Annotated in this window: 42 protein-coding genes and 2 tRNA genes (1 of these 44 running past the window's edge); 32 read left to right on the forward strand and 12 right to left on the reverse strand. The window is 72.7% G+C overall.

From position 1 onward, the window contains the following. Positions 1–143: 143 nt before the first annotated feature. The 4 genes from pepN (ACGF15_RS24050) to ACGF15_RS24065 all read right to left on the reverse strand — a co-directional run bounded on the left by pepN (ACGF15_RS24050) (position 144) and on the right by ACGF15_RS24065 (position 8352). Positions 144–2711 (reverse strand): aminopeptidase N, encoded by a 2568-nt coding sequence (gene pepN / locus ACGF15_RS24050; protein WP_392801828.1) that lies wholly within the window; start codon positions 2709–2711, stop codon positions 144–146. A gap of 187 nt (positions 2712–2898) precedes the next feature. Beyond that, on the reverse strand, positions 2899–3927 hold the full coding sequence (locus ACGF15_RS24055; RefSeq protein WP_345610766.1) for an aspartate-semialdehyde dehydrogenase: 1029 nt from the start codon (positions 3925–3927) through the stop codon (positions 2899–2901). Between the two features lie 229 nt (positions 3928–4156). Beyond that, a complete protein-coding gene (locus ACGF15_RS24060; RefSeq protein ID WP_345610762.1) occupies positions 4157–7474 on the reverse strand; it encodes a S8 family serine peptidase in 3318 nt (1105 codons plus the stop codon). Between the two features lie 338 nt (positions 7475–7812). Continuing rightward, a complete protein-coding gene (locus tag ACGF15_RS24065; protein ID WP_392801832.1) occupies positions 7813–8352 on the reverse strand; it encodes a CGNR zinc finger domain-containing protein in 540 nt (179 codons plus the stop codon). 404 nt (positions 8353–8756) lie between these two features. Here ACGF15_RS24065 and ACGF15_RS24070 point away from each other — a divergent pair, with 404 nt between their 5' ends. Beyond that, positions 8757–9695 carry a pyridoxamine 5'-phosphate oxidase family protein gene (locus ACGF15_RS24070; RefSeq protein WP_392801835.1) on the forward strand — a complete coding sequence of 313 codons (939 nt, stop codon included), beginning with the start codon at positions 8757–8759 and terminating at the stop codon, positions 9693–9695. A gap of 214 nt (positions 9696–9909) precedes the next feature. Next, positions 9910–11124: a serine hydrolase domain-containing protein gene (locus tag ACGF15_RS24075; protein WP_392801838.1), complete on the forward strand. Its 1215-nt coding sequence runs from the start codon at positions 9910–9912 to the stop codon at positions 11122–11124. Positions 11125–11182: 58 nt separating this feature from the next. Here the strand turns inward: ACGF15_RS24075 and ACGF15_RS24080 are convergent, their stop codons facing one another. Both ACGF15_RS24080 and pepN (ACGF15_RS24085) read right to left on the reverse strand, forming a co-directional pair. Then, positions 11183–12196, reverse strand: coding sequence for a hypothetical protein (locus tag ACGF15_RS24080; RefSeq protein ID WP_392801840.1), 1014 nt, complete (start codon positions 12194–12196; stop codon positions 11183–11185). 171 nt (positions 12197–12367) lie between these two features. Beyond that, the gene (gene pepN, locus ACGF15_RS24085) at positions 12368–14950 is read right to left on the reverse strand and encodes an aminopeptidase N (RefSeq protein ID WP_345610750.1); all 2583 of its coding nucleotides are present in this window, start codon (positions 14948–14950) and stop codon (positions 12368–12370) included. Positions 14951–15088: 138 nt separating this feature from the next. Here pepN (ACGF15_RS24085) and ACGF15_RS24090 point away from each other — a divergent pair, with 138 nt between their 5' ends. Further along, positions 15089–15760 carry a DsbA family protein gene (locus ACGF15_RS24090; RefSeq protein WP_392801844.1) on the forward strand — a complete coding sequence of 224 codons (672 nt, stop codon included), beginning with the start codon at positions 15089–15091 and terminating at the stop codon, positions 15758–15760. 155 nt (positions 15761–15915) lie between these two features. Here the strand turns inward: ACGF15_RS24090 and ACGF15_RS24095 are convergent, their stop codons facing one another. After that, the gene (locus ACGF15_RS24095; protein ID WP_345610745.1) at positions 15916–16560 is read right to left on the reverse strand and encodes a superoxide dismutase; all 645 of its coding nucleotides are present in this window, start codon (positions 16558–16560) and stop codon (positions 15916–15918) included. 211 nt (positions 16561–16771) lie between these two features. Continuing rightward, complete coding sequence (locus ACGF15_RS24100; RefSeq protein WP_392801848.1) at positions 16772–18175, reverse strand: amino acid permease; 1404 nt, start codon at positions 18173–18175, stop codon at positions 16772–16774. 422 nt (positions 18176–18597) lie between these two features. Between ACGF15_RS24100 and ACGF15_RS24105 the strand changes: the two genes are divergently transcribed. From ACGF15_RS24105 to ACGF15_RS24115, 3 genes are all read left to right on the forward strand, one after another. Beyond that, entirely contained in the window at positions 18598–19182 is a 585-nt protein-coding gene (locus ACGF15_RS24105; protein ID WP_345610738.1) for a biotin transporter BioY, read from the forward strand. Positions 19183–19428: 246 nt separating this feature from the next. After that, positions 19429–19923 (forward strand): ribose-5-phosphate isomerase, encoded by a 495-nt coding sequence (locus ACGF15_RS24110; RefSeq protein WP_345610736.1) that lies wholly within the window; start codon positions 19429–19431, stop codon positions 19921–19923. Then, positions 19923–20732, forward strand: coding sequence for an Fpg/Nei family DNA glycosylase (locus ACGF15_RS24115; RefSeq protein ID WP_392801852.1), 810 nt, complete (start codon positions 19923–19925; stop codon positions 20730–20732). Before ACGF15_RS24110 ends, ACGF15_RS24115 begins: the two co-directional genes overlap by 1 nt. A gap of 43 nt (positions 20733–20775) precedes the next feature. On the opposite strand, the gene ACGF15_RS24120 is transcribed toward ACGF15_RS24115, so the two are convergent. Continuing rightward, the gene (locus ACGF15_RS24120; RefSeq protein ID WP_392801855.1) at positions 20776–22005 is read right to left on the reverse strand and encodes a GNAT family N-acetyltransferase; all 1230 of its coding nucleotides are present in this window, start codon (positions 22003–22005) and stop codon (positions 20776–20778) included. A 105-nt stretch (positions 22006–22110) separates the two neighbouring features. On the opposite strand from ACGF15_RS24120, the gene ACGF15_RS24125 reads away from it, so the two are divergent. Together ACGF15_RS24125 and ACGF15_RS24130 are read left to right on the forward strand one after the other, a co-directional pair. Further along, the gene (locus ACGF15_RS24125; RefSeq protein WP_345610728.1) at positions 22111–23256 is read left to right on the forward strand and encodes a PP2C family protein-serine/threonine phosphatase; all 1146 of its coding nucleotides are present in this window, start codon (positions 22111–22113) and stop codon (positions 23254–23256) included. A 133-nt stretch (positions 23257–23389) separates the two neighbouring features. Continuing rightward, on the forward strand, positions 23390–23842 hold the full coding sequence (locus ACGF15_RS24130) for an HD domain-containing protein (protein WP_345610726.1): 453 nt from the start codon (positions 23390–23392) through the stop codon (positions 23840–23842). Between the two features lie 37 nt (positions 23843–23879). On the opposite strand, the gene ACGF15_RS24135 is transcribed toward ACGF15_RS24130, so the two are convergent. Beyond that, a complete protein-coding gene (locus ACGF15_RS24135; protein WP_345610723.1) occupies positions 23880–25058 on the reverse strand; it encodes an acyltransferase family protein in 1179 nt (392 codons plus the stop codon). A gap of 430 nt (positions 25059–25488) precedes the next feature. On the opposite strand from ACGF15_RS24135, the gene ACGF15_RS24140 reads away from it, so the two are divergent. After that, positions 25489–25683, forward strand: coding sequence for a hypothetical protein (locus tag ACGF15_RS24140; RefSeq protein WP_345611427.1), 195 nt, complete (start codon positions 25489–25491; stop codon positions 25681–25683). 191 nt (positions 25684–25874) lie between these two features. Here ACGF15_RS24140 and ACGF15_RS24145 read toward each other — a convergent pair. Further along, positions 25875–25945 (reverse strand) — tRNA-Gly (locus tag ACGF15_RS24145). Positions 25946–26089: 144 nt separating this feature from the next. On the opposite strand from ACGF15_RS24145, the gene ACGF15_RS24150 reads away from it, so the two are divergent. The 5 genes from ACGF15_RS24150 (at position 26090) to clpX (ending at position 30718) form a co-directional block, all read left to right on the forward strand. After that, a tRNA-Pro gene (locus ACGF15_RS24150) sits at positions 26090–26166 on the forward strand. 148 nt (positions 26167–26314) lie between these two features. Further along, positions 26315–27691 (forward strand): trigger factor, encoded by a 1377-nt coding sequence (tig, locus tag ACGF15_RS24155; RefSeq protein ID WP_345610719.1) that lies wholly within the window; start codon positions 26315–26317, stop codon positions 27689–27691. 259 nt (positions 27692–27950) lie between these two features. After that, positions 27951–28556, forward strand: a complete 606-nt coding sequence (locus ACGF15_RS24160) for an ATP-dependent Clp protease proteolytic subunit (protein ID WP_256523390.1) — start codon at positions 27951–27953, stop codon at positions 28554–28556. A gap of 52 nt (positions 28557–28608) precedes the next feature. Further along, on the forward strand, positions 28609–29283 hold the full coding sequence (locus ACGF15_RS24165) for an ATP-dependent Clp protease proteolytic subunit (RefSeq protein ID WP_256523124.1): 675 nt from the start codon (positions 28609–28611) through the stop codon (positions 29281–29283). A 145-nt stretch (positions 29284–29428) separates the two neighbouring features. Then, positions 29429–30718, forward strand: coding sequence for an ATP-dependent Clp protease ATP-binding subunit ClpX (clpX, locus tag ACGF15_RS24170; RefSeq protein WP_256523123.1), 1290 nt, complete (start codon positions 29429–29431; stop codon positions 30716–30718). A 204-nt stretch (positions 30719–30922) separates the two neighbouring features. On the opposite strand, the gene ACGF15_RS24175 is transcribed toward clpX, so the two are convergent. After that, on the reverse strand, positions 30923–31954 hold the full coding sequence (locus ACGF15_RS24175; RefSeq protein WP_345610710.1) for a hypothetical protein: 1032 nt from the start codon (positions 31952–31954) through the stop codon (positions 30923–30925). Between the two features lie 138 nt (positions 31955–32092). Between ACGF15_RS24175 and ACGF15_RS24180 the strand changes: the two genes are divergently transcribed. From ACGF15_RS24180 to ACGF15_RS24265, 18 genes are all read left to right on the forward strand, one after another. After that, positions 32093–34714: a valine--tRNA ligase gene (locus ACGF15_RS24180; protein ID WP_392801862.1), complete on the forward strand. Its 2622-nt coding sequence runs from the start codon at positions 32093–32095 to the stop codon at positions 34712–34714. Between the two features lie 80 nt (positions 34715–34794). Continuing rightward, on the forward strand, positions 34795–36285 hold the full coding sequence (locus ACGF15_RS24185) for a folylpolyglutamate synthase/dihydrofolate synthase family protein (protein WP_362611418.1): 1491 nt from the start codon (positions 34795–34797) through the stop codon (positions 36283–36285). A 5-nt stretch (positions 36286–36290) separates the two neighbouring features. Further along, positions 36291–36644, forward strand: coding sequence for a DUF4233 domain-containing protein (locus ACGF15_RS24190; RefSeq protein ID WP_345610703.1), 354 nt, complete (start codon positions 36291–36293; stop codon positions 36642–36644). A 94-nt stretch (positions 36645–36738) separates the two neighbouring features. Beyond that, positions 36739–37149, forward strand: coding sequence for a nucleoside-diphosphate kinase (gene ndk, locus ACGF15_RS24195; protein ID WP_345610700.1), 411 nt, complete (start codon positions 36739–36741; stop codon positions 37147–37149). A gap of 280 nt (positions 37150–37429) precedes the next feature. Further along, positions 37430–38449 (forward strand): rod shape-determining protein, encoded by a 1020-nt coding sequence (locus ACGF15_RS24200; protein ID WP_256523389.1) that lies wholly within the window; start codon positions 37430–37432, stop codon positions 38447–38449. A 142-nt stretch (positions 38450–38591) separates the two neighbouring features. After that, positions 38592–39674, forward strand: coding sequence for a rod shape-determining protein MreC (mreC, locus tag ACGF15_RS24205; RefSeq protein ID WP_345610696.1), 1083 nt, complete (start codon positions 38592–38594; stop codon positions 39672–39674). Positions 39675–39692: 18 nt separating this feature from the next. After that, positions 39693–40364, forward strand: coding sequence for a rod shape-determining protein MreD (gene mreD, locus ACGF15_RS24210; RefSeq protein ID WP_345610693.1), 672 nt, complete (start codon positions 39693–39695; stop codon positions 40362–40364). A 16-nt stretch (positions 40365–40380) separates the two neighbouring features. Beyond that, the gene (gene mrdA, locus ACGF15_RS24215) at positions 40381–42552 is read left to right on the forward strand and encodes a penicillin-binding protein 2 (protein WP_345610691.1); all 2172 of its coding nucleotides are present in this window, start codon (positions 40381–40383) and stop codon (positions 42550–42552) included. Positions 42553–42555: 3 nt separating this feature from the next. Further along, positions 42556–43755 (forward strand): rod shape-determining protein RodA, encoded by a 1200-nt coding sequence (rodA, locus tag ACGF15_RS24220; protein WP_345610689.1) that lies wholly within the window; start codon positions 42556–42558, stop codon positions 43753–43755. Between the two features lie 56 nt (positions 43756–43811). Continuing rightward, positions 43812–45326, forward strand: a complete 1515-nt coding sequence (locus tag ACGF15_RS24225; RefSeq protein WP_392801869.1) for a CHAD domain-containing protein — start codon at positions 43812–43814, stop codon at positions 45324–45326. 211 nt (positions 45327–45537) lie between these two features. Beyond that, positions 45538–47463, forward strand: coding sequence for a TIGR03960 family B12-binding radical SAM protein (locus ACGF15_RS24230; RefSeq protein WP_362611409.1), 1926 nt, complete (start codon positions 45538–45540; stop codon positions 47461–47463). A 376-nt stretch (positions 47464–47839) separates the two neighbouring features. Beyond that, a complete protein-coding gene (locus tag ACGF15_RS24235; protein WP_345610679.1) occupies positions 47840–48619 on the forward strand; it encodes a TIGR03936 family radical SAM-associated protein in 780 nt (259 codons plus the stop codon). Between the two features lie 232 nt (positions 48620–48851). Then, positions 48852–52793 (forward strand): ribonuclease E/G, encoded by a 3942-nt coding sequence (locus ACGF15_RS24240; protein ID WP_392801874.1) that lies wholly within the window; start codon positions 48852–48854, stop codon positions 52791–52793. 404 nt (positions 52794–53197) lie between these two features. Further along, positions 53198–53518, forward strand: a complete 321-nt coding sequence (gene rplU, locus ACGF15_RS24245) for a 50S ribosomal protein L21 (RefSeq protein WP_147986440.1) — start codon at positions 53198–53200, stop codon at positions 53516–53518. Between the two features lie 14 nt (positions 53519–53532). Next, positions 53533–53787 (forward strand): 50S ribosomal protein L27, encoded by a 255-nt coding sequence (gene rpmA, locus ACGF15_RS24250; RefSeq protein ID WP_164333991.1) that lies wholly within the window; start codon positions 53533–53535, stop codon positions 53785–53787. A gap of 144 nt (positions 53788–53931) precedes the next feature. Next, positions 53932–55368, forward strand: a complete 1437-nt coding sequence (gene obgE / locus ACGF15_RS24255) for a GTPase ObgE (protein WP_345610665.1) — start codon at positions 53932–53934, stop codon at positions 55366–55368. Between the two features lie 147 nt (positions 55369–55515). Further along, the gene (gene galE, locus ACGF15_RS24260) at positions 55516–56496 is read left to right on the forward strand and encodes a UDP-glucose 4-epimerase GalE (RefSeq protein WP_392801880.1); all 981 of its coding nucleotides are present in this window, start codon (positions 55516–55518) and stop codon (positions 56494–56496) included. Positions 56497–56764: 268 nt separating this feature from the next. Continuing rightward, positions 56765–57671, forward strand: partial view of a glycosyltransferase family 4 protein gene (locus ACGF15_RS24265; protein ID WP_392801883.1) — the beginning only. The gene runs 1133 nt beyond the window's last position; the window shows 907 of its 2040 coding nt (coding positions 1–907); it begins with the start codon at positions 56765–56767; its stop codon lies off the right edge, out of view.

Genomic DNA, 57671 nt, shown 5'->3' on the forward strand with positions numbered 1-57671 from the left:
TGGTCGTGTCTTTCACCCCCCCCCCCCCCCCGGGCGGGGGGCGGGCGCCCCCCCCCCCCCCCCCCCCCCCCCTCCACTTCCGGAAGGACCCGGTCCCCCGCCCGGGCCGTACGGGGGCTCCCCGCACGGCCCGGACGGGCGCGCTACCGCGCCGCGTCCGCGGCCTGCGCCCTCAGCGCACGCTCCACCCCGGCGCGGGACTCCGACATCAGCCGGCGCAGCGCCGCGTTCGGCTCCGCCGAGGCCAGCCAGGCGTCGGTCGCGGACAGCGTCTCGTCCGACACCAGGAGCGAGGGGTAGAGCCCGACCGCGACCTGCTGGGCCATCTCGTGGCTGCGGGAGTCCCACACGCCCTTGACCGCGGCGAAGTACCGCTGGGCGTAGGGCGCGAGCAGCTCGCGCTGGTCGGTCTGGACGAAGCCCGCGATGACCGCCTCCTGCACCGCGTTGGGCAGCTTGTCGCCCTCCACCACGTCGGCCCAGGCGGCCTCCTTCGCCTCCGCCGTCGGACGGGCCGCCCGGGCGGTCGCCGCATGGCGCTCGCCCGCGGCGGTCCGGTCCCGCTCGTACTCGCCCGCGATCTCCTCCTCGTCGAAGACGCCGGTGGAGGCGAGGCGCTCCACGAACGCCCAGCGCAGCTCCGTGTCCACGACCAGGCCCTCGACGGACTCGGTGCCGTCGAGCAGGGCCTGGAGCAGGTCCAGCTGCTGCGGCGTGCGCGCGGTGGCGGCGAACGCCCGCGCCCAGGCGAGCTGGTGGTCGCTGCCCGGCCCGGCCGCCCGCAGATGGGCCAGCGTCGCGTCCGTCCAGCGGGTCAGCCCCGCCTCCCGCCACGCCGGGTCCGCATAGAGGTCCAGGGCGAGCTTCACCTGGCGGTGCAGCGACTGCACCACGCCGATGTCGGACTCCTTGCCGATGCCGGAGAGCACCAGCTCCAGGTAGTCCCGGGTGGCGAGCTCGCCGTCGCGCGTCATGTCCCAGGCCGAGGCCCAGCACAGGGCGCGCGGCAGCGACTCGGCGAAGTCGCCGAGGTGCTCCGTGACGTTGCGCAGCGACTCCTCGTCGAGGCGGACCTTCGCGTAGGAGAGGTCGTCGTCGTTCAGCAGCACCACGGCCGGGCGGCGGGTGCCCACCAGGGCGGGCACCTCGGTGAGCGGGCCCTCCACGTCCAGCTCGACCCGCTCGGTGCGCACCAGCGCACCGGACCCGTCCAGGTCGTAGAGGCCGATCGCGATGCGGTGCGGGCGGAGCACGGGCTCGCCCTGGGCGCCCTCGGGGAGCGCGGGGGCCTCCTGCCGCACCGCGAAGGCGGTGACGGTGCCCGAGTCGTCCACGGAGACCTCGGGGCGCAGGACGTTGATGCCCGCCGTCTCCAGCCACGCCCTCGACCAGGCCTTCAGATCGCGGCCGCTGGTCTCCTCCAGGGCGCCCAGCAGGTCCGAGAGCCGGGTGTTGCCGAAGGCGTGCGCCTTGAAGTACGCCTGCACGCCCTGGAAGAACGCGTCCATGCCGACGTAGGCGACCAGCTGCTTCAGGACGGACGCGCCCTTGGCGTAGGTGATGCCGTCGAAGTTCACGAGAACGTCATCGAGGTCGCGGATTTCGGCCATGATCGGGTGGGTCGAGGGCAGCTGGTCCTGCCGGTAGGCCCAGGTCTTCATGGAGTTGGCGAAGGTGGTCCACGAGTGCGGCCAGCGCGACCCCGGCGCGTACGCCTGGCAGGCGATGGAGGTGTAGGTGGCGAACGACTCGTTCAGCCACAGGTCGTTCCACCACTCCATGGTGACCAGGTCGCCGAACCACATGTGGGCCAGCTCGTGCAGGATCGTCTCCGCACGCACCTCGTAGGCCGCGTCCGTCACCTTGGAGCGGAAGACGTACTGGTCGCGGATGGTCACCGCGCCCGCGTTCTCCATCGCCCCGGCGTTGAACTCCGGCACGAACAGCTGGTCGTACTTGGCGAAGGGGTAGGGGTAGTCGAACTTCTCCTCGAACCAGTCGAAGCCCTGCCGGGTGACGTCGAAGATCGCCTCCGCGTCCAGGTACTCGGCCAGCGACGGGCGGCAGTAGATCCCCAGCGGGACCGTGCGCCCGTCCTTCTCCCAGGAGCCGTGCACGCTGTGGTACGGGCCCGCGACCAGCGCCGTGATGTACGTGGAGATCCGCGGGGTGGGCTCGAAGCGCCAGACCCCGTCCTCGGAGGAGGCCGCCGGCGAGTTGGAGACCACCGTCCACCCCCCGGGCGCCGTCACGGTGAAGGTGAACGCCGCCTTCAGGTCCGGCTGCTCGAAGCAGGCGAAGACCCGGCGGGCGTCCGGCACCTCGAACTGGGTGTAGAGGTAGGCCTGCTGGTCCACCGGGTCCACGAAGCGGTGGAGGCCCTCGCCCGTGTTGGTGTACGCGCAGTCCGCCACGACGACGAGCTCGTTGTCGCCCCGCAGCAGGTGCTTGAGCGCGATCCGGGAGTCCCGGAAGACGGCCGCGACGTCCAGGGCCTTGCCGTTGAGCACGGCCTCGTGCACCGAGGGGGCCACGAGGTCGATGAAGGTCTCGGCGCCCTCTTCCGCCGAGGCGAAGCGCACGGTGGTCCGGGACCGGTAGATCCCGCCTTCCTGCGCCCCCGAGAGATCGAGGTCGATCTCGTACGAGTCAACGGTGAGCAGGCGCGCGCGCTGCTGCGCCTCGTCACGGGTCAGGTTTGTGCCAGGCACCCGGTCATCTCCTCGGTCTGCGTTGTTTGCCGTCATCCTTCCACGCGGCCCCCCGGGCACGCCCGCGGTCGCCGGGGCGGGGCACCGTCGCCCCGGCGACCGGCCGCGAGGGGCCCCGGAGGGGGAACGCGAGAGGGCGGGCACCGCGACGCAGCGGTGCCCGCCCCCCGGGGCGCGGTGCGCGGGCTCAGCCGCGCAGCTCCTCGGCGACCAGCTCCGCGATCTGGACGGCGTTCAGCGCGGCGCCCTTGCGGAGGTTGTCGTTCGACAGGAACAGGGCCAGCCCGTTGTCCACCGTCTCGTCCACGCGGATGCGGCCCACGTAGGAGGCGTCCCGGCCCGCCGCCTGGAGCGGGGTCGGGATCTCGGACAGCTCGACGCCCGGGGCGGCCCCGAGCAGCTCCCGGGCGCGCTCCACGCCGAGCGGACGCGCGAAGCGGGCGTTCACCTGGAGCGAGTGCCCGGAGAACACCGGGACGCGTACACAGGTGCCCGACACCTTCAGCTCGGGGATCTCCAGGATCTTGCGGGACTCGTGGCGGAGCTTCTGCTCCTCGTCGGTCTCGAAGGAGCCGTCGTCGACGATCGAGCCCGCCAGCGGCAGCACGTTGAAGGCGATCGGGCGCTTGTAGACGCCCGGCTCGGGGAACTCCACGGCCTCGCCGTCGTGGGTCAGCTCCGTCGCGCGGCCGGCGACCTCCTTGACCTGCGCGTCCAGCTCGGCCACGCCCGCGAGACCCGACCCGGAGACGGCCTGGTACGTCGTGGCCACCAGCGCCGTCAGGCCCGCCTCGGCGTGCAGCGGCCTCAGCACCGGCATGGCGGCCATGGTGGTGCAGTTCGGGTTGGCGATGATGCCCTTGGGCCGGTTGCGCACCGCGTGCGGGTTCACCTCGGACACCACCAGCGGCACCTCGGGGTGGCGGCGCCAGGCGGAGGAGTTGTCGATGACGACGGCGCCCTGCCCCGCCACCTTCTCGGCGAGGGCCCTGGAGGTCGCCCCGCCGGCGGAGAACAGCACGATGTCCAGCCCCGTGTAGTCCGCCGTGGCGGCGTCCTCCACGGTGATCTCGCGGCCGTCCCACGGGAGGGTGGAGCCCGCCGAACGCGCGGAGGCGAAGAGCCGCAGCTCGTCGACCGGGAACTTCCGCTCGGCAAGGATCTTGCGCATGACCGTGCCGACCTGCCCGGTGGCTCCGACGATTCCGACCTTCACGGGGACTCCTCCGTACGTGTGTGCACCTGATGCGGCGCTTGCGCCGCTCCATGATGCGTATGTCCAGGTCCGCCTTGTCCAATCGGTTGTCCGATGGGCGGGACGTGTGACACGCGACATGTCCCCCCGGGCACGGCCCCGGGCGACGCCCGCGGGGCGGGTGCCCACGGCACCCGCCCCGCCTGACGTGCGGCGAACCGCACGGACCGTCACGCCCTCCTGCGGAGGGTTACGGAAGGACCTTGTCGATCCGGATGCTGCCCACGCCCGCGGCGGTGCCGCGGCCGTTGACCAGCTGCACCTCGCCGAAGAACTGCCGGCCCGCCGGGGCCGCGCTGTTCACCAGCACCTCGGCGGAGACCGCGGCGGTGCCGCCGGTCGGCAGCTCGACCGTGCCCGAGCTGTCCACCTTCACCTCGCCGAGCGAGGCGGAGTAGTACACGTCGCGGTAGTCGTAGGCGGTGGACCCGGACGGGACCGCGTAGGCGTCGACGACGATCGTGTACGTGCCCGCGGCGGGGTTCACCAGGCTCACCGACTCCTCGGAGTCGCCGTCCGCCGACTGGCCGACGACCACCCCGTTGCGCAGCACGACCAGGTCCAGGTCGGCGGCCGCGTCGGAGACCGAGCCGATGGCCACGTCCAGGCGCGAGACGCCCGCGGGCACCTCCACCGTGCCCTGGATCACGTCACCGTCGGCGATGGTCGGGCGGTCCTCCTTGGCCGAGCCGAGCGGCCCGCCCTTCAGGGTGCCCTCGATCGAGGCGAAGCCGTTCCTGATCCCGAGGTCTACCGGGGTGGCCTCGCCGGTCCTGGCCTCGGGGATGACCTTCACCGCGGGGTCGAAGGCGGCACCGAGCAGGGTCACGTCCAGCTCGTACGGGTTGTACAGGTAGGGCGAGGTGCGGCGCGACTCGACCTCGATCTCCCACACGCCCGGCTGCGGGTCCGGGTAGGAGCGCACGTCCGGCCGGCAGGTGTTCGCCGGGTTGTAGTGCGGGTAGCAGTTGATCGTGGAGGTCGGGTCCACCGGCACGCCGTACGGGTGGATCGCGATGAACCGGGTCTGGCTCTCGCCCCTCAGGCCGGACATGGCGATCTCCAGGTTCTTCGCGCCCGCCGGGACGTTCACGAAGTACGAGGTGGTCAGGTTCCGCCGGGCGGTGCCCTCGGCCGAGAAGGTGTACGGGGCCTGGCCGAGCTCGTGGGCGGCGACCACGGTCGCCAGCATCAGCTTGTCGGTGCCCCGGGTGGCGGTGTCGTTGATCTCCAGGACCGCGCTGTGCAGGCCGGCGGAGCGCGGCTTGGCGGCGACCTTCACGGTGACCGGCTCGTTGAGCGGCAGCTTCACCAGGTCGTCGCCGACGACGCGGAAGGTCCGCTCGTGGTTGTTCTCGAACCACAGCTGGTGCCGGACCGGGCGGTCCGGACCGGTGGTCCGGGTGATGGTGATCTCGTAGACCTTCTTCTCGCCGACCTTCAGGCCGCCCTCGCGGTCGTACAGGCCGGTGCCCTTGCCGGGCGTCTTCAGGAACTGGTCGATCGCGGTGTCGACCGGCGCGGAGATCGTGTACTCGTGCGCCGTGGCGCCCTTGGTGATCGCCTTCCAGGCGTCCGGGACGTTCAGCAGACCCGCACCCTGCTCGTAGGCCTGGGTGCCGCGGATGTGGTCCGCGGTGCTGGTGACCGCGGTCCGCAGCTGCGCCGGGGTGAGCTCAAGGCCCTTCTGCTTCGCGGCGGAGAGCAGCAGCGCCATCGAACCGGTGGCCTGCGGGGAGGCCATCGAGGTGCCCTGGAGCATCCCGTAGCCGGCGGGCAGCTCGTAGCCGGCCTCGGCGACCGGCTGACCGGCCGACCAGGTCTGGATGGTGTTGATCGCCGCACCGGGGGCGGCGAGGGTCGGTGTGAACCCGCCGTCCTCGCGCGGACCGCGCGAGGAGAAGGGGAACATCGCGTACTTGGCGCGCACCTGGGAGCCGTAGTTGGCGGCCCACGTCGCCTTGGAGACCGTGGCACCGACCGAGATCACCTTGTCGGCGAGCGAGGGGTCGCCGATGGTGTTGGCGCCGGGGCCGCTGTTGCCCGCCGAGATGACGAGCTGCACGCCGTAGGTGTCGATGAGCCGCGTGTAGAGCTCGGCGCGCGCGTTGTTGCCGTCGTTCAGCGCCGGGAGCCCGCCGATGGACATGTTGACGATGTCCACGCCGCGGTTGACCACGAGGTCGATCATGCCCTCGGTCAGGGCCACGTTGGTGCAGCCCCCGCTCCAGGTGCAGGCGCGCGAGGAGACCAGCTTGGCGCCGGGCGCCGCACCGTTCATCTTCCCGCCGAAGAGGCCGTTGGCGGCGGTGATGCCGGCCACGTGGGTGCCGTGCGAGCCCTCGATGACGCCGATGCTCACGTAGTCCGAGGTGGCCCCGGCCGCGTTGTAGACGACGTCCTTGCGGATCTCGACGACGAACGGGATGCGCTCGGCGACCTCGGTCGCCGGGTCGTCCGTGCCGAAGTAGGCGACCTGGAAGCCGTCCTTGTACGGCTTGAGCACCTCGTCGTCGGTGAAGTCCGCGTTGTTGTCGAGGTCCACGCGGACCGTTCCGGCGTCGGCGTCGTAGAGCACGCCCCACACGTCGGTGGTGTCGCCGTCGCGGTTGAGGTCGCCCTTCATGTCGCCGCCGGTGGTGGTGGCCTCGGCGAAGGTGCGGAAGGTGTAGGAGCCCGCGGGCGCCGTGTAGGTCCGCGAGCCCGCCGTGAAGGTCGGGCCGCTGACCTTGCTGTTCATCCGCAGCCAGGTGCCGTCGCCGTCGGCCACCGGGTCGGTGGCGGTCACCCAGTCGACGATCTTGCGCTCGCCGGTGGTCGTCTTCTGGAGCGCCGGGTGGCCCAGGTCGACACCGGAGTCGAGGATGCCGATCGTCACCCCGCGGCCGTCGGCCTCGGGGTACTTCTTGACGAAGTCGACGGCGCCGGTCTCGAAGGACGGGTTGTACGGGTTCTCCGCCGGGGTCTTGGCGCCGGGGCCCGGGTAGCCCTTGTTCTTGCCCTTGCGGGCGGCCTGGCCCTCGGGGCGGTCCCCGGCCGGTGTCGGGTCGTCCAGCTCGATCTCGTGCTTGAGGTCGATGCCGTGGACGGTGGAGAGCTTGGCGGCGGCCTTCAGCGCGGCGTCCGCCTTGCCGGTCGGCAGGGTCGCCCGGACATAGCCGAGCTTGTCGTCGCGCGCGCCGACGGTGGCGCCCTCGACGGCCTCCAGCTGGTCGGCCACCTGCTCGGTGCGGCCCGGGGCGGTCGCGACCATGACGGTCACGTCCTTCTCGCCCCTGGCCTCGGCGGCGGCGAGCCGGTCGGCGTCCGCGGTGCCGAGCTTCTCCGCGACGGCGGACTTGTCGCCGCCGCCCGCCGGGTCGGCGGCGGGCGCGGCGAACGCCGGGGTGATGCCCGCGGCGGCGAGTGCGGCGACGAGCGAGGCCGCGGCCGCGACACGTGCCGCGCGCCTGCGGCCGGGTATGGAGCGCCCTGTCGTGGTGCTCTGGGATTCGGGGGTCATCAGCATCCCTGTTGGTGAATGAGACGGTCCGGAATTCGGTGCCGGATGACCGCTCAGCCTTTCGCAAGAGACGGGCGTTTGTGGAGAGTTGACCAGGACATGAAGCGTTCCTGGCGGGAACCCGCCATGATCCGGAATGGGTCGGTCGGGTGCGAACCCATGCAGGGCTCCCGAAATCCTTCACTCCGGATGTGGTGATTCCGGTTGTGGTGGTGTCAGGGGGCGTTGCCGCGGGGCCTCCTGCGGCCGCGGGTGCGGCAGGGGCGTCCCCCGCGGGGGCGGCGCGGCCTCCCGTCCCGCAGCCCCCGTCGGCACGGGCTCCCCGGCGGGGCCCGGGCGGGCCCTCAGTGGTCGTGCCGGCGGGCGTAGTGCCGCGAGGCCTTCGCGCGGTTTCCGCAGACCGCCATGGAGCACCAGCGCCGGGTGCCGTTGCGGGAGGTGTCGAGGAAGTGCAGCACGCAGCTCTCGTGGGCGCAGCGGCGGATACGGTCGGGGGCGGTGCGCAGCAGCTCCAGATGGGCGCGGGCCGCCGTCCAGCCCGGCCCCCAGGTCGCGTCGGCGAACTCGGCCGTCTCGCCCGGCCCTTCGGCGGTGAGCGTGGGGCGCACCCGGCCGTGCGCGAGCACCGCGTCGACGCGGGCCGCGGCCGCGGGGTCGGAGTCGTCGACCAGGACCGCGAGCGCCTCGCGGGCCGTCCTGGTGTGCTCCAGCGTGGCGTCGTCCGCGGGGAAGTCCTCGTCGAGGCCGACCGTGCGCAGCCACACCGTCAGCCCGGCGGTGTCCTGGAGCAGGTCCTGCGGCTCCCCGCCCTGTATCCAGCGGGTGTTGAGCAGGTCCAGCGAGATCGGTTCACCGAGGAGGGGGCGCGGGTCGGCGGCGCTCAAGCGGGTTCCTTCGCTCCGGGGGGCGGGCGGTCCGGACCAGGGTAAGGGCTCTCCGTGCGGCGGGCGGTGACGCGCCGGGGGCTTGCCCGTCTCGCCGGCTAACTACTACGGTCCATTTGGGCGGTTAGCCGGTGAGGGTGGCCGCGCACCGGAGAGGTCTCCCATGACGTTCAGCGGCCCCCTCGCCCCCGGCCGCACCGGGCTGACCGACCGCGACGGCACCCGCCTGGACAACTGCGCCTCCTCCGGCGCCGAGGGGGACCCGTCCCCGTGCCCACCGCCCCGACCCGCGGGTTCCTCCGGCGCCGCGCCGACCGGGGTTCGCCCCGCGCGGCGCCCCCGGACCCGCCCTGCCGACCGCCGAACCGCCCGACCGCCCGACCGCCCGTCAAGGAGGACACCCCGTGGACGCCGAGCGCCGCACCTACCACCACGGCTCCCTCGCCGTGCAGCGCCGCCTGGGCGTCGAGGGGGAGGCCGCGCACATCGGCCGCTCCATCGGCGGCGGCATCAGGCCCGTGGCCGCGGCCTTCCTGGAGCTGCAGCCCCACCTCGTCCTCGCGGCGGCCGACGCGGAGGGGCGCATGTGGGCCTCGCTCCTCACCGGCCGGCCCGGGTTCGCCCGGGCCACCGGCCCGCACAGCGTCTCCGTGCGCGGCGGGCCCCCTGCGGGCGACCCGCTCGCCGGTGCCCTCGCCACGGGCCCGGTGCCCGCGGCCGCCCTCGCGCTCGACCCCCGCACCCGCCGGCGGATGCGGATGGGCGGCAGCGTCCGCCCCTCCGCGCGCGGCCTGCTGCTGGAGACCGAGCGGGTCTTCTCCAACTGCCCCAAGTACATCCAGCAGAGGCTGCCGCTGCCGGCGGCGCCGGGAGCCGGGGACGCCGCACCCGCCGTACCCCTCCACCGGACGGGGGAGGAACTCGACGGGGACCAGAGCGCGTTCCTCCGGGCGGCGGACACCTTCTTCATCGCCACCGGAACCTCCGACGGAGTGGATGTCAGCCATCGTGGCGGCAACCCCGGCTTTCTGCGGGTGGCCTCGCCCACCGGCCTGAGCTGGCCGGACTACCCGGGCAACGCCATGTTCCTCACCCTCGGGAACCTGGAGCGGGACCCGAGGGCGGGGATCCTGGCCCTGGACTGGAGCACGGGCGCCACCCTCCAGCTCACCGGCACCGCCCGGACCGCCTACGCCCAGGGCGGCGCGCGGACCGTGCACTTCACCGTGGAGCGGACCGTGCACACCGAGGCGGCCTCCCCCGTGCGGTGGACCGCCCCCCGCTACTCGCCCGCGAACCCGGCCCTCCCGCAGGACGCGCCTCCCGGCCCGGGGGCGGGCTGACCGGCCTTCCGGCCCGGGGGCGGACCGACGGCCGCCGGGCGCATCGGGACCGGCCGGCCGCCGGGCGGACCTCCCCTTCCGCCGCCCCGCCCGCGCGGCCTCGCCCCGAGACGGCCGAAAGCCGCCCAACCCTCCCGCCCCCGCTCAACCCCGGGCGCCGCGGCGCGGTCCTGACCGCCGACCGCGTCCGCGAGCCCGAGAAGCTGGGGAAGAGATGACCGCAACCACGGCACGACGACTCACCGCACGCCGCGCCGCAGCCGCCGCCCTCGCGGTGGCCGCCCTGATCACCGGAGCGGCACCCGCGGCTGCCGCCGCCCCCGCCCCGGCCCCCGCCGGGACGGCCGCCGCGCCACCCGCGGCCGGTCCCGGCGCCCACCGGGCCACCCAGGAGGCGCTCGACGCGGCCGTGGCGGCCGGCGCCCCGGGTGCGGTCGCGGGCGCGGTCCGCGGACACCGGGCCTGGCGTGGCACCGCCGGTGCGGCGGACCTCGACACCGGGAAGCCGCGGACCCCCCGGGACCGCTTCCGGGTCGGCTCCATCACCAAGACCTTCGTCGCCACCGTGCTGCTCCAGCTGGAGGCCGAGGGCAGGATCGACCTGGACGAGAGCGTCGGGAGCCGGCTGCCCGGCCTCGTCGAGGGCAACGGGCACGACGGCTCCCAGGTGACGATCCGCCAACTGCTCAACCACACCAGCGGTATCGCCGACTACACCGCCGACCCCGACTTCGGAGAACGCGTCTTCGGCTCCGGCTTCCCGGAGCACCGCTACGACACCTGGACGCCTCAGAGCCTGGTGCGGACGGCGATGAAGCACGCGCCCGACTTCCCGCCCGGCACCGCGTGGGGCTACTCCAACACCAACTACGTCCTGGCGGGCCTGGTGATCGAGGAGGTCACCGGGCGGCCCTACGGGCGCGAGATCGAGCGGCGCATCCTCCGGCCGCTCCACCTGCGGGCGACCTCCGTCCCCGGCACCTCGGCCGCGATGCCCCGCCCGAGCGCTCGCGCCTACTCCACGCTCGGCGGCGCCCCCTCGCCGGACCGGGACCTCCACGACGTCACCGAGCTCAACCCCAGCATCGCCCATGCCGCCGGGGAGATGATCTCCGACACCCGGGACCTCCAGCGCTTCTACCGCGCCCTGTTCTCCGGCCGGCTGCTCCCCGAGGCCCAGATGGCGGCGCTGACCGACACCGTCGAGGTGAGCCCGCAGGCGCCCGAGGTCCGCTACGGCCTGGGTGTGATGTGGCGCAGGCTCGACTGCGGCACGGAGATCTGGGGCCACGGCGGCGGTATCCACGGCTCCCTCTCCCAGGTCGCCGTCACCGAGGAGGCCACCCACTCGGTGGCGCTCAACCTCAACGGCGACTTCGCGGGTGACACCGCGGCCGTGGTCCGGGCCGAGTTCTGCGGCGGGCGCTGAGCCGCACGGCGGGCACTGGGCCGCACGGCGGGTCCGGGACCACCGCACCCGCCTCCGCTCAGCGGGGCAGCACCCGCAGGTAGGCGGCGGGCTCCCGGTCCGCCGCGGCCATCAGCGCGGTGCGCACGACCACGGCCTGCCGTTCCGGCGCCTCGCGCAGACCGCGCGGCGTGAGGTGCACCACCGTGACGCCCAGCCGCTCCAGGGCCTCCCGCCGCCGGGCGGCCTCGGGCGGCCGGGCCTCGCCCACGGGGGCCGGGGCGCGGGCGTCCAGCTCCACGGCCACCGCCTCGTCCGGCCAGTAGGCGTCCACCCCGCCCAGCCGCGGCCCGCCGGGCAGGCGCAGCTCCACGTTCCACAGCGGCTCGGGCAGGCGGTGGGCGGCGACCAGCGTGTAGAGGCGGCTCTCGGCCAGGGACCGGCCCTCCGCGAGCAGGGCGTCGAGGGCGTCGACCACGTGCGGGCGCCCCAGCAGCCGGGCCCCGTCCAGCTCCCGCACCAGGGCGGCGGGTTCGCAGTGGCCCTCGCGCACCGCCTCGGTGAGCAGCCGCCGGGCGGCCTCGGGGTCGTCCCGCCCGGCGACGGCATCGGCGACCGCGCGGCCCGCCGGTGCGACCGGCAGCCCGGCGACCTGCTGCGGCGCCGGGGGAGCGGGTCCGCGGACCAGCCGCACCCAGCCGGTGGACCGCAGCCGTCGGGTGCGGCCCACGAGCACGTCGACGGCGTCGAGCGCCCGCACCGCGGGGGCGGCGGCGAAGCCGTGCAGCGCCAGCGCCGCGAGGCCGGTGACCATCGCCTCGCCGTAGGGCCCGTCCTGTTCCGGCCGGCCCGTCGAGGGCGCCGGCCGTCCCGCGTACAGCAGCGCGGCGCGCAGCCGCTCCCGGCCGGTCGGCGGACCGGGCCTGAGCAGATAGACGCCTGGCAGCAGGAGCTGCCAGGGGCCTCCGGCCCGGCACTGCTGCGCGACCCGTGCCGAGGTCAGCCCGTGGGCCCGCAACTGGGCACCCGAGACGACGAGTTCGCCTCCGGGCGGGTGGGGGGAGAGCGAGGGGGGAGTGTCGCACTGTTCCATGCGGTGGGCATGCCCGGGGGGTGCCGGGGCGCTAACCGCTGTTACAGGCCCGTCGGCATTTCGGGACAAGCCCGTCCTCAAGGGCGATCCCGGCGCTGCCGAGTGCGGGCCGGGGCGGCGCGCCGGGCGGGGGTCCGACAGCGGCCCCGCCCCGCGCGCCGGGGTGCCCCGTCAGGCGGAGTCCGCCGGGGCCTGCGCGTCGCGGGCCTGTGCCCGCAGGGCGCGCGCCAGGTCGTCGCGGGCCTCCAGCACCAGGCGCCGCAGCGCGGGCGCCGCCTGCTCGTGTGCGGCGAGCCAGGCGTCCGTGGCGGCGAGTGTCTCCGGCGTGTCCTGGAGGGCCGGGTAGAGGCCGCTGACCACGTCCATGCCGATCTGGATGGAGCGCTCGGCCCACACCCGCTCGATCGCCTCGAAGTACCGCGCGGCGTAGGGCGCCACCAGCTCCCGCTGGGAGGGCTGGACGAAGCCCGCGATGGTGGCCTCCACCAGCGCGTTCGACAGCCGGTCCGACTCGACCACGGCCGCCCACGCCTGGTCCTTCACCGCAGCCGACGGCCGGGCCGCGAGGCAGCGGACCTCGTGGCGCTTGCCGGAGGCCGTGTCGTCCCGGGCCAGCTCCGCGGCGATCACGCTCTCGTCGGCGGCCCCGTGGGCGGCCAGGGGCCCGAGGAATGCCCACCGCAGCTCCTGGTCGACCTCCAGTCCCTCGACCACCGAGGTGCCGTCCAGCAGCTCCGCCAGCAGGCGCAGGTCCGCTTCCCCGGACGCCGTCGCGGCGAAGAACCGGGCCCAGGTCAGCTGGTGCTGGCTGCCGGGCTCCGCGCGGCGCAGCTCCGCCAGCGCCCCGGCGGCGGTGATCCGGCCGCCCTCCTCCCGCCAGCCGGGGGCGGCGTAGTGGACCAGGGCGGTGCGGGTCCATGCGTGCAGCATCTGCAGGACGCCGATGTCCGTCTCCCGGCCGGCGAACCGCAGCACCAGGCCGACGAAGTCCCGGGCCGGCAGGACCGCGTCCCGGGTGAGGTTCCACAGTGCGGACCAGCACAGCGCCCGCGCGAGCGGGTCCTCGATGTCCCCGAGGTGCTCGCGCAGCGTCGCCAGGGAGCGCTCGTCGAAGCGCAGCTTGCAGAAGGTCAGGTCCTCGTCGTTGACCAGCACCAGGTCGGGCCGCTCGGCGCCGGCCAGCTCCGGCACCGGGGTCCGCGCGCCGACCACGTCCACTCCGGCCTCGGCGTACCGCACCAGCTTCGCGCCCTCGACCCGGTAGAGGCCGACCACGACCCGGTGGGGGCGCAGGGTGCCGCCCTCCTGGACGACGGCCAGCTCCGCCACGCGCCCGTCCCCGCCGTACTCCGCCTCGGGCGTCAGCGTGTTCACGCCCGAGGTCTGGAGCCAGGCCCGGGCCCATTCGCGCATGTCGCGCCCGGAGGTCTCCTCCAGCACCGCCAGCAGGTCGTCCAGCGTGGTGTTGCCGAAGGCGTGGCGCTTGAAGTAGCGCCGGGCCCCCTCCAGGAACGGCTCCCGTCCCGCGTAGGCCACGAGCTGCTTGAGCACCGAGGCGCCCTTGGCGTAGGTGATGCCGTCGAAGTTGAGCTTGGCCGCCTCCAGGTCGCGGATGTCGGCCGTGACCGGGTGGGTCGAGGGCAGCTGGTCCGCCCGGTAGGCCCAGGCCTTGCGGTTGTTGGCGAAGGTCACCCACCCGTTGGTGAAGCGGGTGGCCTCCACCATGGAGAAGGAGCCCATGAAGTCGGCGAAGGACTCCTTCAGCCACAGGTCGTCCCACCACTCCATGGTGACCAGGTCGCCGAACCACATGTGCGCCATCTCATGGAGGATGACATTGGCCCGGCGCTCGTAGGAGGCCGCGGTGACCTTGCCCCGGAAGACGAACTCCTCGCGGAAGGTCACGCAGCCCGGGTTCTCCATCGCCCCGATGTTGTACTCGGGCACGAAGGCCTGGTCGTACTTGCCGAAGGGGTACGGGTAGTCGAAGTGCTCGTGGAAGAAGTCCAGGCCCTGCTTGGTGACGAGGAAGACGTCGTCCGCGTCGAAGTGCCGGGCGAGCCCCTTGCGGCACATCGCGCCCAGGGGGATGCGCAGCACCGTGCCGTCCGGCAGCCGGCGCTCGTAGACGTCGGTCTCGTAGTGGTACGGGCCGGCCACGATCGCCGTGATGTACGTCGAGATCGGGCGGGTCTCGGCGAAGCGCCACACCCCGTCCTCGCCGCGGGCGCCCTCGGCGCCCGACCACACGGTCCAGCCCTCCGGCGCGGCCACCTCGAAGCGGAAGGGGGCCTTGAGGTCGGGCTGCTCGAAGGTGGCGAACACCCGCCGGGCGTCCGCCGGCTCGTACTGGGTGTACAGGTAGACCTCGCCGTCCTCCGGGTCGACGAAGCGGTGCAGACCCTCGCCGGTGCGGCTGTAGGCGCACTGCGCGTCGACGACGAGGACGTTCTCCTCCTCGACGCCGTCCAGCGCGATCCGGGTGCCGTCGAAGACGGCCGAGGGGTCGAGCGGGCGGCCGTTGAGGGTGACCGCGGTCACCGAGGGGGCGACGAGGTCGGCGAAGGTGGCGGCACCCGGCTCCGAGGCCCGGAAGCGGACCGTGGTCACCGAGCGGAAGGTGCGGGGCCCCTCCCCTGGCTCCTCGGCGCCCCCGACGGCTGAGCGCACGTCGAGTGCGACGTGGTACGCCTCGACGGTCAGCAGCTCGGCCCGGGTGCGGGCCTCGTCGCGGGAGAGATTCTCACCGGGCACGGGCACTCCTTCGTGTCTCGTTCGAACAGCAGCGATCCTCCCATGCGCTGCTGGCAGGCGGCACGGGGGAATCCCCTGTCCGCCGCGCGTGTTCCCGCCCGTGGGCACACGAGGTGCCCGCCGGACACGAGGAGTGACATGTCGGACACGGCCCACGCGGCGACGAGCACGGCGGCCCCTGCGGGCAGGACGCCCGCCGACTTCTGGTTCGACCCGCTGTGCCCCTGGGCGTGGATGACCTCGCGCTGGATGCTGGAGGTCGAGCGGGTCCGCGAGGTCGAGGTCCGCTGGCATGTGATGTCCCTCGCGGTGCTCAACGAGGACCGCCTGGACGAACTGTCCCAGGAGTACCGGGAGATGATGGACACGGTCGCCTGGGGGCCGGTCCGGGTCGTGAACGCCGCCCGGCTCCTGCACGGCGAGGAGGTGGTCGGGCCGCTGTACACCGCGCTCGGCGCCCGCTTCCACAACGAGGGGCGCGGCCCGGTCCCCGAGGCGGTCGCCGAGGCGCTCGCGGAGGTGGGCCTGCCCGCCTCGCTCGCCGCCTACGCGGAGAAGGACGCCTACGACGCCGAGCTGCGCGCCTCCCACCGGGAGGCCATCGACCTGGTCGGCCAGGACGTCGGCACCCCGGTCGTGGCGGTGCCCGGGCCCGGCGGGGAGCGGATCGCCTTCTTCGGCCCGGTCGTCACGCCCGCGCCCAGGGGTGAGGAGGCGGGGCGCCTGTGGGACGGCACCCTGATGGTGGCGTCCATCCCGGGCTTCTACGAGATCAAGCGCACCCGTACCCGCGGCCCGGTCTTCGACTGAGCCGCCCCGGGGCGGCGGACCTCCGCCGCGCCGCGGCGCGCCCTCGGACAGGCGACGGCCCCCACGAGTCACGTCCTCGTGGGGGCCGTCTCCTGTCCGCCCGCCCGGTGACAGTTGAGAAGACGATCACGAGCAGGGCGTTCGCGGGCCCCGGGTCAGGGGGCGATCAGCGGGGTGCGGTCCTTGGCCTGCGCGTAGCGCGCCGCGACGTCCTGCCAGTTCACGACCTGCCACATGGCCTCGATGAAGTCCACCTTCTGGTTCTTGTACTGGAGGTAGAAGGCGTGCTCCCAGGCGTCGAAGACCAGGATCGGCACGGTGCCCTGACCCACGTTGCCCTGGTGGTCGTAGACCTGCTCGACGATCAGGCGGCCGCTCACCGGCTCGTAGGCCAGTACGCCCCAGCCGGAGCCCTGGGTGGTGGCCGAGGCCTTGGTCAGCTGCGCCTTGAACTTGGCGAAGGTGCCGAAGGAGGCGGCGATGGCGTCGGCCAGCTCGCCCACGCCGTCGGCGGCCAGCGGCTCGCCGCCGCCGCCCTCCTTCGGGCCCGTCATGTTGTGCCAGTAGATGCTGTGCAGGATGTGGCCGGAGAGGTGGAACGCCAGGTTCTTCTCCAGGCCGTTGATGGAGCCCCAGACCTCCTTGTCGCGCGCCTCCTCCAGCTGCTCGAGGGTGTCGTTGGCGCCCTTCACGTACGCGGCGTGGTGCTTGTCGTGGTGCAGCTCGATGATCTGCGGATTGATGACCGGTTCGAGCGCCGCGTAGTCGTACGGAAGTTCAGGAAGCGTGTAGATGGCCATGGTCCGGTGGTCCCTCCGACTGGCAACTGCCTATTGCGCATCTTATGCAACTGCACGCTAGCAGCAGCAGATCGCCACGGTGATCAGGCCCGGGTCCCAGGACCCGCGTGCCGCCCCACCGCACCCTCCGGACACGCGCGGACCCCCGCGCCGGATCGGCGCGGGGGTCCGGTCGCGGTCGCAGGGGACCGCGGGAGGGGGCCGGTGGGGGTCAGTCCGCCGGGCGGGCGGCGCCCCGGCGGCGCTGGAGGGCGTAGCCCCCGGCGGCCAGGGCCAGGGTCAGCACTCCGGTGCCGAGCAGCTGGAGTCGCGTCTCCGGCTGCCGCAGCATCATCCAGAAGACCGCCGTCATCCCGGCCAGGGCCAGCAGCGTCAGGCCGGGGTACAGCCACATCCGGACCACCAGGCGCTCCGGCGCCTCGCGCTCGGTGCGCCGCCGCAGGATCAGCTGCGAGACGCCGATGAAGTACCAGACGACCAGGATGATCGCGCCGATGGTGTTGAGCAGCCACATGAACACGTCGTCCGGGCGCCAGTAGCTGAGCAGGACGCACAGGAAGCCGAAGACGGAGGAGACCAGCACCGCGGTGCGCGGCACGCCGCCGGTGACCCGGCCGAGCGCGGCGGGGCCCTGTCGGCGGGCCACCAGGGAGCAGGCCATCCGGGAGGCGCCGTAGATGTTCGCGTTCATGGCCGAGAGCAGCGCGATCAGCACCACCACGTTCATGGTCTCCCCGGCGGCGGGGATGCCCAGGTGGTCCAGGGTTGCGACGTAGGGGCCCTTCTCCGCCACGGCCGGGTCGTTCCACGGCACCAGGGTGACGATGACGGCCATGGAGCCGATGTAGAAGACCGCGATGCGCCACATCGCCGTGCGCACGGCCTTCGCCACGCCCTGCACGGGGTGCTCCGACTCGGCGGCCGCGATGGTGACCGTCTCCAGGCCGCCGTAGGCGAACACGGAGGCGAGCAGGCCGACGATCAGGCCCTCGCTGCCGTTGGGCAGGAAGCCGCCGTCTCCGGTGAGGTTGGAGGTGCCGGGGGCCTCGGCGCCGGGGAGCAGTCCGGTGATCGCCAGCACGCCGATGCCGAGGAAGAGCACGATGGCGCCGACCTTGAGTGCGGCGAACCAGAACTCGAACTCGCCGAAGTTCTTCACCGCGGCGAGGTTGGTGCCGCAGAAGACCAGCATGAACAGGGCCACCCAGGCCCACTCCGGCGTCCCCGGCAGCCAGCCCGTCATGATCGAGGCGGCGCCGATGGCCTCCAGGCCCACGGCCACGCACAGCAGGAACCAGAAGGCCCACCCCGCGGTGAAGCCGGCCCACGGGCCGATGGCCCGCTCGGCGTGCACGGAGAAGGAGCCGGAGGCCGGGTTGGCGGCCGACATCTCGCCCAGCATGCGCATCACCAGCATGACGAGCAGTCCGGAGAGCGCGTAGGCCACCACGATCGACGGGCCGGCGGCGGCGATGCCGGCACCCGAGCCGACGAACAGCCCGGCGCCGATGACGCCGCCGAGGGCGATCATCGAGAGATGGCGTTGTTTGAGGCCGTGCGCGAGCCGGGTGTCGGCCGGCTGCTCGACGGAGGGGGGCGCGGTGGTCCGGGACATGTGGGCCCTGTTCCTTGAATGGGGCAGAGAGCAGCCGACAGTCTGAGCGGACCACCGCTCGGAAGGAACGGGTGTCCGCTATGCGGTCACCATGTTCACACAAAGCCACCACACCGACACATGCCCGCGCCCGGGCCGGGTGCCCCCGTCCGCGTGCGGCCCTCGGCCGGTTCTCCGGTGTCGACAGGGCGTGTTATGGACTTCCTACATACCTGCTGCACTCTCCCTCGTGGCTCGCCAGGCCCAACACGCCCCGGACCACAGTGATGAGCATCACCCGTCCCAGGGTCCCGCCTCCCTCCTTTGTTCGATCTCCACCATGACGCCGACCGTCGCTTTGTGGGCGGATGACGGTGATCGGGTACGTCACGCTGGGCTACGGTCGCTCTGTTCCCCCCGCCCCCACCTCTCCGGAGAGCCCGATGAGCACTGCTGCCGCCCCCGTCCGATCCGGCCTCGTCCTGGCCGACCTGGTCCCGGCCTCCCGTGCCCGGGACATCGCCCTGGTCGCCTCCGGGGCCGTGCTGACCGGACTCGCGGCCCAGCTCTCCGTGCCGGTCCACGGCTCCCCCGTCCCGGTCTCCGGCCAGACCTTCGCCGCCCTGCTGGTGGGCTCCGCCCTGGGCGCCCGGCGGGGCTTCCTCTCGCTCGGCCTCTACGCCGTCGCCGGTGCGCTCGGCGTGCCGTGGTTCGCGCAGGGCGCCTCCGGATACGGCATGCCCTCCTTCGGCTACATCCTCGGCATGCTGCTGGCCGCGACCGTGGTCGGCGCCCTCGCCCGCCGCGGCGCCGATCGGACCGTGCTGCGCACCGCCGGGGCGATGGCCCTCGGCTCCCTGGTCATCTACGCCGTGGGCGTGCCCTATCTGGCCCTGGCCACCGGGATGAGCCTGTCCCAGGCGGTCGCCGTCGGCCTCGTGCCCTTCCTCTTCGGTGACGCGCTGAAGGCCGCGCTCGCCATGGGCGCCCTGCCCACCGCCTGGAGGATCGCCGGACGGCGAGGCTGACCCCTCCGGCCCCCGGGCCCGTCGGCCGCGCCCTGCGGCGGGCGGGCCCGCGCCGTACGCCCCCCGCGCGCGCCCGCGCCCGTGGGCGGCCAACCTCGGCGTCCTGCCGGTCGCGTGACGCCCCCGCGCGCCCGCGCCCGTGCCCCCCGGGCGCACTGCCGCACACCGGAAACGGACCGTGCCGATCCGCCCCGCCGGGCGGGCCCCGCACCCGGACGCGCCCTCCCCTCGTGCCACACTCGGACCATGCGCGTCTACCTCGGCTCGGACCATGCGGGCTACGAACTGAAGAACCACCTCGTCGAGTGGCTGAAGGCCAACGGCCACGAGCCCGTGGACTGCGGTCCGCACGTCTACGACGCCCAGGACGACTACCCGCCGTTCTGCCTGCGCGCCGCCGAGCGCACCGCGGCCGACGCCGACTCCCTCGGCATCGTGATCGGCGGCTCGGGCAACGGCGAGCAGATCGCCGCCAACAAGGTCAAGGGCGTACGCGCGGCACTCGCCTGGAGCAGGCAGACCGCCTCCCTCGGCCGCGAGCACAACAACGCCAACGTGATCGCCGTCGGCGCCCGTATGCACTCCGAGGAGGAGGCGACCTCCTTCGTCGAGGTCTTCCTGGCCACCCCTTACTCGGGCGCGGAGCGGCACACCCGCCGCATCGAGATGCTCTCCGTCTACGAGACGACCGGCGAGCTCCCGCCGATCCCGGCGCACCACCCGCAGGAGCCGACCGCCTGATGCCCGAAGGGCACACCATCCACCGGCTGGCCGCCGACTACCGGGAACGGTTCGGCGGCCGGCCCGTGCGGGCCACCAGCCCGCAGGGGAAGTTCGCCGACTCCGCCGCGCTCATCGACGGAGCCGTGCTCGACGCCACCGAGGCCCACGGCAAGCACCTCTTCCTCGGCTTCGGACGCGGCGAGTGGGTCCACATCCACCTCGGCCTCTTCGGCAAGGTGGCCTTCGGCGACGCCCCGGCCCCGCCGCCCACGGACACCGTCCGCCTCCGGCTCGCCAACCCCGGCTCCTATGTCGACCTGCGGGGGCCCACCGCCTGCGCCCTGGTCACCGACGGGGAGAAGGCGGCCGTCCACGACCGCCTGGGACCCGACCCGCTGCGCCCCGACGACGGACCGGACCGCGCCTGGGCGCGCGTCTCCCGCTCCCGGAGCAGCATCGCCGCCCTGCTGATGGACCAGAAGGTCGTCTCCGGGGTCGGCAACGTCTACCGGGCCGAGGTCCTGTTCCGGCACGGCATCGACCCCTACCGGGCGGGCCGCGACCTCACCCGGCGCGAGTGGGACGCGGTGTGGGCCGACCTCGCCGCGCTGATGCGCGAGGGCGTCCGGAACAACCGGATCGACACGGTCCGCCCCGAGCACGGGCCCGAGGCCACGGGCCGCCCGCCGCGCGTCGACGACCACGGCGGCGAGGTCTACGTCTACCGCAGGGCCGCCATGCCCTGCCATGTCTGCGGCGACGCCGTCCGCACCGCGCCGCTCGCCGCGCGCAACCTCTTCTGGTGCCCCACCTGCCAGCGGCGCTGATCCCCGCGCCCCCGCCCCGGGGGGCGGGGGCCGCGGCCCCCGCTCAGAAGCCGTGCGGCAGCCAGGGGGCGACCTCGGAGCCGAACGCCGCCGAGGCCTCGGCCAGCGCCCCCTCCCGCAGCTCCCGCACCCGCCCGGCGCCCGCCAGCGAGGAGAGGGACACCCCGCCGAGATAGGCCGAGCCCAGCTCCCGCACCGACAGCTCCAGGTCCGCCGCGTCCCGGGTGCGTTCGCAGGAGGCGCCCTTGGCGTCACCGCTCAGGCGCCAGCGCCCGGTGTTCCACGGGCAGAACGCGTCCGCCACCTCCAGCACCACGTCCACCGGCGCCCGGTAGGTGCGCGCCCGGAGCGCCGCACCCAGCTCCACGGGCCGCAGGTGCAGCGAGTCCCGTACCCGCACCGAGCACCGGCGCACGTCGGAGACCAGGTGCAGCAGCGGGTCGTCCACCGGCAGGTTCCGCGAGCGCACCGAGCTCGTCAGGTCGATCCCGCACAGGAACCGCCAGAGCGCCGCGTACGCCCCCGGGTCGCCGGCGGCGGCGTCCCGCAGCACGACCACGCCCCTGGGCCCGGTGTCCGACCAGTCGGGCCGGTTGTGGAAGCGCGCGTACCCGACGGTCTCGCCCCCGCGTTCGGCCAGCACGCACTGGAGCGGCGAGCCCCCCTCCCGGTCCGCCGGCGGGTCGAGCAGCGGCTGGCGCCCCCATCCGGGCGAGCGCGCCGGCATACCCGGCCGCGAGCCCACCCGGCGCAGGTAGACCGCCTCGCACGCCTCGGCCGCCTGCTCCGGGTCCGCGAAGCGCAGCCGCACCCCCTCCGTACCCGGCGGCGCGGCGATCGCCACCCGGGAGGAGTCCACGTCCACGGACATCGCGTACGTCGCCGTCCCGTAGCCGAAGCGGCCGTAGATGGCCGGCTCGGAGGCCGTCAGCACCGCGAGCGGCTCGCCCAGCTCGCGCACCGAGTCCAACTGGTGGCGCATCATCGCCGTCAGCACACCCTGCCGCCGGTGCGTCGCCGCCACGCTGACCATGGTCACGCCGGCCGCGGGCACCATCGCCCCGCCCGGTACCGACAACCGGAACGAGAAGGCACCCGCGGTGCCCACCCAGGCACCCTCGTCCCAGGCGCCGAAGGAACGGTCCAGCTCGGTCAGGTCCCGGTAGAGCGCCCGCTCCTGGTCCGACTCCCGGACCCCGCCGAAGGCACGCTCCAGCGAGGAGTACCAGGAGTCCCAGTCGGCATCGGTCACGGGCCGCAGATCAGGTGTCATACGCCATCCCTACCAGCCCCCTCCGGACGGCCGCGACCGGATTTCGAACGCGTTGTCCCGGGGTACCCCTGCACGCGGGGCGGGCGGGTGGATAGGGTCCACCGGGTGGCCCGCGGCTCTTCACCAGACTCGTTCTCGGCCCGGCAGCGGAAGGCCGCTCACCGGGTCCGCACCGCGCTGCGCCGGTCCGCCGTCGACTACTTCCGCGGGGACGGCTCCGACCGGTTCGCGCTGGCCGGGCTGCTGCTCACGGTCCCGGCCCTCGTCTGGGGAACCGTCACCAACCCCGTGTGGTGCTCCCCGGTGGCGCTGGTGCTGCCCATCGTCGCGGGCGGTCTGCTGCTGCGGCCCGCCAGCCTGCTCGGGCTCTACGCGGCGGCCGCGGCCGGCCTGATCGTGGAGTCCACGGTGCTCGGCCCGTACACCGAGAGCGCGGCCAGCGTCACCCCCGGCACGGTCCTCACCGTCGCCGCCTGCGGCTTCTTCGGGCTGCTGATAGCCCAGTTCCGGGCCCGGGTCGGCGTCCCGTGGCGACGGGGCGGGACGATGCTCTTCGACCTGCGCGAGCGGATCCGGGTGCAGAGCGCCCTGCCGCGCCTGCCCAAGGGCTGGCACCGGGAGATGGCGCTGCGCCCGGCGGGCGGGCAGTCTTTCTCCGGCGACTTCGTGGTCGCCGCGCGCACCGGCGGCGGGCGAACCCTGGAGGTCGTGCTCACGGACGTCTCCGGCAAGGGGATGGACGCGGCCTCCCGCGCACTGCTGCTCTCCGGCGCCTTCGGCGGGCTGCTCGGCTCCCTGCCCCCGCACGCCTTCCTGCCCGCCGCCAACGGCTACCTGCTGCGGCAGGACTGGGACGAGGGCTTCGCCACCTCCGTCCACCTGGTGCTCGACCTCGACTCCGGGGACTACGAGTTGCTGTCCGCGGGCCACCTGCCCGCGCTCCAGTACCACGCGGGCAGCGGCCGCTGGGAGGAGCGGGCGGCCGAGGGCCCCCTGCTGGGCGTCTACGACGGAGCGCAGTTCGACCCGCTGAAGGGCTCCCTGCGCCCCGGCGACGTGCTCATGCTGTTCACCGACGGCCTGGTGGAGGCGTCCGACCGGGACATCGCCGAGGGCATCGACCGGCTGACGGGAGAGGCCGAGCGGTATGTCGCGACCGGCTTCGACGGCGCGGCCTGGCACCTGATCGAGGCCGTGGCCAAGGACGTCAACGACGACCGCGCGCTGCTGCTGCTCTCCCGCCGGACCTGACCGGGGCGGAGCGCCCTCCCTCCGCCGCGACGAGGCCCCGGTGCCCGCCGCCCGGCCCGCACCCCCCCGGGTCGTGTCCGCCGCATCCCGCCCGGCCGGCGACGCCCGGCCCGCACCCCCCTAGAGTCGGGGCATGGCAGACACCCTGAGCCTGGACGAGGTCGAGGCCGTCGCACGCGAGGCGCACGCCGGGCAGACGGACAAGTCCGGACGCCCCTACGCCGAGCACCTGGCCGCCGTCGCCGACGGGGTCCGCGCCCGCGGCGGGAGCGAGGAGCAGATCGCCGCGGGCTGGCTGCACGACGCGATCGAGGACGACCGCCTCAGCCGCGCCTGGCTGGAGGCGGCCGCCCTGCCGCGGTCCGTGAAGGACATGGTGCTCGCGCTGACCAGGGAGAGGGGCGAGGAGCCCGCCGCGTACGCCGCGCGGGTCCTCGCCGTCCCCGGGGCGCTGCTGGTCAAGGAGGCGGACCTGGCCCACAACACCGATCCGGGCCGCCTCGCCGAGCTGGACCTCCCGACCCGGACGCGCCTGGCCGAGAAGTACGCCACGACCCGGCGCCTGCTCGGGCTGCCTCCGGGGTGACCCGCGGGCGGCCGTGCGGGCCGCCCGCCCACCCCGGTCAGCGGTCACCGGGCCGGAGGTCCGAGACGTCCCGGCGGAAGGCCCACCGCAGCTCGGGCTCGGTCACCGGGCGCAGCAGGCGCCGTACCGGGGGCGTGCACAGCAGCGTCACCGCGACGGCCATCCCCGCGCTGAGCACCACCAGGCCGACGGGGCCGCCCAGCCAGGGGTTGGCGTCGAAGAAGCCGAGCCAGTCGCCGGCCTTGGCGAGGAACCCGTGCAGCAGATAGCCGCAGATCGTTCCCGCTCCCAGGGATGTCATCCAGGTGCGCCGGGCGGGCACCCAGGCGAGGAACACGGCCGTGAGCACGACCGCGGCGCCGAAGAGGCCGAGCACCATGGCGACGCCCTGCCACCAGGGGACCCCGATCTCCTGGATGCTGCTCGACCGGAAGAACCAGTCCAGCCCGACCCTGGGCGCGGCCCAGTACGCGAGGGCGGCGGTGGCCGCCAGCAGCGGCAGGCTCATCAGCCGCACCTCCGGCCGTCGCACCATCTGGAAGTGCTCCGGTCCGAGGGCGAGCCCGAGGACGAAGAACGGCAGGAACTGGAGCACCCGCTGGAGGTTCAGATCTGCTCCGATGCCGGGTGTGAGCGCGGCCGCCACGGCGATCGCGAGGGCCACCGGGAGGGGCCGGCGCACGATCCGCCACAGCGGGGTGGTGAGCCGCCAGACGAAGAGCGCGGCCAGGAACCACGTCAGGTAGTAGGGGTCGAGAAGGGTGACGGGCTGGTCGGGGTTGTGCCCGGACCAGCGGGCGAACAGGGAGTACGCCACCTCGAAGACCGCATAGGGCAGGGCGATCCCGGTGAGCAGCCGCCGCAGTTGCCGGGGCCTGCCCTGGTAGCTGCGCGAGAAGTAGCCCGAGACCAGGATGAAGGCCGGCATGTGGAAGGTGTAGACGATCATGTAGAGGGCGCGGGCCGCCCGGCTGCCGTCCATGACCGGCTCCCAGGCGTGGGCCACCGCCACCAGCACGATCGCCAGGTACTTGGCGTTGTCGAAGAAGGGGTCGCGACCCGTTTCACCGGAGGGCTCGCGGCCCGGTGGCGAGGGGGAGTTCCGGCCACCTGCCGCAGAGGCCGGGGTGGTTGCCCGGGGCGTTGCAGGGGCGGTTTCCGGCTCCCCGGTGTCCAGGGCGGCCGCTCTCCGGGATGCGTGCGCAGCGTGGAACATCCACGGCACCCTAGCCATGGGGAACGGGCGGGGGAAACACGTCGAGGGCTTCGCGGAGGAGGCCAACAGGGCAGCTTTGTGTCCGGCTTTGACCGGTCAAAGGCGCCCGAACGGAACATTCCGTCGGGGCCTCGCGGTGCGGAGGCCCTCACGGCCCGCGACTCCTCGGAGTTCCTGTGGACGGCCGGTGAGGGCCTGGAAACGAAGCGGCCGGTACATCTCCCCTTTTCCGCCCCGGAGGTCGGTCGCCCGGCGTGTCGGGCCCCGGGCGAGGGTGCCGCGCCCCGGGCGGTGGCGTGATCGTGACGTCGGCGATTCACCACCCGGCCCCGGGGGCAGGGAGGTTGATGGCACCATGGGTGCCGTCGGGGGCGTGCCGGGCCGCGTGCCCCCGGGCCGGCAAGGCGGACCGACCGAGGGTGTGATCAGTGTGGCCATTTCGCTGTCTGTGGTGGTGCTGTTGTTGGTCATCCTGGTGGTGATGATCCGCGGCGGTTCGATCAAGCCGGGCCCGGCCCTCGTGGCGATCCTCTTCGGCTTCTTCCTGGCCTCGACGGGCATCGCGCCGTCGATCAACAGGTTCATGAACTCGCTGGCCGAGACGATCAACCAGATAACCTTCTGACGCGGCCGGGCGGCCCTCCCGGCTCCGGTCCCCGCCGTGCCCCACCCCACCCCGCCCCGGGCGACTCCGTCGCGCCGGGGCCGCCCGCGTTGCCCGGCGGGACCCCGCCGGGCAACGCGGCGTCCCCTCGGCGCAGACGCCTCAGGGCCAGGCCGGAGGATGATCCTCTGACCTGGCCCTGAGCCATGGAGAGCGGGCGACGGGAATCGAACCCGCGTAGCTAGTTTGGAAGACTAGGGCTCTACCATTGAGCTACGCCCGCACGGAGTGCGCCGCAGGCGGCGAGCGCCTGGACACGAGAAGCATCGTAGCGGGTCATCGGTGCCCGGCGCACACACCTTTGCGCGGCGCCGGACGAACAGGCCGACCAGGCGTCCCGGGGCATGTACCCTACGGTTCGCACCGACGGGGTGTGGCGCAGCTTGGTAGCGCGTCCGCTTTGGGAGCGGAAGGTCGTCGGTTCGAATCCGGCCACCCCGACCAGCAAGATCACGTTGTGAGGGCCCTCCTGCTTGCCGTTACTATGCAAGCTGCGTGCCCGTGTGTCTGATGTGCCGGGCCCGATCCGCTGAGCCGCCGGTTCCCGGCGCCAGCTGAACCCCTAGATGTCAGCCACCAAGGAGACCGAACCGTGAAGAGCGCCGTGGAGACCCTGAACCCGACCCGGGTTCGGCTCACTGTCGAGGTGCCCTTCGAGGAGCTCAAGGACAGCCTCGACGCGGCGTACAAGAAGATCAACCAGCAGGTCACCGTCAAGGGCTTCCGCAAGGGCAAGGTCCCGGCCCGAGTGATCGACCAGCGGTTCGGCCGTGGTGCGGTGCTGGAGGAGGCCGTCAACGACGCCCTCCCCAAGTTCTACACCGAGGCGGTCAACGAGGCGGAGATCAACCCGCTGGGTCAGCCCGAGGTCGACATCACCGAGCTGAAGGACGGCGAGACGCTGAACTTCACCGCCGAGGTCGACGTCCGCCCGGCCGTCGAGATCCCGGACTACTCCGGCATCGAGGTCACCGTCGACGCCGTCGAGGTCACCGACGAGGACGTCGAGAAGGCCGTCGAGCAGCTGCGTGAGCGCTTCGCGTCGACCAACCCGGTCGAGCGCGCCGCCGCCGAGGGCGACGTCGTCACCATCGACCTGGAGGCCAAGGTCGACGGCGAGGTCCTGCCCGACGGCGTGGCCAACGGCGTGTCCTACACCATCGGTTCCGGTGAGCTGCTGGACGGCGTCGACGAGGCCGTCACCGGCCTGGAGGCCGGCGGCGAGGCCACCTTCACCTCGCAGCTGAAGGGCGGCTCCGCCGAGGGCAAGGACGCCGAGGTCACCGTCAAGGTCACCGCCGTCGCCGCCCGTGAGCTGCCGGAGCTGGACGACGACTTCGCCCAGCTGGCCTCCGAGTTCGACACCCTCGAGGAGCTCAGGGCGGACAGCCGCAAGCGCCTGGAGAACACCAAGCAGTACGACCAGGCCACCCAGGCGCAGGAGCGCGTCCTGGAGGAGCTGCTGAAGCTGGTCGAGGTGCCGATCCCCGAGAAGCTCCTCGAGGACGAGGTCAACACCCGCAAGCACAACCTGGAGCACCACCAGCTGGGCCAGATGGGCCTCACGATCGACAAGTACCTGGAGATCCAGGGCAAGTCGGCCGAGGAGTTCGACACCGAGACCCGTGAGCAGGCGGTCAAGGGCATCAAGACCCAGTTCATCCTCGACGAGCTGGTCAACAAGGAGAAGCTGAACGTCAACCAGGAGGAGCTCACCGAGCACCTCATGCGGCGTGCCGCCTCCTCCGGCATGAGCCCGGACCAGTTCGCCCAGGCCGTCGTCGAGGGCGGCCAGGTGCCGATGCTCGTCGGCGAGGTCGCCCGCGGCAAGGCGCTGGCCGTGGTCGTCGAGGCCGCCAAGGTCACCGACACCAACGGCGAGGTCGTCGACCTGGACGAGGACGAGGACGAGGCGTCCGAGGAGAAGGCCGAGGCCTCCGCCGAGGACGCCGCGAAGACCGAGGGCTGAGCCTCCTCCCCAGGGGCCTGAGCCCCGCTCCGGCCGTGGACGGGCTCCGGACGCCGCAGGGCGTCCGGAGCCCGTCTGCCGTAGGCCCCGGGCCCTAGCTTGCGCTCCCAGCGAACAGTTCGGGAACCGGGATGGCTCTGTCCGACCTGCGCGTTAGGGTCCATGGGTACGAGGGCAGGCAAGTCCCCGCCCCCCGGTACGAAGACGCTGAGACGGCCGCAGCCGTCAGAGACGAGCAGGTGGACACGTGACGAATCTGATGCCTTACGCCGCCGGCGAGCCGTCCATCGGTGGTGGCCTCGGCGACCAGGTCTACAGCCGGCTGCTCGGCGAGCGCATCATCTTCCTCGGCCAGCAGGTCGACGACGACATCGCCAACAAGATCACGGCGCAGATGCTGCTCCTTGCCGCCGACCCGGAAAAGGACATCTACCTCTACATCAACAGCCCCGGCGGTTCGGTGACGGCGGGCATGGCGGTCTACGACACCATGCAGTACATCCCGAACGACGTCGTCACCATCGGCATGGGCATGGCGGCCTCCATGGGCCAGTTCCTGCTGACCGGCGGCGCCCCGGGCAAGCGCTTCGCCCTGCCGAACACCGACATCCTCATGCACCAGGGGTCGGCCGGCCTCGGCGGTACCGCCTCGGACATCAAGATCCAGGCCGAGTACCTGCTCCGCACCAAGAAGCGCATGGCGGAGATCACCGCCCAGCACTCCGGCCAGACGGTCGAGGCCATCATCCGCGACGGCGACCGCGACCGCTGGTTCACCGCGGAGGAGGCCAAGGACTACGGCCTCATCGACGAGATCATCTCCGCCGCCTCGGGCGTGCCCGGCGGCGGCGGCACCGGCGCCTGAGCCGCCCCGCCCGCCCCGCCCGCCTCGTCCGAGCCCGCAGAACGCCACCAGGATGGTGAACACCCACATGAGCAACTTCTCCGCGAGCGGTCTCTACACCGGTCCGCAGCCGGACAACCGCTACGTCGTCCCGCGCTTCGTCGAGCGCACCTCGCAGGGCGTGCGCGAGTACGACCCCTACGCGAAGCTGTTCGAGGAGCGCGTGATCTTCCTCGGCGTGCAGATCGACGACGCCTCCGCCAACGACGTCATGGCGCAGCTGCTGTGCCTGGAGTCGATGGACCCGGACCGCGACATCTCGATCTACATCAACAGCCCCGGCGGCTCGTTCACCGCGCTGACCGCCATCTACGACACGATGCAGTTCGTGAAGCCGGACATCCAGACCGTCTGCATGGGCCAGGCCGCCTCCGCCGCCGCCGTCCTGCTGGCCGCCGGCACCCCGGGCAAGCGCATGGCGCTCCCGCACGCCCGTGTGCTGATCCACCAGCCCTCCTCGCAGACCGGCCGGGAGCAGCTCTCCGACCTGGAGATCGCGGCCAACGAGATCCTGCGCATGCGCGAGCAGCTGGAGGAGATGCTGGCCAAGCACTCCACCACGCCGATCGAGAAGGTCCGCGACGACATCGAGCGCGACAAGATCCTCACGGCCGAGGACGCCCTCGCCTACGGGCTCGTCGACCAGATCGTCTCGACCCGCAAGAGCGCGGCCGCAGCGGCCGCCTGACCGCGTCCGGCGCCCTTGGCGCGGTGCACGTCCATGTGAACCGTGCCAAGGGGGGCCCGAACGGGGGGCCAGGCAAGGTACCGTCGGATATGAGGCACCAGGAGCGGCCGAACCACGCTGCTCCCAGGCGAAGGGGAAGCACCTCGTGGCACGCATCGGTGATGGCGGCGATCTGCTCAAGTGCTCGTTCTGCGGCAAGAGCCAGAAGCAGGTGAAGAAGCTCATCGCAGGGCCCGGGGTGTACATCTGCGACGAGTGCATCGACCTCTGCAACGAGATCATCGAGGAGGAGCTCGCGGAGACCTCCGAGGTCCGCTGGGAGGAACTGCCCAAGCCCCGTGAGATCTACGAGTTCCTGGAGAGCTACGTCGTCGGCCAGGAGCCGGCCAAGAAGGCGCTCTCCGTCGCGGTGTACAACCACTACAAGCGCGTCCAGGCCGGGGAGAACGGCGGCGCGCAGGGCCGGGACGACGCGATCGAGCTCGCGAAGTCCAACATCCTGCTGCTGGGCCCCACGGGCTCCGGCAAGACACTGCTCGCCCAGACGCTCGCCCGGATGCTCAACGTCCCGTTCGCCATCGCCGACGCGACGGCGCTCACGGAGGCCGGGTACGTCGGCGAGGACGTCGAGAACATCCTGCTGAAGCTGATCCAGGCGGCCGACTACGACGTCAAGAAGGCCGAGACCGGGATCATCTACATCGACGAGATCGACAAGGTCGCCCGCAAGAGCGAGAACCCGTCGATCACCCGGGACGTCTCCGGCGAGGGCGTGCAGCAGGCCCTGCTGAAGATCCTGGAGGGCACCACCGCCTCCGTTCCCCCGCAGGGCGGCCGCAAGCACCCGCACCAGGAGTTCATCCAGATCGACACGACGAACGTGCTGTTCATCGTGGGCGGTGCGTTCGCCGGGCTGGAGCGCATCATCGAGTCCCGCGCCGGGGCCAAGGGCATCGGCTTCGGGGCGACGATCCGCTCCAAGCGCGAGATCGAGGCGAGTGACCAGTTCCAGGAGGTCATGCCGGAGGACCTGGTCAAGTTCGGGATGATCCCCGAGTTCATCGGCCGGCTTCCGGTGATCACCTCCGTGCACAACCTCGACCGCGAGGCGCTGCTGAAGATCCTCGTCGAGCCGCGTAACGCCCTGGTGAAGCAGTACCAGCGGCTGTTCGAACTCGACGGTGTGGAGCTGGACTTCGACCGTCCGGCACTGGAGGCCATCGCCGACCAGGCGATCCTGCGCGGTACGGGGGCCCGGGGGCTGCGGGCCATCATGGAGGAGGTCCTGATGTCGGTGATGTACGAGGTGCCGTCCCGCAAGGACGTCGCCCGCGTGGTCATCACCGCGGACGTCGTCCACAACAACGTCAACCCGACACTGGTCCCGCGGATCGTCAAGGACGAGGGCAACGGCCGCCACGAGAAGAGCGCGTAGGCGCCGCGGCGCACACAGGGGGCGTCCCCCGCTCGGCAGGCTCCGGCGGGGGACGCCCCCTGTGGTGTGCCAAGGGCCGAGGGCCCGCCGTCCAGCCGGTCCGAACGGCCCCGTGCCGAAGGAGCCTCGGGCCGGCGGGCCGCGCCGGACGCACCGGAGCCCCGCCGGCCGGAGCTGTCGGCGGGGCTCTCACGAGCGGAGGGATCAGACCTTGGAGCGGGACTTGGCGTAGTGCTCGGCGGTCAGCTCGGCCAGCTGGTCCAGGTCGAGGCCCTTGCCGCCCGCGACCGCGGCGGACAGGTCGATCGCGTTCACGACGCCGACCGTGCCGTAGTCGGCCCAGATGCAGGTGGGCACCTCGAACTCCTTGGGGCCCTTGGCCATGGTGCCGTCGCCCTCGGCGTTGACGAACTTGATGGACTGGCACTTCATCAGCGCGCCCTCGAAGCCGGCCGGAGTCTTCTCCACGGGGGAGCCGACGGGCTCCACCTCCATGTTCTTGCCCAGCGTCTTGCTCTGGTCCTTCTCGTAGTTGGCGAAGCCCGAGTCGACGGCCTTCTCGGGGTCGGCGACCTCGCCCCACATCCCGGTCAGGCTCATGTTCTTCATCGAGAACGGATTGCTCTTGTCGCCCGAGACGTAGGAGGCCGCCACCATGCTCGGGTCCTTGACGCCCATCGCCCGGGCGTTCGCCTTCTGCTCGTCGTCCAGTGGCGCGGCCTTGTCCGACCCGTCCTTCTCGTAGGCGCCGATCGCCTCCGCGGGGGTGATCCTGTACCCCTTGGTGTCCTCGGACACGGCGGAGTTGCCGCCGCCCCCGCCGATCACGAAGTACGCGCCGACGGCGGCCGCGGCCACCACCGCCACCGCGCCGACGATCAGGGCCGCCTTCCTGCCGCCGCCACCGCCCTGCGGCGGCGGGGCGGGGGCGGGGAATCCGGGCTGGCCGTAGGGGCCGGGCTGCTGCTGTCCGTAGGGTCCCGGCTGGGCGTACGGGCCCGGCTGCTGAGGCTGGCTCCCGTACGGACCGGGCTGCTGGGGCTGGCTCCCGTACGGGCCCGCCTGCTGCGGGTACCCGTAGCCGGGCTGCGGCGGAACACCCTGCGGCGCCTGCTGCGGATAGCCGTAACCCGGCTGCTGGGCCCCGGGCTGCTGCTGCCCGTAGGGTCCCGGCTGGCCGTACGGGCCCGGCTGCTGGGGCTGGTCCCCGTACGGGCCCGGCTGGTTGTGGCTCATCGCGGGTGTCCCCCTCGTGATGCTTGCGTGTCCCCGACATCCTGGCGCACGGGGGAGCGGTCCAGCGAGGCAGGGGCCCGCAGTGTTACCGAAGAATCGTGTTTCAGGACCGCCCCGTGACACCCCTAAACTGGGCCCGTGACCGAGAACACTCAGCATCAGAGCGCGCCCACCACCGAACTGCCGACCCAGTACGCGCCGGCCGACGTAGAGGGGCCGCTGTATGAGCGCTGGGTAGAGCGGGGCTACTTCGAGGCGGACGCGGCCAGCGACAAGCCGCCGTTCACCGTCGTCATCCCCCCGCCCAACGTCACCGGCAGCCTGCACCTGGGCCACGCCTTCGAGCACACGCTCATCGACGCCCTCACCCGCCGCAAGCGGATGCAGGGCCACGAGACGCTGTGGCAGCCCGGCATGGACCACGCGGGCATCGCCACCCAGAACGTCGTCGAGCGTGAACTCGCCAAGGAGGGCAAGTCCCGCCAGGACCTGGGCCGCGAGGCCTTCGTCGAGCGCGTCTGGAAGTGGAAGGGCGAGTCCGGCGGGCAGATCTCCGGCCAGATGCGCCGCCTCGGCGACGGCGTCGCCTGGTCGCGGGAGCGCTTCACCATGGACGAGGGCCTCTCCCGGGCCGTCCAGACCATCTTCAAGCGCCTCTACGACGACGAGCTGATCTACCGCGCCGAGCGCATCATCAACTGGTGCCCCCGCTGCCTCACCGCCATCTCGGACATCGAGGTCGAGTACCAGGACGACGACGGCGAGCTGGTCTCCATGACCTACGGCGAGGGCGAGGAGACGATCGTCGTCGCGACCACCCGCGCCGAGACCATGCTCGGCGACACCGCGGTGGCCGTCCACCCGGACGACGAGCGCTACCGGCACCTGGTCGGCAGGGAGATCCGGCTGCCGCTGACCGACCGCAGCATCCCCGTCGTCGCCGACACCCATGTGGACCCCGAGTTCGGCACCGGCGCCGTCAAGGTGACGCCCGCCCACGACCCGAACGACTTCGAGATCGGCCGGCGCCACGGGCTGCCCTCGCTGACCGTCATGGACGAGCGCGCCGTCATCACCGCCCCGGGCCCCTTCCAGGGGCTGGACCGGCTGGAGGCGCGCTCCGCGATCGTCGCCGCGCTGCGCGCCGAGGGCCGGATCGTCGCGGAGAAGCGGCCCTACGTCCACTCCGTCGGCCACTGCTCGCGCTGCAAGACCACCATCGAACCGCGGCTGTCCCTGCAGTGGTGGGTCAAGGTCGGCCCGCTGGCCAAGGCCGCGGGCGACGCCGTCCGCGACGGCCGGGTGGCGATCCACCCGCAGGAGATGGAGAAGCGCTACTTCGACTGGGTCGACAACCTCCACGACTGGTGCATCTCGCGCCAGCTGTGGTGGGGCCACCGCATCCCCGTCTGGTACGGCCCCGACGGCGAGGTCGTCTGCGTCGGCCCCGACGAGGAGCTGCCGAGCGGCGAGGGCTGGCACCAGGAGACCGACGTCCTGGACACCTGGTTCTCCTCGGGCCTGTGGCCCTTCTCCACCCTGGGCTGGCCGGAGCGGACCGAGAGCCTCGCGAAGTTCTACCCGAACTCCGTCCTGGTCACCGGGTACGACATCCTCTTCTTCTGGGTCGCCCGGATGATGATGTTCGGCCTCTACGCGATGGACGGCACACCGCCGTTCCGCACCATCGCCCTGCACGGCATGGTCCGCGACCAGTTGGGCAAGAAGATGTCCAAGTCCTTCGGCAACGCGGTCAACCCGCTCGACTGGATGGACACCTACGGCTCCGACGCCCTGCGCTTCACGCTGGCCCGCGGAGCCAACCCGGGCGTCGACGTCCCGATCGGCGAGGACTGGGTCCAGGGCTCGCGGAACTTCGCCAACAAGATCTGGAACGCGACCCGCTTCGCCCTGATGAACGGCGCCACCGTGGAGGGCGAGCTCCCGCCCGCCGAGCAGCTGTCGGCCGCGGACCGCTGGATCCTCTCCCGCCTGAACAAGACCGTCGCCGAGGTGGACGCCCACTACGAGGACTTCCAGTTCGCGAAGCTCTCGGAGGCGCTGTTCCACTTCGCCTGGGACGAGGTCTTCGACTGGTACGTCGAGCTCTCCAAGACGACCTTCTTCGCCGGCGGCGAGCAGGCCCGGGTCTCCGGCCGGGTCCTCGGCGAGGTCCTGGACGTGATGCTGCGGCTCCTCCACCCGGTCGTGCCCTTCGTCACCGAGACCCTGTGGACGACCCTGACGGGCCGCGAGTCCCTGGTGATCGCGGAATGGCCCGCCGACAGCGGCTTCCGCGACGAGGACGCCGAGCGGGAGATCGCACTCGTCCAGCAGGTCGTCACCGAGGTCCGCCGCTTCCGCAGCGACCAGGGCCTCCAGCCGGGCCAGAAGGTCCCCGCCCGGATCGCGCTGGACGGCACCGCGCTGGCCCCCCACGAGGCCGCGATCCGGCAGCTGCTCCGCCTCCAGCCGGAGGGCGAGGGCTTCCAGGCCACCGCCTCCCTGCCGGTCGCGGGCGCCACGGTCGCGCTCGACCTGTCGGGCACGATCGACGTCGAGGCCGAGCGCAAGCGCCTGACCAAGGATCTCGGCGCGGCCGAGAAGGAGGTCGCGCAGGCGAACGCCAAGCTGGGCAACGAGGCCTTCCTCGCCAAGGCACCCGACCAGGTGGTGGAGAAGATCCGCACCCGCCTGGCCAAGGCCGAGGCGGAGATCGCCCGGATCACCGGCCAGCTGGCGAACCTGCCGAAGGCCTGAGCCGGCGCACGGGCGGGTGAGGCCCCGGGACCCCCGGGGCCTCACCGCCCCCGCCCCCGCTCCTCCGTAGACTGGTGCCCGTGAGTGAGCATCCCGACCCCTTCGACGAGATCGTCGACGCCGAGACCGACCGCGACCCCGACCTGGCGGTGATCGAGGCCGGCAGCCGCACCCTGCGCGCCACGGCCGGAGCCCCGCAGAGCGACCAGGTGCCCGCCCGGCCCGCCGACCCGGAGGTCGACAAGGCGCTGCGCGAGGTCGAGTCGGAGCTGGCGACACGCTGGGGCGAGACCAAGCTGGAGCCCTCGGTCTCCCGTATCGCCGCACTGATGGACGTGCTCGGCGAGCCCCAGCGCTCCTACCCCTCCCTCCACATCACGGGCACCAACGGCAAGACCTCCACCGCGCGGATGATCGAGGCCCTGCTCGCCGCCTTCGAGCTGCGCACCGGGCGCTACACCTCGCCGCACGTGCAGTCGATCACCGAGCGGATCAGCCTCGACGGCGCGCCCATCGCGCCCGAGCGGTTCGTGGAGACCTACCGGGACATCAGGCCCTACGTCGAGATGGTGGACTCCTCCCAGGAGTACCGGCTGTCCTTCTTCGAGGTGCTCACCGGCATGGCCTACGCGGCCTTCGCCGACGCCCCGGTCGACGTGGCCGTGGTCGAGGTCGGCATGGGCGGCACCTGGGACGCGACCAACGTCATCGACGGCTCCGTCGCCGTCGTCACGCCGATCTCCCTGGACCACACCGACCGCCTGGGCTCCAGCCCGGCGGAGATCGCCGGCGAGAAGGCCGGCGTCATCAAGCCCGGTGCCACCGTGGTGCTGGCGCAGCAGCCGGTGGACGCCGCCCAGGTGATGCTGAAGAAGGCCGTCGAGGTGGACGCCACGGTCGCCCGCGAGGGAATGGAGTTCGGCATCGTCTCCCGGGAGGTCGCGGTCGGCGGCCAGCTGCTGACCCTGCGCGGGCTCGGCGGCGAGTACGACCAGCTCTTCCTGCCCCTGTACGGCGCGCACCAGGCCCACAACGCCGCGGTGGCCCTGGCCGCCGTGGAGGCGTTCTTCGGCGTCGGCGCCGAGCAGGCCCGCGCCCTGGACGCCGACACCGTCCGCCGGGCCTTCGCCTCCGTGGTCTCCCCGGGCCGGCTGGAGGTCGTGCGGCGCAGCCCGACCGTGGTGCTGGACGCGGCGCACAACCCCGCGGGGGCGCAGGCCACCGCCGAGGGGATCACCGAGTCCTTCGGCTTCTCCCGTCTCATCGGCGTCGTCGGCACCAGCGGTGACAAGGACGTCCGGGGACTGCTGGAGGCCTTCGAGCCGATCTTCGCGGAGATCGTGGTCACCCGGAACTCCACCGACCGGGCCATGGACGTCGACGAGCTCGCCGCGCTGGCCGTGGAGGTCTTCGGCGACGACCGGGTGGTGGTGGAGCCGAGGCTGGACGACGCGCTGGAGGCCGCGATCACCCTCGCCGAGGAGGAGTCGGAGTTCAGCGGGGCGGGCGTCCTGGTGACCGGCTCGGTGATCACGGTCGGCGAGGCCCGGCTGCTGCTGGGAAGGGGCTGACCCCGATGCGTACGCTCTGTGCATCCACGCTGATCGGCGAGTTCTTCGTGATCGGGTTCGCCGGGCTGGTGGCGATGAAGGCGGACGGCGCCTCGATGGCCGCGGTCTGGGCGGTCTGCGGCGCCGGGATGTTGCTGTCCCTGCTGCTGTGCGGCATGATCACCCGACCGGGCGGCGTCCAGCTGGGCTGGGCGCTCCAGATCGCGCTGATCGCGGGCGGCTTCGTGGTGCCCGCGATGTTCTTCCTCGGCGTCGTGTTCGCCGGGCTGTGGTGGGCCTCGGTCCACTTCGGCAGGAAGGTCGACGAGGCCAAGGCGCGCTGGGCCCAGGAGGCCTCGGCAGGGCCTGACGCTGCGTGACCGGCGTCGGTCCCGGCCCTGTAGCCTCGGGGGTGCCTGCCGTCCCCAGGTGGGGCCGCAGGCCCTGGACACCGCACATGAAGGAGCCCGCACCGTGAGCCAGCGCACGCTCGTCCTGCTCAAGCCCGACGCCGTTCGCCGCGGCCTGATCGGAGAGATCATCGGCCGTATCGAGGCCAAGGCGGGCTGGAGCGTCGCCGCGCTGGAACTGCGCCGGCTCGACGGGGCCACCCTGGAGCAGCACTACGGAGAGCACAAGGGCAAGCCCTTCTACGAGCCGCTGGTGGCCTTCATGTCCTCCGGGCCGGTCGTCGCCCTGGTGGTCGAGGGCGAGCGGGTGATCGACGGCGTACGCCGGCTGGCGGGCCCCACGGACCCGATCGAGGCGGCCCCCGGCTCCATCCGCGGCGACTACGGCACCATCGTCCGGGAGAACCTGATCCACGCCTCGGACTCCGAGGAGTCCGCCGTACGGGAACTGAAGCTGTTCTTCCCGGAACTCTGAGGCCCGCCGCGTCGGTGAATTCCTGACAAAGCATCAGCCATACAGAGGTCTTGACTTGGGGCGACCGAAGGAATTTCGGTCGCCCCAGGTCTACGCACGGGTATTGCGGGAACGCATGGCTACAAAGCATCGTCACCACATACAGAGGTGGACCAGCGCGCAGTGTCCGTGCCCACGGCACTACGATGTAAGCCTCCACGCCACAGCACCCACCTCGCCATCCTGATTAGCCATCAACGCTCGATTTGGGAAGGCCAGACGCATCCTCATGGGGAACAACATGTCGTTCATCGGCCGTGACATGGCTGTCGACCTCGGGACCGCCAACACGCTGGTGTACGTCAGAGGCCGGGGGATCGTTCTCAACGAGCCGTCCGTCGTCGCGATCAACACCAACACGGGCGGCATTCTCGCGGTCGGAGCCGAAGCGAAGAAGATGATCGGCCGGACGCCCGGCAATATCGTCGCCGTCCGGCCTCTGAAGGACGGCGTGATCGCCGACTTCGAGATCACCGAGCGGATGCTCCGCTACTTCATCCTCAAGATCCACAAGCGTCGCTACCTCGCCCGGCCGCGGGTCGTGGTCTGCGTCCCCTCCGGTATCACCGGTGTCGAGCGCCGTGCCGTCATCGAGGCGTCCACCCAGGCGGGCGCACGCCAGGTGCACATCATCGAGGAGCCCATGGCCGCCGCCATCGGCTCCGGGCTGCCCGTCCACGAGGCCACCGGCAACATGGTCGTCGACATCGGCGGCGGAACCACCGAGGTCGCCGTGATCTCCCTCGGAGGAATCGTCACGGCACAGTCCATCCGGGTGGCCGGCGACGAACTCGACAACGCGATCATCCAGCACATCAAGAAGGAGTACTCGCTCCTCCTCGGTGAGCGCACCGCCGAGAGCATCAAGATCACCATCGGGTCCGCGTACGAGCTGGACAAGGACGAGCACACCGAGATCCGCGGGCGTGACCTGGTCTCCGGGCTGCCCAAGACGGTCGTCATCTCGGCGGCCGAGGTCCGCAAGGCCATCGAGGAGCCCGTCAACGCCATCGTCGACGCCGTGAAGACGACGCTCGACAAGTGCCCGCCCGAGCTCTCCGGCGACGTCATGGACCGCGGGATCGTCCTCACCGGCGGCGGGGCGCTGCTGCGGGGCCTCGACGAGCGCCTGCGCCGCGAGACCGGCATGCCGATCCACATCGCCGAGGACCCCCTCGACTCCGTGGCCCTCGGCTCCGGGAAGTGCGTGGAGGAGTTCGAGGCGCTCCAGCAGGTACTGGACGCACAGCCGCGTCGTTAGGCGTCACGGTGCGCCCCCCGGGGCGCACCCTCCGCCGTACGGGGCAGCGGACCCGACCGGGGGCGACCCGCTCCCGGCCGGCCCGCCGCACCGTCTGCACCACCGACACTCCATACCGACGAGGAAGGCACGGCCGCCGCACGTGAGGGACACACGAGAGAGCCGGCTGCTCCTGGTGCTGCTGATCGCCATCGCGTTCGCGCTGATCACGGTGGACATCCGCGGCGGCGAGGAGTCCCCGGTCGACGGAGCCCGGCAGGCGGCGGCCACCGTCTTCGGACCCGTCGAGAGCGGGGTGGCGGCCGCGGTCGACCCGATCGGCAACGCCATCGGGGCCGTCCGCGACTCCGGCGAGCGCCACGACCGCATCAGCGAGCTGGAGCGGCAGAACGCGGAACTGAAGCAGCGCCTCGGCAGCGACGACCGCAACCGCAGCAGGCTCCGCGAACTCGACGGGCTGATCCGCACCGCGGCAACCGGCCAGTACGGCGTCAAGGGAGCCGAGGTCGTCGCCATAGGAGCGGCCCAGGGCTTCTCCTGGACCGTCACCATCGACATCGGCTCCGACGACGGCATCCGCCGGGACATGACCGTCCTCAACGGCGACGGGCTCGTGGGCCGGGTCACCACCGTCGGCCCGCGTACCTCCACCGTGCTGCTCGCCAACGACCCCGACTTCACCGTCGGCACCCGCATGGAGAAGACCAGCGAGCTCGGCTTCGCCACCGGCCAGGGGGACCGGCCGCTGCTGGTCCAGATGCTCAACGGCAAGGCCAAGGTCAAGAAGGGCGACCGGCTGGTCACCTTCGGCTCGCAGGCGAACAAGCCCTTCGTCCCGGGCGTCCCGGTCGGCGAGGTCGTCCGCGTCGACCCCTCCGGCGGAGCCCTCACCCGCAACGTCTACGTCCGCCCGTACGCCTCGTTCAGCAAGCTCGACATCGTCGGCGTGGTCGTCCAGGCACCGGACACCGACCCCCGCGACATGGTCCTGCCCCCCAAGCCCGCGAAGCCCAGGCCGACGCCCACCGTCACCGTGACCGTCACCCCGGGGGCCGACGGCACCCTCGAAGGCGGCGCACAGGAGCAGGGCGAGCTGCCGCAGGGCGCCGCCGAGCGGCGGCTGCCCGGCGGCACGGAGCAACCCCCCGCCGACGGGGAGGCGCCCGGTGACACCGGCGCCGATCCGCCCGGGGGCACCGCCCCCGACGGCCAGGACGACGAGTAGTAGGAGCTGATCCGACCCATGCGCTTCAACCGGATGCTGCTCTCCACGACCCTGGTCGTGGTCGCGCTCGTCGTCCAGGTCACCGTCCTGGCCCGCCTCCAGCTGCCCGGAGCCGTCCCCGACCTGCTGCTGCTCACCGTCCTCGGGCTGGCGATGGTCTACGGCCACGTCGCCGGAGCCTTCATCGGCTTCGGGGCGGGCCTGCTCGCCGACCTCGCCCCGCCCGCCGACCACGCCGCCGGACGCTACGCCCTGGTGCTCTGCGTGATCGGCTACCTGGCCGGCCTGGTCCGGCCGGAGAACGGCCAGCCCCTCCGCTCGGCGGCCGGGCCCATGCTCGTGGTCGTCGCCGCGGCCGTGGGCTCCACCCTGCTGTACGCGGGCGTCGGAGCGCTCGTCGGCGACACCGCGGCCCGGCACGTCGGGCTCGGCGGCCTGCTGTTCACCGCCGCCGTCTACGACCTGCTCCTCGCACCCTTCACCGTGCCGCTGATCATGTGGCTGGCCAGACGCAGCGACAACGACCCGCTCGCCGAGGGGCAGGGCTCCACCGGCTCCGACGTGGCCTCCGGCTGGCTGTCCTCCGGGACCGGCCTGCGGATCGGCGCCCAGCGCAGCGGGCTGAGGATCAAGGCCGCCAGGACCCGGGCGTCCAGGGCGGGCCGCATCAAGGGCGTCAAGCGACTGTGACCGAGGGGGCAGCAGCGTGAGCAACATCCCGGAGACCGGGCGGACCCCCAGGGTCCAGACCCGGCTCGTCATCATCCAGGTCCTCGTCGTCTCCCTCCTGCTGACCCTCGGGGGCCGGCTCTGGTACCTCCAGATCCGCAACGGCGACGAGTACGCCGACGAGGCCAACGGCAACCATGTGCAGAGGGTCGTCCAGCCCGCCGTCCGCGGCGCCATCCTCGACGCCCGCGGTGTGCCGCTGGCCGACAACGAGACCCGTCTCGTGGTCTCCGCCTCCCGCACCGAGCTGATGAAGATGAAGGACGACGGAGAGGCCGTCCTCACCCGCCTCGCGGGGGTCCTCGGCATGGAGCCGAAGGAGGTCATGGACAAGGTCCGGCTCTGCAACGCCGAGACCCCCCAGCCCTGCTGGAACGGCTCCCCCTACCAGCCGATCCCCGTCACCGACGAGGCCACCACCCAGCAGGCCCTGCAGATCCGCGAGCGCTCCGAGGACTTCCCCGGCATCACCGCCGAGCCCACCGCCGTGCGCCGCTACCCCGCCCCCGTCGACGCCCGCACCTCCCAGGTGCTGGGCTACCTCTCGCCCGTCACCGACGAGGAGATCCAGAAGGCCAAGGACACCGACTCGCCCTATCTGCGCTCCGACCAGGTCGGCCGCTCCGGCCTGGAGCGCACCTACGACAAGGAGCTGCGCGGCCAGGCCGGTGTCACCTCCTACGAGGTCGACAAGCTCGGCCGGGTCATGGGGGAGTCCGAGTCCGACCCGGGAGTCCCCGGCTCCAACCTGGTGACCAGCATCGACGCCCGCGTCCAGGCCGTCGCCGAGGCCGAGCTCCACGAGGCGATGAAGACCGCCCGCACGCAGGTCGACAAGATCACGGGCCGCCCGTACGAGGCCGACGCCGGTGCCGTCGTGGTGATGGAGTCCAGGACCGGCCGCGTCATCGCCATGGCCTCCCAGCCGGACTACGACCCCAACTCCTGGGTCGGCGGCATCTCCGCCAAGGACTACGCGAAGCTCACCGGCAAGGACTCCAACTACCCCCTGCTCAACCGCGCCATCCAGGGCCAGGCGGCACCCGGCTCCATCTTCAAGGTGGTGTCGGCCAGCGCCGCCGTCCGGGCCGGCCACGACTTCAACGACCGCTACAACTGCAGCAGCTCCTACAGCCTCGGCAGCCGCAGCTTCGCCAACTTCGAGTCCCAGGGCCACGGCCCGATCACCCTCGGCGAGGCCCTGAAGTTCTCCTGCAACACCGTTTTCTACGCCCTCGGCCACCAGGAGTGGAAGCGCGACGGCGGCATCAAGCCGAAGAAGGACGCCCACGACTGGTTCTACCGGACCGCCCACGACTTCGGGCTCGGTTCCGAGACCGGCATCGACCTGCCCAACGAGGTCACCGGCCGCATCCCGGACCGCCAGTGGAAGAAGGACTTCTGGACGGCCAACAAGGACGCCTGGTGCAAGCAGGGCAAGAAGGGCGGCACCTACGTCGAGCAGATCGCCTACGAGAACTGCCTGGAGGGCAACCAGCTGAAGGCCGGTGACAGCATCAACTTCTCCATCGGGCAGGGCGACATCCTCGTCACCCCCATCCAGATGGCCACCGCCTACGCCGCCATCAGCAACGGCGGCACGCTCTACGACCCCACCATCGGCAAGGCGGTCATCAGCCCCGACGGCAAGAAGATCACCGAGATCCCGCCCACCTCCCACGGCAGGCTGCCGATAGGGAAGAAGACCATCGCGGACCTCGACAAGGGCCTGCTCTCCGTCGTCGGCCCCGGCGGCACCGCCTCCTGGCGCTTCGGCGGCTGGCCCCAGGACAAGATCCCCATGCGCGCCAAGACCGGCACCGCCCAGGTCTACGGCAAGCAGACCACCTCGTGGTTCGCGACCTACACCGACGACTACACCATCGTGATGACGATCTCCCAGGGAGGCACCGGCTCCGGCGCCTCCGGACCGGCGGTCCGCAACATCTACGAGGCCATGTACGGCCTGGACGAGCAGGGCAACCAGGACCTCAAGCGGGCCCTGCTGCCCGCCCCGCAGAAGGGACTGCCGAAGATCTCACCGGACGGAACGATCGACGCACCCGAGATCAGGCCCTATGTACCCCCCGCGCCGAAGGACGGGACGGGCACCGAAGTGCTTGCGGGACCGCCCGCACGGAGGGACTAGGACATGACAGGCGCAGGCGGGTTCTCCGTCTCCGGATACGGCCCCGAGCGCGGCGGCCTGTGGGCCCGGCTCAGCGCACGGGACTCCGTCGTCCGCCGGCTCGACTGGCCGCTGCTGCTCTCGGCTCTCGCACTCTCGTGCCTCGGCAGCCTGCTCGTCTGGTCCGCCACACGCGGCCGCACCGAGCTGAACAACGGCGACCCCTACCACTTCCTCATGCGGCACAGCCTCAACCTCGGCATCGGCCTCGTGCTCATGATCGCCACCGTGTGGCTGGGCCACCGGACCCTGCGCGGCGCCGTCCCCGTGCTCTACGGACTCTCCGTGGTGCTGGTCCTGCTGGTGCTCACCCCGCTCGGCGCCACCATCAACGGCGCCCACGCCTGGCTGGTCATCGGGGGGCTGTCGCTCCAGCCCTCCGAGTTCACCAAGGTCACCATCATCCTCAGCATGGCGATGATGCTCGCCGCACGGGTCGACGCCGGCGACCAGCTGCACCCCGACCACCGCACCGTCGCCAAGTCCCTCGCCTTCGCCGCACTCCCCATGGGCATCGTCATGCTCATGCCCGACCTCGGCTCGGTCATGGTCATGGCCGTCATCGTGCTGGGCGTCCTGCTCGCCTCCGGCGCCTCCAACCGGTGGATCCTCGGACTCATCGGCACCGGCGTCGGCGGCGCGGTGCTGGTCGCCGTGCTCGGACTGCTCGACGAGTACCAGATCAACCGCTTCGCCGCCTTCGCCAACCCGGAACTCGACCCCTCCGGCGTCGGCTACAACACCAACCAGGCGCGCATCGCCATCGGCTCCGGCGGCCTCTACGGCGCCGGCCTCTTCAACGGCGCCCAGACCACCGGCCAGTTCGTCCCCGAACAGCAGACCGACTTCATCTTCACCGTCGCCGGCGAGGAACTCGGCTTCGTCGGAGCCGGCCTCATCCTCTTCCTCCTCGGCGTCGTGATGTGGCGCGCCTGCCGCATCGCCCGCGAGACCACCGAGCTCTACGGCACCATCGTCGCCGCCGGCATCATCGCCTGGTTCGCCTTCCAGTCCTTCGAGAACATCGGCATGGCCATGGGGATCATGCCCGTCGCCGGGCTGCCGCTGCCCTTCGTCTCCTACGGAGGCACCTCGATGTTCGCCGTCTGGATAGCGGTCGGACTGCTCCAGTCGATCCGGGTGCAGAAACCCATAAGCGCCTGACCCCGGACGGGCGGCGCGCACTCCCGCGCCGCCCCTCGGGGGACTAGATTCGGGGCATGGCGGACACCAAGCGCGAGATCGAGCGGAAGTACGAAGCCACCCCCGGCCTCCGGCTCCCGGACCTCACCAAGGCCGGTATCGCCCGGACCGAGGAGGCGGCGACCACCGAGCTGGACGCCGTCTACCACGACACGCCCGACCTCCGCCTCGCCGCCTCCGGCATCACCCTGCGCCGCAGAACCGGGGGAGCGGACCCCGGATGGCACCTCAAGCTCCCCGTCGCCCCCGGCGTCCGCGACGAGATCACCACCGACCCCACCGACCTCCTCCCGGGGGAACTGGCCGACCTGGTCCGCTCCCGGACCCGCGGGGCCGACCTCGTCCCCGTCGTCCGGCTGCTCTCCTCCCGCGACGTCCACCGACTGCTCGACGAGGACGGCACCGAACTCGCCGAGCTCAGCCGCGACACCGTCGTCGCCGAACGGCTGCACGGCCGCCGGGCGACCGCCCAGTGGGACGAGATCGAGGTCGAACTCGCCCAGGACACCGACCCCGCACTCCTCGATGCCGTCGACAAGCGCCTGCGCAAAGCCGGACTCCACCGGGCGGCCGCACCCTCCAAACTCGCCCGCGCCCTCGCCGAGACCGGCGCCGCCCCCGCCCCGTCCCCCCGGCCCGGCACCCCGCGCACCGCGGGCGACCACGTCCTCGCCTACCTCCACGAGCAGGCCGAGGCCCTGCTCTCCCACGACCCCGGCGTCCGCCGCGACCTCCCCGACGCCGTCCACCAGATGCGGGTCGCCACCCGCAGACTGCGCAGCGCCCTGCGGACCTACCGGAAGATCCTCGACCGGGAGGCCACCCGCCCGCTCGTCGACGAACTGAAATGGCTCGCCGGCGAACTCGGCGCCGCCCGCGACCAGGAAGTGCTCGCCCACCGCCTGCGCGCCCGTGTCGCCGAACTCCCCGGCACCCTGGTGCTCGGCCCCGTCGAGGCCCGCCTCACCGCCTGGGCCGTCTCCGGCGGCACCGACACCCGGACGACCGCCCTCGCCGCCCTCGACAGCGAGCGCTACCTGAGGCTCCTCGACGCCCTCGACACCCTGCTCGCCGACCCCCCGCTGCGCAAGGCGGCGCGCACCGACCCCGAGGCGGCCCTCCCCGACGCCGTGCTGCGCGAGTACGGCCGCACGGCGGATCGGGTGGAGCAGGCCCTCGGCCTGACCCCGTCCACCGAGCGGGACACCGCCCTCCACGAGGCCCGCAAGGCGGCCAAGCGCGCCCGCTACGCGGCCGAGGCCGCGACACCGGCCCTCGGCAGGCCCGCACGCCGCTTCGCCAAGCGCATGAAGGCCGTCCAGAAGGTCCTCGGCGACCACCAGGACAGCGTCGTCGCCCGCGACACCGTCCGCGAACTCGCCGTCGCGGCGAACGGCGCGGGGGAGCCCTCCTTCACCTGGGGACTGCTCTACGGGCACGAGGAGGCCCGCGCCGCCGCGCGGGAGACCGAACTGCCCGAGGTGTGGAGCCGCGCCGCGGACCCCGGTCTGAGGGCGGCCCTGCGCTCCTGACCCCCGGGCCTGCCGCCCGCGACCACCCGCCCCCCGCGGACCGGGCAGCCCGCCGCGACCATCCGCCCCGCGGACCCGGGCAGCCCCGCCGTGAGCGCCCGCCCGGCACCCCGCGCGGGGCCGCCCGGGCCCTCGCCGGGAGGCGTACGGCGGGCCCTTCGGGCCGCGCTACGCTTGAGAGTCGCCCCCGCCAGCTCCACGAAGGTTCCTGATGTCTGCCGAGTCGGTCTTCCCACAGCTCGAAGCTCTGCTCCCGCATGTGCAGAAGCCCATTCAGTACGTCGGCGGTGAGCTGAACTCCACCGTCAAGCCGTGGGAGTCCTGCGACGTCCGCTGGGCCCTCATGTACCCCGACGCCTACGAGGTCGGGCTGCCCAACCAGGGCGTCATGATCCTCTACGAGGTGCTGAACGAGCGCGACGGCGTCCTCGCCGAGCGCACCTACAGCGTCTGGCCGGACCTCGAGGAGCTGATGCGCGAGCACCGGGTGCCGCAGTTCACCGTGGACTCGCACCGCCCCGTGCGGGCCTTCGACGTCCTCGGCCTGAGCTTCTCCACGGAACTCGGCTACACCAACATGCTCACCGCCCTCGACCTGGCCGGCATCCCGCTGGAGTCGAAGGACCGCACCCTCGACGACCCGATCGTGCTCGCCGGCGGACACGCCGCCTTCAACCCCGAGCCCATCGCCGACTTCATCGACGCGGCGATCATCGGCGACGGCGAGCAGGCCGTGCTCGACATGACCGAGATCATCCGTGCCTGGAAGGCCGAAGGGCGGCCCGGAGGCCGCGAGGAGGTCCTCTTCCGCCTCGCCAGGACCGGCAACGTGTACATCCCCGCCTTCTACGACGTGGAGTACCTGCCCGACGGCCGCATCGGCCGCGTGGTCCCCAACCGCTCGGGTGTGCCGTGGCGCGTCTCCAAGCACACGGTGATGGACCTCGACGAGTGGCCCTACCCCAAGCAGCCCCTCGTCCCCCTCGCCGAGACCGTCCACGAGCGGATGTCCGTCGAGATCTTCCGCGGCTGCACCCGCGGCTGCCGCTTCTGCCAGGCCGGCATGATCACGCGCCCCGTGCGGGAACGGAGCATCACCGGCATCGGCGAGATGGTGGACAAGGGCCTGAAGGCGACCGGCTTCGAGGAGGTCGGCCTGCTCTCGCTGTCCTCCGCCGACCACTCCGAGATCGGCGAGGTCGCCAAGGGCCTGGCGGACCGCTACGAGGAGGACAAGATCGGCCTGTCCCTCCCCTCGACCCGGGTCGACGCCTTCAACGTGGACCTGGCCAACGAACTCACCCGCAACGGCCGCCGCTCGGGCCTGACCTTCGCCCCCGAGGGCGGCTCCGAGCGGATGCGCAAGGTCATCAACAAGATGGTCTCCGAGGAGGACCTGATCCGCACGGTCGCCACCGCCTACGGCAACGGCTGGCGCCAGGTGAAGCTGTACTTCATGTGCGGCCTTCCCACCGAGACCGACGAGGACGTCCTGCAGATCGCCGACATGGCGATGAACGTGATCCAGAAGGGCCGCGAGGTCTCCGGCTCCAACGACATCCGCTGCACGGTGTCCATCGGCGGGTTCGTGCCCAAGCCCCACACCCCCTTCCAGTGGGCGCCGCAGCTCTCGGCGGAAGGGACGGACGCGCGCCTGGAGAAGCTGCGCGACCGGATCCGCGGCGACAAGAAGTACGGCCGCTCGATCGGCTTCCGCTACCACGACGGCAAGCCCGGCATCGTCGAGGGGCTGCTCTCCCGCGGCGACCGCCGCGTCGGCGCCGTCATCCGGGCCGTGTACGAGGACGGCGGCCGCTTCGACGGCTGGCGCGAGCACTTCTCGTACGACCGGTGGATGAGCTGCGCGGGCAAGGCACTGCCGGAGTTCGGCATCGACATCGACTGGTACACGACCCGCGAGCGCACCTACGAGGAGGTCCTGCCCTGGGACCACCTGGACTCCGGCCTCGACAAGGACTGGCTCTGGGAGGACTGGCAGGACGCCCTGGACGAGACCGAGGTCGAGGACTGCCGCTGGACGCCGTGCTTCGACTGCGGGGTGTGCCCTCAGATGGACACGGCCATTCAAATCGGCCCCACGGGCAAGAAGCTGCTCCCGCTCACGGTCAAGAAGTAGCCGCGGCCGGCGGCTGTGCCGTCAGGGGGAGGGCCGGGGCCCACCCGGCCTCGGCCGGGCGGACCGCGCCGGCCCCTTCGGGGCGCGGTGCGCGGGAGCACGGGCAGGCTCCTCCCGGGTGCGGACGCGTGGCCGCCGCGGTCGAGCCCGTGCCCGGTGTGCCGTGCCGGGCGCGTAATCTGGGGGGAGACAACACCACAGACCGTTCCCGGCGCGGTGGCCGGCACCGAGATCTCCCTGCGCGAGCGGGGGTGAGCCGGCCGGCCCCCGAGGGAGCCCCGCACGCCGTGGGCGGTGCGTTCACGCGTCCGCCCCGCACCGAGGAGAAGAACCCCTGGGCAAGCGACAGCCCGAAGGTCCGCCGCCTGCACCTGCGGTGCAGCGCATCCGCTTGTGCTACACCAAGCGCGGCCGCCTCCGGTTCACCAGCCACCGTGACTTCCAGCGCGCCTTCGAGCGTGCGCTGCGGCGCGCCGAGGTGCCCATGGCGTACTCGGCGGGCTTCACCCCGCATCCGAAGGTGTCGTACGCCAATGCCGCTCCCACCGGCACGGGCAGCGAGGCCGAGTACCTGGAGATCGCGCTCACCGAGCACCGGGATCCCGGTGCCCTCCGTGTCCTGCTCGACGAGTCACTTCCGTCCGGACTGGACGTCACCGACGCCGTGGAGGCCCGCACCCCGGGACTGGCCGACCGGCTGACCGCCTCGGTGTGGGAGCTGCGGCTGGACGGTGTCCCGCTGGAGGAGGCCGAGAAGGCCGTGGCCGCCTTCCTCGCCGCCGAGACCGTCGAGGTCCGGCGGAAGACGAAGAACGGCATGCGGACCTTCGACGCCCGCGGTGCCGTGGCCGCGCTCGACGCGGCTCGTCCCCAGGCTGATAGGCCGGTGGACGGGCCTTGTGCGATACTGCGGCTGGTCGTTCGGCACGCGACACCCGCCGTGCGACCCGACGACGTCCTGTCCGGTCTCCGAGCTGTGGCCGACCTGGCGCCGCCGGTCCCCGCAGCGGTGACCAGGCTGGCGCAGGGGCTCTTCGACGAGGAGTCCGGCACGGTGACCGACCCGCTCGCGCCCGACCGCGAGGCAGCTCCGGCCGCTCCATCCACGGCCGCCGGGACCGCCTCAGCGACGGCGCCGGAAGGTCCCGCCGCGTAGGGACGGTCGTCGAAGCGCGGCTCTGGCACTCGGGAGCCACCTGGGTCGGGCCGCGCGAGGACACAGGAGACTTTCGCCAGGCCGTGCGCACAAGGCGTACGGAACCGGCGAGCCAGACATCAGCTCCCGTGCGGCGCCCGCGCCCCGGACGGCGGCACCGCGCACCGTGCGCGGGACCGCACCGGACCGGACCAGGCGCGGCGCCCGGGAGCGCGACGGGAGAAACGCCCGCATGCTCGAACAGCCGAACGAGTCCGGCACCGCCGGATCCGCACAGTACGAAGACAGCGCCAGTCCCAGCGACACCCTGCCGCCGCGCCGCCGCCGCAGGGCCGCCTCGCGCCCGGCGGGCCCGCCCGCGGGGGCGGCCGAGGCAGCCGGCACGGCGTCGGAGCCGCGGCCCGAGCCCGCCCCGGAGGCCGGTCCGGCCCCGGAGGAGGCGCCCGCCCCGCGTACGCGGCGCCGGGCCACCCGCAAGGCCACCGCTCCGGCGGGTGCGCCGAAGGCGGAGGAGCCGGTCGCGCCGGTGGAGGCCGCCGAGACGGCAGGGGCCGATGTGGAGGAGGCGCCCGCGCCGCGTGCGCGTCGCCGTGCGGTGCGCAAGCAGGCCGCCGCCGCTCCGGCCGAGGTGGCGGAGTCCGCCGTGGAGACCGGTGAGGAGCCCGCCCCGGAGGCGGGTGCGGAATCCGTCGCGGAGGAGGCGCCCGCCCCGCGTACGCGGCGCCGGGCCACCCGCAAGGTCACCGCTCCGGCGGGTGCGCCGAAGGCGGAGGAGCCGGTGGCGGAGGCCGCCGAGGAGGCCGCCGAAGAGACCGCCGAGGAGCCGGCCGCGGTGGAGGAGCCTGCCGCGCCGCGCCGTGCACGGCGCCGTGCGTCCGCTCCGGCGGGTGCGCCGAAGGCGGAGGAGCCGGTCGCGCCGGTGGAGGCCGCCGAGACGGCCGGGGCCGATGTGGAGGAGGCGCCCGCGCCGCGTGCGCGTCGCCGTGCGGTGCGCAAGCAGGCCGCTGCCGCTCCGGCCGAGGCGGTGGAGTCCGCCGCGGAGACCGGTGAGGCCCTCCCGGAGAGCGCCGTGGAGCAGATCGCCTCCGAGGAGGCCGAGGTGCAGGCGGCGGAGAAGGCCGCGACCCGGGGCCGTGCGCGCCGTCGCGCCGCCTCGCCCGAGTTCACCGCCCAGTCCGGCGAGGCAGCCCCCGCGCAGTCCCGCGGGCGTCGTGCCGCGCGGCCCGCCGTGCCGACCTTCCAGGCCCCGGTCTTCGCCGAGCCGATGTTCCAGACCCCCGAGACGGCCGCTGCCGCCGCTGCCGCCGCCGTGCAGCAGGAGGAGGAGCCGGAGGAGCAGCCGGTCGCCGAGGCGCCCGCCGCCGAGCAGCCCGGCCGTCGCCGTCGCCGCCGCCGGGGGGAGCCGGCGGAGCAGGTCGAGGCCCCTGCTGCTGTCGCCGGGTCCGCCGAGGAGGAGCCCGGGAACGAGGCCGAGGCGGAGGCCGAGGCCACCGCGGGTGACGAGGGCGACGACTACGAGGACCGCCCGTCCCGCCGCCGTCGCCGTGGCGGACGCCGCCGCCGCCGCGGCGGGGAGGCCGAGGCCGAGGAGGCCGCCGAGACCTCGTCCGAGGAGGAGGCCGTCGAGGACTCCCAGGAGGACGGCGAGGAGGACGAGGGCGAGGAGTCCGGTGACGCCACGCCGTCGGCCGCCGGTACCTCCGGCAGCCGTCGTCGCCGCCGTCGTCGCCGCCGCAGCGGTGACGCCGCGGAGGCCGACGGCACCTCCGACGACCCGGAGCGCACGGTCGTCAAGGTGCGCGAGCCGCGCAAGAAGGACGAGCCGAGCGACGAGGTCCAGTCGATCAAGGGCTCGACCCGGCTGGAGGCGAAGAAGCAGCGCCGCCGCGAGGGCCGCGAGCAGGGCCGCCGCCGGGTGCCGATCATCACCGAGGCGGAGTTCCTGGCGCGCCGTGAGGCCGTCGAGCGGGTCATGGTCGTCCGCCAGAGCGGCGAGCGGACCCAGATCGGTGTGATGGAGGACGGTGTCCTCGTCGAGCACTACGTGAACAAGGAGCAGGCCACCAGCTACGTCGGCAACGTCTACCTGGGCAAGGTCCAGAACGTCCTGCCGTCCATGGAGGCCGCCTTCGTCGACATCGGCAAGGGCCGCAACGCGGTCCTGTACGCGGGCGAGGTCAACTTCGAGGCCCTGGGCATGGCCAACGGGCCGCGCCGGATCGAGGCCGCGCTCAAGTCGGGCCAGTCCGTGCTCGTCCAGGTCACCAAGGACCCGATCGGGCACAAGGGCGCGCGGCTGACCAGCCAGGTCTCCCTGCCCGGCCGCTACCTGGTCTATGTGCCCGAGGGGTCGATGACGGGCATCAGCCGCAAGCTGCCCGACACCGAGCGCGCCCGGCTGAAGACGATCCTCAAGAAGATCGTCCCCGAGGACGCGGGCGTCATCGTGCGCACCGCCGCGGAGGGCGCCAGCGAGGACGAGCTGCGCCGTGACGTCGAGCGGCTCCAGTCGCAGTGGGAGGACATCCGCAAGAAGGCCAAGAGCGGCAACGCGCCCACGCTGCTCTACGGCGAGCCGGACATGACCGTCCGGGTCGTCCGTGACATCTTCAACGAGGACTTCTCCAAGGTCGTCGTCAGCGGCGACGAGGCGTGGGAGACGATCCACGGCTATGTCTCGCACGTGGCCCCGGACCTGGCCGACCGCCTCCAGCGGTGGACCAGCGAGAGCGACGTCTTCGCCGTCCACCGGATCGACGAGCAGCTGATGAAGGCGCTGGACCGCAAGGTCTGGCTGCCCAGCGGCGGTTCCCTGGTGATCGACAAGACCGAGGCCATGGTGGTCGTCGACGTCAACACCGGGAAGTTCACCGGCCAGGGCGGCAACCTGGAGGAGACCGTCACCAGGAACAACCTGGAGGCGGCCGAGGAGATCGTGCGCCAGCTGCGCCTGCGCGACCTCGGAGGCATCGTGGTGGTCGACTTCATCGACATGGTTCTGGAGTCCAACCGCGACCTGGTGATGCGGCGTCTGCTGGAGTGCCTGGGCCGCGACCGGACCAAGCACCAGGTGGCCGAGGTGACCTCGCTGGGCCTGGTGCAGATGACCCGCAAGCGGGTGGGCCAGGGGCTGCTGGAGTCGTTCTCCGAGACCTGTGTCCACTGCAACGGGCGCGGTGTGATCGTCCACATGGAGCAGCCCGCCGGCAGCGGTGGCGGTGGCGGCGGCAAGCGCGCGAAGAAGCGCGGCCGCGGCGGTGCCCCGGAGCACCACGAGCACGTCCATGAGCAGGAGACCGCGGCCGGGGCGCCTGCCGAGACCGCTGAGGAGGTCGCCGCGGAGGCGGCCGCCCCGGTGGCGCTCGCCGAGCCCGCGTTCGGTCCCGACGAGGAGCTCTACAGCAGCGTGGCCGAGGCGGAGGCGGCTGCCTCCCGCGGGCGCGGTCGCCGGCGGGCCACCCGCAAGGCGACGGCCCCGGCGGGTGCGCCGAAGGCGGAGGGCGCCCCGGAGCCGGTCGCCGAGGCTGCCCCGGCGCCGGTGGAGGAGCCTGTCGCGGCGCCCGCGCCGGAACCGGTGGCCCCGGCCGCCGAGGAGGCGGCCCCCAAGGGCCGCGGGCGCCGCAGGGCGACGCGCAGCGTGTCCGCTCCCGCGGCCGCTCCCGCGCCGTCGGAGACGACCGTCGTGGAGCCGGTCGCGGAGCCGGAGTCCCCTGCCGAGCCGGAGTCCCCGGCGGATCCCGAGTCCCCGGCACCGGAAGCCCCCGCGGCGGAGGAGCCGCCCGCCGCTCCGGTCCGTGCCCGGCGCCGTGTGACCCGCAAGGCCACGGCCCCGGCGGGTGCGCCCGCGGGCGGCGAGGAGGCAGCCGTGGTGGTCGTCTCGTCCGCGCCCCGGGCGGAGGGCGAGCCCGCCCCCGAGGGAGCGGCGTCCGGGTCCGAGGCGGAGGAGGCCGCGCCCGCGGCCAAGAAGACCGCGCGGAAGACGGCGAAGAAGACGACCGCCAAGAAGGCCGCGGCCACGAAGACGACCGCGAAGAAGACCGCCGCGAAGAAGACCGCGGCGACGGCCAAGAAGGCGGCGGCGAAGAAGACGACCGCCAAGAAGGCCGCCAAGAAGACGGTGGCGGCCGCGCAGGCGCCTTCCGGTGAGGTGTCGGTCAGCGCGTCCGAGGAGTGACCGGGCCGCTTCTGCGGCGCCGAGTGCGGCCCGGCCCCGTCACCGGGGCCGGGCCGCACGGCTGTGCGTCGTGCGCAGGCCGGGGCGGGGCCCCGCCCCGGCCGGCGTCCCCTGACCGGCGTTCCCTGACCGGCGTCCCCGGGCCGGGCCGCACTCCGCGGCGGGCGTGCCCTCCGGTTCCCCCGCGGGAGCGCCCCCGACGGCGGGCCCGGCACCCGGTTTGACCGGCGGCAGGCCGGTCCGTAACCTTGACCCTCGGCGTGTTTCCTGTACACGTCCACTCCTGAGCATCTCCCTCCCGGCTCGGCCGGGAGAGGCCGCTCGTCCGCATCCGGATCATCGGGCCCCGGCCCGTGTGGGCGGCTGGCATCAGGGGTTCCGTTCCGAGCGAGAGAGAGATCCGCGTGTACGCCATCGTGCGCAGCGGTGGTCGCCAGCACAAGGTTGCTGTCGGCGACATCGTTGAGGTTGACAAGATTTCCACCGCCCAGGTTGGCGACACGGTCGAGCTCTCGACCCTGCTCGTTGTCGACGGCGACGCCGTGACCAGCGACCCGTGGGTGCTGGCCGGTATCAAGGTCACGGCCGAGGTCGTGGACCACCACAAGGGCGCGAAGATCGACATCCTTCGCTACAAGAACAAGACCGGCTACCGCCGCCGCCAGGGTCACCGTCAGCAGTACACGGCGATCAAGGTCACCGGCATCCCCGCGGCTGCGAAGTAAGGGACTGAGGAGAGATGGCACACAAGAAGGGCGCATCGTCCACCCGGAACGGTCGCGACTCCAACGCTCAGCGGCTCGGCGTGAAGCGCTTCGGCGGCCAGGTCGTCAGCGCCGGTGAGATCCTGGTCCGTCAGCGTGGCACCCACTTCCACCCCGGTGCGGGCGTGGGCCGTGGCGGCGACGACACCCTGTTCGCGCTCCTGCCCGGTGCCGTGGAGTTCGGCACCTCCCGTGGCCGCAAGGTCGTGAACATCGTTCCGGTCGCCTGACCGGTTCTCCACGAGGGGCGGACCTCACTTCCCGGCAGGGAAGCGGGTCCGCCTTTCGCGTGTTGAGAGACAGAGAGACAGACGGACCCCTCGGTCCCATCCGCAGTCGCGCAGTACCCATCGTTCTCACTGGAGGCACCACCCATGACCACCTTCGTGGACCGCGTCGAGCTGCATGTCGCCGCGGGTAGCGGAGGCCACGGCTGCGCCTCCGTGCACCGGGAGAAGTTCAAGCCGCTCGGCGGGCCCGACGGCGGGAACGGCGGACGCGGCGGGGACGTGATCCTGGTCGTGGACCAGTCGGTCACCACCCTCCTCGACTACCACCACAGCCCCCACCGCAAGGCGACCAACGGCAAGCCCGGCGAAGGCGGCAACCGCTCCGGCAAGGACGGCCAGGACCTGGTCCTGGCCGTGCCCGACGGCACCGTCGTGCTGGACAAGCGGGGCAACGTGCTGGCCGACATGGTCGGCCAGGGCACCACCTACATCGCCGCCGAGGGCGGTCGCGGCGGTCTCGGCAACGCCGCCCTCGCCTCGGCCCGGCGCAAGGCCCCCGGCTTCGCCCTGCTCGGCGAGCCCGGCCGGGCGGGCGACGTGGTGCTGGAGCTGAAGACCGTCGCCGACGTGGCCCTGGTGGGGTACCCGAGTGCCGGCAAGTCCTCGCTGATCTCGGTGCTCAGCGCCGCCAAGCCGAAGATCGCGGACTACCCCTTCACCACCCTCGTGCCGAACCTGGGCGTCGTCACCGCCGGGTCGACCGTCTACACCATCGCCGACGTGCCGGGGCTCATCCCCGGTGCCAGCCAGGGACGCGGCCTGGGCCTGGAGTTCCTGCGCCATGTCGAGCGCTGCTCGGTCCTCGTGCACGTGCTCGACACGGCGACCCTGGAGTCCGACCGCGACCCCGTCTCCGACCTCGACGCCATCGAGGCCGAACTGCGCGAGTACGGCGGCCTCGACGACCGCCCGCGCCTCGTCGTCCTCAACAAGGTCGACATCCCCGACGGCCAGGACCTCGCCGACCTGATCCGCCCCGACCTGGAGCAGCGCGGCTACCGGGTGATCGACGTCTCCGCGGTGGCCCGCAACGGGCTCAAGGAGCTGTCCTTCGCGCTGGCCGAGATCGTCGCCGAGGCACGTGCCGCCAAGCCCGTCGAGGAGGCCACCCGCATCGTGATCCGGCCGAAGGCCGTGGACGACGCCGGGTTCACGGTCACCGCCGAGGCCGAGGGCCTGTACCGGGTCCGGGGCGAGAAGCCGGAGCGCTGGGTCCGCCAGACCGATTTCAACAACGACGAGGCCGTCGGCTACCTCGCGGACCGGCTCGCCCGGCTCGGTGTGGAGGAGGAGCTGATGAAGGCCGGCGCCCGGGCGGGCGACGGCGTCGCCATCGGCCCCGAGGACGACGCGGTCGTCTTCGACTGGGAGCCGACCATGCTGACCGGGGCCGAGATGCTCGGCCGCCGGGGCGAGGACCACCGCTTCGACGCCCCCCGGCCCGCGGCGCAGCGGCGCCGGGACCGGGATGCGGAGCGCGACGAGGCGCAGCGGGAGTTCGAGGGCTTCGAGCCCTTCTGAGCACTGCGGCGTTCCGGGCCCGGTGTGCGGGGGAGGCGCTCGGCGGGTCCTCCGCGCAGCTCGCCGCCGGCCCCGGAGGACACCGGAGAGCGCGGTGGCTTCCCCCACCCCGCCCCGGGCCGGTCGGGCTCCTCCTAGAATGACCCGATGACGTGGATGATCACCGGCGGTGCCGGCTACATCGGTTCGCACGTGGTGAAGGCCATGGCCGACGCCGGGGAGCGCGTGGTCGTCCTCGACGACCTGAGCACCGGCGACCCGGCGCGGCTCCCCGCCGGCGTTCCCCTGGAGCGCGGTTCGGTGCTGGACGGGGAGCTGGTGGCGCGGGTGCTGCGCGACCACGCGGTGGACGGGATCGTCCATGTGGCCGGCAAGAAGCAGGTCGGCGAGTCCGTGGAGCGTCCGCTCCACTACTACCGGGAGAACGTCACCGGTCTCCAGACCCTGCTGGAGGCGGCCGCGGATGCCGGGGTGCGCCGCTTCCTGTTCTCGTCCTCCGCCGCGGTCTACGGCATGCCCGATGTCGACCTGGTGACGGAGAGCACCGAGTGCCTCCCGATGAGTCCGTACGGCGAGACCAAGCGCGCGGGCGAGTGGCTGGTGCGGGCGACGGGCCGCGCCCACGGCATGGCGACCGCCTCGCTCCGCTACTTCAACGTGGCCGGAGCCGTGTCCCCGGAGCTGGGCGACCCGGGGGTCTCCAACCTGGTGCCCATGGTCTTCGAGCGGCTGGACGGGGGTGAGCGGCCGCTCGTCTTCGGCGACGACTACGCCACCCCCGACGGCACCTGTGTGCGCGACTACATCCATGTCGAGGACATCGCCTCCGCCCATCTGGCGGCGGCCGGCCGGCTCGCCGAGGACCCCGCCGCCGAGCTGGTGCTGAACATCGGCCGCGGCGAGGGGGTGTCCGTCGCCGAGATGATCCGGCTGATCTGCGAGGTCACCGGCCATGTGGACACCGAGCCCGAGATCGCGCCCCGCCGCCCCGGCGACCCGGCGAGGGTGGTGGCCTCGGCCGACCTCATCCGCCGGGAGCTGGGATGGACCGCCCGCCACGACGTGCGGCGGATGGTGGAGTCCGCCTGGCAGGGGTGGCGGCTGCGCCATCCCGGCCCCCGGGGCTGAGCGCCGCCTCCCTCCGACGCCCGAGGGGCGTCCCTTCCGCCGCCGCCCGCGCACCGTCCACGGTCGCGCGGGCGGCGGCGTACGTTCACCCGAACGGGCCTGGCGGGGAAGCCGAAGGGTGCGACCTTTCGGGCATACTGGGCGCGCGGTCGCCGGGGCCGCCGACGCCCGGGAGGCCGTCGTGCGGGCGCCGGGGAGGCCGAGGCCACGCCCGCCGCGCACACGTGCGGGACGCTTCCCGCGCCCGGGCAGGAGTGAGCTGAGCGCCATGAAGGTCTCCTTCCTCATCCACACCGTCTACGGCATCGGCGGGACGATCCGCACCACCCTGAACCTCGCCGGGGAGCTGGCCGACCGGCACGAGGTGGAGATCGTCTCCGTCCTCCGCCACCGGGACGAGGCGGCCTTCGCCCTCGACCCCCGCCTGCGCGTCGTGCCCCTCGTGGACACCCGCCAGGGCAGCGCGGACCGGGCGGACCCCCTGTACTCCGAGCCCGCCCGCGTCTTCCCCCGTGCGGAGGCGCGGTACCGGGAGTACAGCCGGCTGACCGACGAGCGCGTCCGCGAGCACTACGCGGGCTCCGACGCGGACGTCGTGATCGGCACCCGCCCCGGGCTGGTCGCCTACGTGGCGCGGTTCGCGCCGCCGGACGCCGTGCGCGTCGGCCAGGAGCACATGACGCACAACCACCACAGGGCGGCGCTGCGGGAGGAGATGTACGAGCACCTGGACGCCGTCGACGCCTTCGTCACGGTCTCCGAGGGGGACGCGAGGGCCTGGCGGGAGAAGATGCCCCTGCCCGCCACCCGGGTGCTCGCCATCCCCAACAGTGTGCCGGAGCCGGTGGTGCCCCCGTCCGACGGCACCGGCAGGACGGTCGTGGCGGCGGGGCGGCTGTCCGCGGAGAAGCAGTACGACGTGCTGGTCGACGCGTTCGCCCGGGTGGCGGCCGCCCGGCCGGGCTGGACCCTGCGCATCTACGGCTCCGGCGACCGGCGGGAGGACCTGCGCCGGCAGATCGACGCGCTCGGCCTCTACAACGCGGTCCATCTGATGGGGCCGCGCTCGCCGATCGAACCGGAGTGGGCCAAGGGCTGCATCGCGGTCTCCACCTCCCGCCACGAGTCCTTCGGGATGACCCTGGTCGAGGCGATGCGCTGCGGTGTCCCGGTGG

Origin of the sequence: Streptomyces sp. NPDC048001 (assembly GCF_043203115.1) — a bacterium.
Taxonomy (GTDB): domain Bacteria; phylum Actinomycetota; class Actinomycetes; order Streptomycetales; family Streptomycetaceae; genus Streptomyces; species Streptomyces sanyensis.

Coding starts and splice junctions, on each gene's coding strand:
- ACGF15_RS24060 (WP_345610762.1), bottom strand. CDS start 7,474: ATGCTGATGACCCCCGAATCCCAGAGCACCACGACAGGGCGCTCCATA.
- ACGF15_RS24075 (WP_392801838.1), top strand. CDS start 9,910: ATGACCGCAACCACGGCACGACGACTCACCGCACGCCGCGCCGCAGCC.
- ACGF15_RS24080 (WP_392801840.1), bottom strand. CDS start 12,196: ATGGAACAGTGCGACACTCCCCCCTCGCTCTCCCCCCACCCGCCCGGA.
- ACGF15_RS24090 (WP_392801844.1), top strand. CDS start 15,089: ATGTCGGACACGGCCCACGCGGCGACGAGCACGGCGGCCCCTGCGGGC.
- ACGF15_RS24095 (WP_345610745.1), bottom strand. CDS start 16,560: ATGGCCATCTACACGCTTCCTGAACTTCCGTACGACTACGCGGCGCTC.
- ACGF15_RS24100 (WP_392801848.1), bottom strand. CDS start 18,175: ATGTCCCGGACCACCGCGCCCCCCTCCGTCGAGCAGCCGGCCGACACC.
- ACGF15_RS24105 (WP_345610738.1), top strand. CDS start 18,598: ATGAGCACTGCTGCCGCCCCCGTCCGATCCGGCCTCGTCCTGGCCGAC.
- ACGF15_RS24110 (WP_345610736.1), top strand. CDS start 19,429: ATGCGCGTCTACCTCGGCTCGGACCATGCGGGCTACGAACTGAAGAAC.
- ACGF15_RS24115 (WP_392801852.1), top strand. CDS start 19,923: ATGCCCGAAGGGCACACCATCCACCGGCTGGCCGCCGACTACCGGGAA.
- ACGF15_RS24120 (WP_392801855.1), bottom strand. CDS start 22,005: ATGACACCTGATCTGCGGCCCGTGACCGATGCCGACTGGGACTCCTGG.
- ACGF15_RS24130 (WP_345610726.1), top strand. CDS start 23,390: ATGGCAGACACCCTGAGCCTGGACGAGGTCGAGGCCGTCGCACGCGAG.
- ACGF15_RS24135 (WP_345610723.1), bottom strand. CDS start 25,058: ATGTTCCACGCTGCGCACGCATCCCGGAGAGCGGCCGCCCTGGACACC.
- ACGF15_RS24160 (WP_256523390.1), top strand. CDS start 27,951: ATGCCTTACGCCGCCGGCGAGCCGTCCATCGGTGGTGGCCTCGGCGAC.
- ACGF15_RS24165 (WP_256523124.1), top strand. CDS start 28,609: ATGGTGAACACCCACATGAGCAACTTCTCCGCGAGCGGTCTCTACACC.
- ACGF15_RS24175 (WP_345610710.1), bottom strand. CDS start 31,954: ATGAGCCACAACCAGCCGGGCCCGTACGGGGACCAGCCCCAGCAGCCG.
- ACGF15_RS24190 (WP_345610703.1), top strand. CDS start 36,291: ATGCGTACGCTCTGTGCATCCACGCTGATCGGCGAGTTCTTCGTGATC.
- ACGF15_RS24200 (WP_256523389.1), top strand. CDS start 37,430: ATGTCGTTCATCGGCCGTGACATGGCTGTCGACCTCGGGACCGCCAAC.
- mreD (WP_345610693.1), top strand. CDS start 39,693: ATGCGCTTCAACCGGATGCTGCTCTCCACGACCCTGGTCGTGGTCGCG.
- rodA (WP_345610689.1), top strand. CDS start 42,556: ATGACAGGCGCAGGCGGGTTCTCCGTCTCCGGATACGGCCCCGAGCGC.
- ACGF15_RS24225 (WP_392801869.1), top strand. CDS start 43,812: ATGGCGGACACCAAGCGCGAGATCGAGCGGAAGTACGAAGCCACCCCC.
- ACGF15_RS24230 (WP_362611409.1), top strand. CDS start 45,538: ATGTCTGCCGAGTCGGTCTTCCCACAGCTCGAAGCTCTGCTCCCGCAT.
- ACGF15_RS24240 (WP_392801874.1), top strand. CDS start 48,852: ATGCTCGAACAGCCGAACGAGTCCGGCACCGCCGGATCCGCACAGTAC.
- rpmA (WP_164333991.1), top strand. CDS start 53,533: ATGGCACACAAGAAGGGCGCATCGTCCACCCGGAACGGTCGCGACTCC.
- obgE (WP_345610665.1), top strand. CDS start 53,932: ATGACCACCTTCGTGGACCGCGTCGAGCTGCATGTCGCCGCGGGTAGC.
- galE (WP_392801880.1), top strand. CDS start 55,516: ATGACGTGGATGATCACCGGCGGTGCCGGCTACATCGGTTCGCACGTG.